Genomic DNA, 57,671 nt, shown 5'->3' on the forward strand with positions numbered 1-57,671 from the left:
CTGAGGAAACCGCAGCCTCACTGAAGTCCCCAGTGGCAGACCTGCGCAACCTGCCAAATCACCGCAATGCGGGCATGCTGGCCGCCGGATACTTCCTCGAACAATTCGTCGCTGATGGTGTCGAATGGGCGCACTTGGACATCGCGGGGCCGGCTTTCAACGCCGAAAGCGCACACGGATTCACCCCGGCCCGCGGGACGGGCGCGCCCGTGCGCACACTGATCGCCGCGTTGCGTGACATCGCGGAGAAGGGTTAATTCCCGTCCGGTAGTTCGCCGCGCTCAAAACGGGCGCGGCGTTCGCGTTGTTCCTGGCGTTTCCGCAGGATCCTGTCGCGCTCTATTTTCGCGCGCATGCGTTGCGGGTAGCCGGTCTCCTCCACGTCGTACACAGGCACATTCAGCAGTCGAACAAGTGCATCAATTCCTTTGGGTCCGCCGATGCGGCGACGGGTAAAATCACCATGTTCGTCGACGAGCACTGCGCTCATCTCATTGACCACGGTTTCGGGTTCGATATACGCCTCGACAAATGCCCGCCCAACTACCCACGAACGTAGGTAATCGCGGTCCTCTGGCCTGATTGTTTCTCCCGGCGCACGGGGTGGTTTCAGGCTGGATTTGGCGCGGTTTCGGCCGAAAATGTTGAACACAGCACACAATTCTATGAGTAAAACTGTGGTTTGTGCCTACCCTGCCGCAACAAAGCCAACGCCGAACCGGTACGCTTTGCTGTATTAGGACCGTAACAAAACGACTTTTCCAAGGAGTCTGACACAATGGCGTTCTCCGTTGAGATGCCCGAACTGGGCGAATCCGTCACCGAGGGTACAATCACCCGATGGCTGAAGCAGGTTGGTGATACCGTCGCCGCTGACGAGCCGTTGCTGGAGGTCTCCACCGACAAGGTCGACACTGAGATTCCGTCCCCGGCTGCGGGTGTCCTTTTGAAAATCTTGGCGGATGAAGATGACACCGTTGACGTCGGCGCCGTAATCGCAGAAATCGGCGAAGCAGGCGAAGCGCCAGCCGACACCGCGGCCGCCGAAGCAACACCCGCCCCCGCCGCAGCTACTGATTCCGCGCAAAGCGGTGCCGGGGATGCCGGTGCCGCGGGTGAGGCCACCGACATTGAGATGCCGGAGTTGGGCGAGTCGGTCACCGAAGGCACCATCACCCGCTGGTTGAAGGCCGTCGGCGATACCGTCGAGGTAGATGAACCACTGTTGGAGGTCTCCACCGACAAGGTCGACACCGAGGTACCCTCCCCCGTGGCCGGCACCGTGGTGGAAATCCTCGCCGAAGAAGACGACACCGTCGACGTCGGCGCCGTGATCGCCCGCGTGGGCTCCGGTGCCGCCAAGCCCGCCGCCGCGGAAGCCCCGAAGCAGGAAACCCCCAAGCCGACCCCGGCACCGGAACCGAAGGCCGAGCCAAAGCAAGAGGCTGCAGGTGACGCCACCGACATTGAAATGCCGGAATTGGGCGAGTCGGTCACCGAAGGCACCATCACCCGCTGGTTGAAGGCCGTCGGCGATACCGTCGAGGTAGATGAACCACTGTTGGAGGTCTCCACCGACAAGGTCGACACCGAGGTACCCTCCCCCGTGGCCGGCACCGTGGTGGAAATCCTCGCCGAAGAAGACGACACCGTCGACGTCGGCGCCGTGATCGCCCGCGTGGGCTCCGGTGCCGCCAAGCCCGCCGCCGCGGAAGCCCCGAAGCAGGAAACCCCCAAGCCGACCCCGGCACCGGAACCGAAGACCGAGCCAAAGCAAGAGGCCGCGCCAAAGGTTGAGGCCGCACCGAAGGTGGAGGCTAAGCCGGAGGTGGCCGCGAAGGTGGAGGCACCGAAGGCCGCCGCCAAGAGCAACGACAATGAGGGTGTCCCGTACGTGACCCCACTGGTGCGCAAGCTTGCTGATAAGCACGGCATTGATTTGCGTACCATCACCGGCACCGGCGTTGGTGGCCGTATCCGCAAGCAGGATGTGCTTGCTGCGGCGAAGCAGGGTGACACCGCGGAGGCAGCACCTGAGGCGCCGAAGTCCGCTGCTTCCACGAAGGGTGTAGACCCGGCAAAGGCAGCGCTGCGTGGCACCACGCAGCGGGTGAACCGTATCCGCGAGATCACTGCAAAGAAGACTCTGGAATCCCTGCATTCCGCAGCGCAGCTTACCCAGCTGCACGAGGTTGATATGACCAAGGTTGCGGATCTGCGGAAGGCTTCCAAGGCAGCGTTCCAGGCGAAGTACGGGGTGAACCTGACGTACCTGCCGTTCTTTGCCAAGGCGATCGTGGAGGCGCTGGTTTCCCACCCGAACGTCAACGCGTCCTACAACGCGGACACCAAGGAAATGACCTACCACTCCCAGGTGAACCTTGGTATCGCGGTGGACACCCCGGCTGGCCTGCTGTCCCCGGTGATTCACAACGCGCAGGACATGACCCTGCCGGAGTTAGCGAAGGCCATTGTGGATATTGCGGATCGCGCGCGCAACAACAAGCTCAAGCCCGCCGATCTGATGGGTGGCACGTTCACCATCACCAATATTGGTTCCGAGGGCGCTTTGTCGGACACCCCGATTTTGGTGCCGCCGCAGGCCGCCATGATCGGCACCGGCGCGATTGTGAAGCGCCCCGTGGTGATCACCGAAGACGGGGTCGATGCGATCGCGGTGCGCCAGATGGTGTTCCTGCCGATGACCTACGACCACCAGGTGATTGACGGCGCCGACGCGGGCCGCTTCCTCACCACCGTGCGGGATCGCCTGGAGACGGCGAACTTCGCGGGCGATTTGGACCTCTAATCGCCTAGGCCCCAGTTCCCCAATACACCCCGTCGGCTTCGCGGCTAGCGGGGTGTTTTGCCGCCGAAACTCGCCGCCGCTTTGAAATTTTTGTTCGTTTTCGATTGAAGGCTTTTGCACCATGACCGCCGCCCCCCGCCCGCCGTTTACTGCCGCAGACCAGCCAATCCGCGACGTCGATACGCCGCTTAAGGTGCATTGGTTAGGCGAAGTGGATTACGTGCAAGCTTGGGAACGCCAAGCGGAACTTGCGGCGCAGCGAGCGCGCGGGGAAATCACTGATCAGCTACTGTTTTTGGAGCACCCAAGTACGTACACGGCAGGCAAGCGCACGCAACCGGAGGACCGCCCGACCAACGGTTTGCCGTGCGTAGATGTGGATCGCGGCGGCCGCATTACGTGGCACGGCCCTGGGCAGCTGGTGTGTTACCCGATTGTGAAGCTTGCCGAACCCGTTGATGTGGTCGATTATGTGCGGCGCGTGGAGGAAGCAATTATTCAAGTGTTGCGCACGTCCGGGTTGCCTGGCGCTGGGCGGATCGAGGGTCGCTCTGGGGTGTGGCTGACCTCCCCGGACCGGAAGTTAGCGGCGCTGGGTATCCGGGTGACGCGCGGAGTGACCATGCACGGGCTGGCGTTGAACTGCAACAATACGTTGGAGTTTTACCACCACATCGTGCCGTGCGGGATTATCGACGCCGGTGTGAGCACCCTCAGCGCCGAGCTTGGGCGCAACGTGGAGCCGCAGGAAATGATTACCCCGCTTGCCGACGCCCTCGCCGCAGCGTTTTCCGGCGAACTCACCGTGGCGGACCACACGTTGGCTATACGCCCTGAGCCATCATAAGTTCGACAACGGCCTTATGGCGGGCCTGTTCGTCGGCGTGTTGGTAGGCGCCGAGGCGGAGTTCTTCGGCGATGTGGCCGTCTACAAGCACGACGAGCCGGTCGGCGCGCACCGCCACCATGGGGTCGTGGGTGACCAACACGATCGTGGTGCCGTCGCGGTTAATGTCCTGCAACAAATCGAGAATTTGTGCGGAGGTAGCGGAGTTGAGCGCGCCGGTGGGTTCGTCTCCAAACAGCATTTCCGGTTGATTGATCAACGCCCGGCAAATACCTGCACGCTGCAATTGCCCGCCCGAAACTTCCGTCACGGTACGCTGCGCAAGCTGGGCAATCCCGGCGCGTTCCATGAGCTGTTCCGCGCGAGTCACAATCTCTGCCCGCGGCGACGTGCCGGCGAGGAACCCCGGCAGGATGACGTTATCCAGGATGCCCAACGATTGCAGCAGGTTCGGCTGCTGGAACACAAAGCCGAATTTGGTGAGCCGCAATCTGGCAAGCTCCGCCTCCGATAATTGTGTCAACGATTGTCCTCGGAACGTCACGTCCCCGGAGGTGGGGCGATCGAGGCCGCTGAGTGCGTGCAGCAACGTGGATTTGCCGGAGCCGGAGGGGCCCATGATAGCCACGAACTCTCGTTCGTCAACGGTGAAGTCGATACCGTCGAGCACACGGGTTTGGTATTCCTTGACCAGGTTGGTTGCGGTAAGCATGACGTTAAGAGACCTTTCGTATCGTGCGGGTAGCTGCGGCGGTGGCTGCAAGCACCACGCCAATCAACAACAGCGGCATTACCACCCAGGACAACAACGGGTTGGGCAATAGCTGCACGCCAGGGGCCCCGAGCAATCCCAACACCCCGCGCAGCGCGCCGCCGCCGAGCAGCGGTACAGCGAGGGTTCCCACTAGGGTGCCAACCACGCCGATTGCGCCGAAGCGGGTGAGGTATTGCATGACCAGCCCACGCTCCGAGGCACCAATTGCCCGCAACGTGCGCACCTCCAGCCGTTCCTGATGGATCACCAAGATCAAAAACAGGGTGGTTACCAGGAACACCAAGGCGGCGGCGACGGCGGCGGCGAGCACCGCGACGATTTGCAATTGCGCCGAGGTGGCACCAAAAGTTTGCCGGCTAAAGTCCCTAATGGAACTCACCTTCGCCGTTGGGAAAGCGCTTGCGAGCTGCTCCACAATCGCATCCGTGTTCGCCTCGTCCGTGACGTCGAGGTACAGCACCTGCCACACCACCGGCGTGGTGTCCTCGAACGTCGCCTTGGCAGTCAACCCGCCGTTGGTGATGTCCTGATAGGTGCCAGTGACGGTGAGCTCGTGGGTGGCATCCCCGGCCCGCAGTTTCACCGCGTCGCCCGGCGCGACGTCCAACGTCTTCGCCTGATTGATTGACAACGCAATTTCATCGCTGGCCGTAGGCGCGACGCCATCCTGGTAGGTCAATGGGAACACACCATGGTCACCGCGCTCCACCACGATTTGATCCCAACCGTCGCTTGTTTGAATTTCGTACCGGTTCGACACCAACGTCACAGACTTGGCAACCTCCGCGTTGCCAGCGATGCTTTGTTCGATTGTCCCGATATCCACGCCGCCTTCACGCACGTCCACTCGGACGTCCGCATTGCCGATGCCTAGGTAGGTGGCAAAGCGCGGGTCGTCAATGGTGGACACCACCGCCGACGGCAGAATCATCAGCAGCGCGCTGACCACCATCACGCCAACCAACAGGAGGTTCGCCGGCCGCACCGCTTCCGACAGTCCGATCCATTGATGCACCGGCATCCGCGCACTCTTGGCCAGCCGCAACCGACGAACACCTGACTGTTTCGGGGAATTGCCGCGGCGCAGCACCTCCGTGGCGGACACGGTGCGCAACCGCCGCAGCAGGAGCCAACAAAACAGCACGATCGACGCCGGCACTACCACCGCGGCAATCACCGGCGGCAGAATCGTCCACGCGCTGTGATGGACCTCGCCCAGATACACCAGTACCAGCCGCATCGCACTGCGCGTCATTGGTATCGCCGCCAACGCGCCAATAAGGGTGCCAGCAACCGCAAGCGCTGCGTATTTCACAAGGTAGAGGCGCTTGACGTCGCGTTCCGACGCCCCGATCGCCTTCAGCGTGCCAATTTCCGCCATGTCGTTTTCCATGGCGGTAAGGAATGCGAACCGCAACGCCAAGGCCGAAATGCATACCAGGAAGGTTGCGATAATCAGCGCCAACACCACTACAAGCAAGGTGGTCAGGCCGTTCATGAGGCGGAAGATGGAGGCGTCCACGCTAATGCCCCGCTTGGGCAGGTCAGACTCGGCGTAGGCATCCACAAACGCGCTGACATCCGCCCCTTGCACAAGCTTGAATTCGATGATGTATTCGGGTTCAAGGTGGGGGTTGATCGCAGCGAAATCCTCCTCATTAATCACCATGCGCTTCGAGGTGACCATCGAAGGATTCATCTGCACGTCCCGCACAAACGACGAGACCTTAAACTCCCGTTCGAAACCGTCAATGTCGATGCGAACGGTATCGCCAAGCGCGAGCGCCCCAATTGCCAGGTAATGGACCGGCATGCCGATCTCCCCTGGCCCGGGGTCCACGCGATTGCCTTGTTCGTCCAGCAACACATCGAACCGTTCCGGCGAGAGGACAAACGCCGGTTCGAGAACGCTATCGGCTTGGTTTTGGCCATTGAGCCACAATTGCGAACCCGGCAACGGCAGCGTGCGCAGCGCCTGATAATCCGCCACATCGGTGCGCCCCTCGGCCCAGGCCGCCACGGAGTCGGCGTCGATATCCCCGGTATGCATTTGCACCACATCTGGCGGCGAAGACTTGCGCCACAACGCGTCCACGGCGCTCATAGTCTGCGCAGTGAGGGAGGCGGACATCACGATCAACGCGGCCGCCAACGCAATAAGCACCGTTAACGTCACGGAAATCCCCACACTGCGTTTGAAATCCCCCAACAGCATTCTTCGAAACACCGTTAACCTCCCAACACGGTAAGCAAGGCCCCAGGTGAGCAGCCGAGCAATCGTTCAGCCGCGCGTATCACACCCATGGCGCGGCGCCGCAATTCGTCTGATTCGCCTGGGAAGAAGCCATCATCGGTCAGCATAAAACCAGCAACCAGCACGACCTCCGCATCCTCGAGCGGCTGTTCGGATTGAAAGGCGCCTGCGCGAACACCTTCCGCAATCGCGGCGGCCAACACGGGGGCGAGCCGTCGCACCGTATACAGCACCGATCGAATGTGGAACGCGGAGTTTTCCGGGGAGTGAAGATCCGCAATCACTTCCGGCGTAGCGTCGGTCACTCGTGCGGATCGGATCACGCCCACAACTTTTTCCTCTGGACTCACCTCACTAGCCACAACGACTTCCGCACGCGCCACAATCGCGTCGGCCGTGCGCGCGATAATGGCATCCATGATCGCCTCTTTGTTCCGAAAGTGGTAGTACAAAGTACCTTTGGCGATGCCGGTTTCAGCAAGGATGTCTTCGATGGTGGTGGCTTGGTAGCCCTTAGCGCTGAACAGTTGTTGCGCGGCGTCGAGAATCAGCGTTTTCCGTTGAACGCCAGGTAAGCCAGGCATGTGAGTTCCTCCAAACACGTCTACCGACCGACGGTCGGTTGATACCCTCAAGCCTAACAAAGCCCACAGCCAGGCACAAGCACGTTTCGTGCACACCCAGCTGCGGGCCACGCTCCCCCGATGGCGAACTAACCTGCGATTGCAGGATCCAGCTCGGGCCATGGACGCAACCGCCCATTCTGATACAAAAGCGGCGTTGCATCCTCCCGGAAATCGCAACCGCGAACAGTTACCGCAAGAATCACATGGTCACCGGCGATAAAGCGATGCGTGACCTCACCCAAAAACCAGGCAACAGCGCCAGCGATAAACGGCACCGAATCACGGCGCTCAATCTCTACGCCGGCAAACCGGTCGTGGCCGTGACGAGCAAACGACACCGCCGTTTCCGTATGGTCCGCCGCCAACACCGAAATTCCAATCGGCGCGCCTTGCTGCAAAAACTCGTGCGAACGGGAGGATTCGTCGATACTGACCAGCACCATTGGTGGTTCCAGTGACAGTGAAGCGAACGCACTCACCGTCAATCCCACATCCTCGCCATTCGAATGTGTAGTCACTACGGTCACCCCGGAGGGAAAATTGGCCACGCTTTGCCGATAATGCGTCTGCGTTGGCCGCGTCACGGTCGTGTTCATAGGCCATCACGCGCCCTCGCCAACTCCCACCGCAATTGCGACTCCGACGGGGACTGGACCGGGATAAACGCCGCCTCGCGGAACCTTCGCGACGCCGGAGAGCGTTGCGCATAGCCGGCACCACCAGCCACGCGCACCTCAATGTTGGCTGCGGAGGTGGCGCAAGACGCGGCGTCGAGACGCAATTCCAGCAGTTCAACGGCGGTTGCCTGGGGTAAGCGCCCAATAATGTCCTCTTGGCGCGCCACCACGCCCTGAATCTCCTCGGCGACCCGCGCCACATCCGCGCCGAACGTCTCATTCACGCCCGTCAGGCGCGCGGAAGCCGCCGCAACCGCAGCCTCGGCGACACCGACGCACTCCGCCACCTGCAACAACACAAATGTCGGGCGCACCTCGGCGATAAACGCTTCGAAATCGTGCGAAATGATCTGCGATTCCGGAACAAAAACATTGTCCAGGGTGACCCACGCGGACGCCGTGGCGTTCAACCCCAGCAAACCGAATGGGGACCCGAATTCCACGCCTTCGGACTGGCTTTCGATATAGAACACGATGCGGTCGCCGTGAACGGTGCGCGCGGCGGTGACCAGCACGGCGTCATCGTACAGATTGGACGCCCAATTCAACTTGCCCGAAATTCGATACCCGCCGGCGACCGGCACCGCGTGCAGCTCAATCTCGCCACAACCAGCGAACTCTTTAAACGCGGCCGCCATGCCGGTCACGCCCGGCCGCTCACCTCGTTCCAACTGGCCGATAATCGAATCAATATGCGCATTGGTGGCTGCGCGGCGTAGATACTCCAGCGTCATGCGGTGAGCCCAAGCGGTAAAGCCGGCGGAGAGGTCGAGCCGAGAAATCTCCCGAATGGTTCGTGCGGTTGCCAGCAGCCCCTCGCCGAGTTTTTCGGGACCAAGCAGCGGCAGGATGTAGCGCGCATCCACCGTCCCGGAATCCACCGCGGCCGCGTTCGAGGATACTTCCTGTAGCACATCTGGGTGCGTTCCCAGCGGCGCCAATTCGATGCGCTCAATAATTGCCGTCGTCATGGTTTATGCACCTTCGATCACGAGTGTGGAAGTCAGGCTGGCTGGGCGAGTGTAGGTATTGACCACAGGCGACCATCGCAACGCATCCTGGTGGATCTTTTCCAAGGTTTCGCGGTCGGCGTCCCCGTCCAAGGTGACCCGCACACGGACGTCGGAAACGCCAGGGCGTTTGCCCTCGCTCACGTCACCCACCCCCCACGTCGGGGAGATGTCGATGTCGCCCTCAATATCAATTTCAATCTTGGTAAGCGTCACGTTCCGGTTCGTGGCAATCGCCTGAATCCCCACCGAAATGCACGCGGCCAACGCGGCCTGGGCGACCTCGGTGGGGTTCGGCGCGGAGTCGTCGCCAAGCAGTGCCGGGGGTTCGGACACCAGCACCGGCTCAAGGTGGCGAACCTTGGTCACATTGCGAAACAGCCCGTCCGCCTCCGTGTGGGTACGCACCGTTTTCTTCGCGCCCTCTGGGTGGTCGATGTTCTTCTGCGCTAACGCCTGGAGCGCGTCCTTATCGATCGGCTGCAGCGGTTCGCCGGGGCGGTGGTTGGGGGTCAAGTCGCTCATAGTTCGTCGTGGACCTTTCAGGTTTGGCGGTGACATGGTTCGGCGCGGCGGCGCTGAACTCGTTGTCCGACCCTAACACGAACTAGACCCGTTTGTGAACAGCTCGGTCTATCTTTGGGCAGATTTTCTCGGATCCAACGCTTGGGCTGCGCGGAAAAATATTCACGCCCTACATGCAACTTTGCCAATACGCTGGACATTTCACACATCACACCGCTACTCTCAGCAGGCAGGCCAGCAAGACAGCTCGGTCTATAAAGATTCGAAATGCCACACTTCCGAAGGTTGCTCGCATGCCCCCACACTCCCCTCACACCTCTCGCAGGGCCCTGTTGCAATACACCGCGCTCGCCGCGGCAGGACTTCCGCTCGCAGGTATGGCAAGTGCATGCGCCAGCAATACAGCACACTCCGCCCCATCCGACCGCGAGCTCACCATCGGATACATTCCCATCGCCTGCGCCGCACCCCTAATCCTCGCCCACAGCAAAGGCATGTTCGAACAACAAGGGGTGCGTGTGACGCTGAAAAAGTTCGCCGGCTGGGCAGACCTATGGAGCGCCTACGCCACCGGGTTGCTCGACATCGCACACATGCTCTCCCCCATGCCGCTCGCAATCAATGCTGGCGCCACCAACGGTACTCGGCCAACCGAAGTTCTGTTCACCCAAAACACCAACGGCCAAGCCATCACCCTAGCCAGCAAACACGCAGGCCACGTAACAACCGCCGCAGATTTCCGCAACAAGGTGATAGGCATCCCATTCGAATATTCGGTCCATGCGTTACTGGTGCGCGACTACCTGGAAAGCCACGGCGTAAATACCCGCACGGAAGTGGAACTCCGCCTGTTGCGCCCCTCGGACATGGTTGCCCAATTGCGGCTCGGGGGTATCGACGGGTTCGTCGGCCCAGAACCGTTTAACCAACGCGCCATCGACAGTGGCGCCGGCCGAATTTTCAAGCTCACCAAGCAGCTGTGGCCCGGGCATCCGTGCTGCAGTGTCGCGGTGTCGCAAGATTGGCGCGCGAGCCACGCCGAGGATACTGCCGCGCTTACCCGCGCGCTTGCGGACGCCGCCGAATTCGCCAACAACCCCGAACACCAGTCCGAGGTTGCAAACATTCTTGCGCAGGAAAAGTACCTGAACCAGCCGGCGGAACTGCTGCAACCCGCGCTCAGCGGCCACTACCACGACTGGCACGGCAAACCCACCGTGGACCACGAACGCATTATCTTCGGCAGCCCTACCGACAGCACCGCGTTGACCTGGATGGCCACCCAAATCGCCCGCTGGAACCTCGGCGGCAACGCGATCACCATGGACGACGCCGCGCTCATCCGGCTCGCGGATTCCGTGCTCCCCGCAACGCCACCAGCGGCTGGACCCCAACCGCTGCGCAGCGACCGAATTGTGGTCAACGGCCGCGAGTTCGACCCAAATCTGCCCACCCTCGGATACTAGGAACCCCACCATGCACCAGACCGAAATCAAACAAGCGTCCGGTTGGCGCGCGGCCGGCATCGGCGTCATACTGCTGTGCGGTGTGCTCAGCCTGTGGCAGTCTGCGGCAACCTTTGGATGGATCAGCGACCTCGCACCCACGCCAGCGCGCACCATCACCCGCGCCTACGAAATTCTGTCCGATCCCTTCTACCGCGACGGCCCGAACAGCGTCGGGATTTTCTGGCACCTTGTCACCTCCCTGCGACGCGTACTCACCGGATTTTTCATCGCCACGGCCATCGCCATCCCCACCGGTTTCCTGCTGGGACGGAGCACCGCTCTCCGCTGGGCAGTGGACCCACTCATTCAAATTCTGCGCCCCGTGTCCCCGCTCGCCTGGCTGCCCCTGGGACTGGCCCTGCTGAGCAATTCCGAACGCACCGCCATCTTCGTCATCGTGCTATCCGCGCTGTGGCCAACGCTCCTCAACACTATCGACGCCGTGCGCAACGTCAACCCCACCTACCTACAACTCGCCGCCACCTTAGGCACCCCGGCATGGGCCCAGATCATCTACGTCTGGCTCCCCGCCGCCCTCCCCGGAATCGTAACCGGCCTGCGGGTTTCCCTGTCCACGTCGTGGCTGGTCATCATCGCCGCCGAAATGCTTGTTGGCGGGCAAGGCATCGGTTTTTTCGTCTGGAACCAATGGAACCGCCTGGATATTAACTCCATCGTGGTGTCCATCCTCATCATCGGCGCCACAGGGTTAATCCTGGACCACCTCGTCGCCGCAATTCAGAAAGTTGTTCGATATGACTAACGCTGTATCCGCTGCCGAAACTCCTACCGAATCTCACGGCGCCCACGTCAACTTAACCGAAATCACCAAATCATACGGGTCGACGGAAATCATCGCCCCCACCTCCGTGCGTATTTTCAGCGGCGAATTCGTGTCCATCCTCGGCCCGTCCGGCTGCGGGAAATCAACCATTCTCTCGATGATCGCCGGGCTGGCGTTCCCCACCACCGGCACCGTATTCGCCGCGGGCCACCCCGTCACCGCGCCCGGACCGGATCGGGGCATGGTATTCCAGCACCATGCCCTGCTGCCCTGGATGACCGCCAAAGGAAACATCGAGTTCGGACTCAAATCCGCCCGCCCCGAACTCGGACCTGCGGAACGATCGCGCATCGCCGACCGGTTCCTCGCCCAGGTGGGGTTGGCGCACGCCGCCACCCGACGCCCGGCGCGGTTGTCGGGCGGCATGCAACAACGCGTCGGACTCGCACGAGCATTCGCCGTCGACCCGGATATTCTGCTACTTGACGAACCATTCGGCGCCCTCGACGCCCTCACCCGCCGCGAATTACAACTCCAGTTGCGAAGCGTGTGGGAGGCCAACAAACGCACCGTCATCATGGTCACCCACGACGTGGACGAAGCGATCACGCTTTCGGATCGCATCCTGGTCATGTCCCACGGCCCCAGCGCCACCGTCATCGCGGACCTCGACGTGGGCCCCTCCCCCGACCACACAGAGCTACGCGAGCATTTGTTGGAGCTCCTGGAGCACTCGCCGAAGGCTCCTGCGACGCTCAGCTAGAATACGACGCATGAAAACGTCGCTGGTGGCGCCGCTCGTCGCCGTCCTTGTCACCGTCACCTGCGTGTGCACCGCGGCGGTTGTATTCCTCACCCGCGTCGATGCTTCCGACACGCAATCGCAACCACCGGCCAGCAGCGTCACCCACACCACCTCGACCACGCCGCCGGCGCCGCCACCAAGCGTAAACACGGGTCCGGCTCCGATGGATGTCGGCACGTTCAGTATCGAAGGTGTGGTCCCCTTACACGGCGCTACCTACGATTCCATGCCGTACGTACTTCCCCTCGATCCGGCCGGACCGCAAGACACGATGGTGCGCTGGGTTGAGGGCTGGGGGCAGCCACCGTCACGCGCCCACGAAGGCACCGTATATATCCTCGGGCACGCATGGGCACAGCAGAAACTCGTGTTCAACCCTATTTCCGAATACCTGTCTGCCCAGGCGCCTCTCGACGCCCCGCCCGTACCAGCCCCCGCAGTCTCCGGCGGCACCATCCCCCGCTACCCGAGTCCCGGCCTCAACGGCTCGACGTTGCGCACCACGGACACACACGGCGCCGCACGCGAATGGGTTGTCGATAACGCCTGGTTGATCCACAAGCAGGACGCCATCGAAGACGCCGAACTTGTGGATACCACCATCCCCGGCCGCATCATCCTCATCGCCTGCGCGGTGAAAGACGGCCAAGACTTGGACTACAACGTCATCATCTCAGGCCACCTCACCTAGCAAGCCTCGCAATCTGCGGGCGGCTGCGCTAGTGGCGGCTGCGCTAGTGGCGGCGGCCGCGGCGGAACGGCCCCCGTCCGGAAACCGTGTCAGCATCATCGCCGTCGTCTTGTGCGTCCAAATGGGCAATAATCTTGTCCAAAAGGCCGAACAACTGCTGGCGTTCCTCGTCGGTGAGGGCAGCCGTGGGATCAAGGCGCGCGTTTTCCTCAGCCTGTTCCTTTGCCTGCTCGACACCGGCTTCCGTCAGGGAAACGAGTTGATCGGCGGCATCGGCCGGATTCGGCGCACTCGTGATCAGCCCGGAACCCGCCATAGCATTGAGGACCTCAGCTAACGCTTGCGGTGGGGCGCCCAGGACGTCCACCAATTCCTGTTGCCCCATCGGGCTGCGCTCGTTCAACAGCGACAGCACACGCGATTGCGCGACGAATAGTTGGAGCTGGCGGCGCCCAAGTCCACGCTTGGCACCCATCCGGGATTTCATGGCAGCACGTTTCAGGTGCATACCAATCTGATACATCCGGTAATCGAAGCTATCTTCGTTAAATTGGGGACGTCCGGGAGGCCCGCCTGCGCGCTCGCCCCCAGGACGCTGAGAAAATCCAAACACGATGAAACTTCCTTTCTGCTTAGGGTTCCTGCTGCACACCCTAGCAGCCCGAACGTGCAGCTCACGAACGCGGAAGGAGCGGTGGGGCCGGGGCTGGCCGCGGCGTCGCTAAGCATTTTCGACACGCTACGGGGTTGGCTAGTAGGGTGAGGAACCGTGACTATCGCCCCCAACGGCCGCAAATTACTTCGGATCGAAGCTCGGAACGCGGAAACGCCGATTGAAAGCAAACCACGTTGGATTCGCACCACCGCTAAAACCGGGCCAGAGTTTCAGGACATGAAACGCCGCGTCGCCGGCGCATCCCTGCACACCGTATGCCAAGAAGCTGGCTGCCCGAACGTGCACGAATGTTGGGAATCGCGGGAGGCGACGTTCCTCATCGGCGGTTCGCAATGCTCACGGCGCTGCGACTTCTGCCAAATTTCCTCCGGCAAACCCGAACCGCTCGACCGCGACGAACCCCGCCGCGTCGCCGAATCCGTGCGCGAAATGGGCCTCAACTATGCCACTATTACCGGCGTCACGCGCGACGACCTCCCCGACGAAGGTGCGTGGCTGTACGCCGAGGTCGTCCGCCAAATCCACGCCCTCAACCCGAATACCGGCGTGGAAAACTTGGTGCCCGACTTCTCCGGAAAACCCGAGCTTTTGCAGGAAGTCTTCGAATCCCGGCCCGAGGTATTCGCACATAACATCGAAACTGTGCCGCGGATTTTTAAACGCATCCGGCCCGCATTCCGGTACGAACGTTCACTCGACGTCATCCGGCAAGCACGCGACTTCGGTCTGGTAACAAAGTCAAACCTGATCCTCGGCATGGGAGAAACCTTCGACGAGGTTACCGAATCGCTGCGCGACCTTAAAGACGCAGGCTGCGACATTATTACTATCACCCAATACCTGCGCCCGGGCCCGATGTACCACCCCATCGAACGCTGGGTAAAGCCGGAGGAGTTTGTCGAACATTCCAACATGGCGACCGAACTCGGATTCACCGGCGTCATGGCGGGACCGCTCGTACGTTCGTCCTATCGTGCGGGCCGGCTGTACGCGCAAACCATCGCAGCCCGCGGCGAACAACTGCCCGCAAACCTGCGACACCTCGCCGAAACCACCGAAGGCTCCACCGCGCAGGAAGCCTCTTCCCTGCTCGCCAAATATGGCGCCTCCCAAGACACCCCGGTGGTCAGCCGCTAACTCCGCTGCTCCGAGGCGCACTGCGACAATGACGCCAACGATGCAACATCGAAGGCGTTTCGACGCCCCCGCTGCCATCCCCTATTCTTGAAGGCATGGCAGACGCACGCAAGCAGAAAGAAAACTCTGCGCAGAAGGAAGGCTTCGGCGCGAAGTTCGCCCGGTTTAAACACAACTGGGCACAAATGTGGCAAGCCTTCCAGATTCAGCGCAAGCAGGACAAAAAACTCGTCCCGCTCTTGCTGATCACTATCATCGGTATCGCATTCGCGTTTTTCCTCGTTGGTTTGGCGTGGAACGGCCAATGGTACATGCTCGTGTTAGGCCTATTGGTTGGCTTTACCGCCGCCCTGTACGTGTTCACCCGCAGGGTGGAGCGCTCCGTCTACGACAAGGCCTCCGGGCAACCCGGTGCTGCCGGTTGGGCGCTAGAAAACTTGCGCGATGGCGTGGGCATGGTCTGGAAGACCAAAACGGCCGTCGCGGCGACGACACACATGGACGCCGTGCACCGCGTCGTCGGCGTCTGCGGAATTGTACTCGTTGGCGAAGGTGAAATGCACCGCGTCCGCCCGTTGATGACGCAACAGAAAAAGCGCCTCCAGCGTGTAGCAGGCAACGCTCCCATCTACGAAATGTACGCCGGTGAAGGCGAAGGCCAAGTGCCCATCCGGAGCCTGCAACGCGAGCTCATGAAACTGCCTCGCAACATGAAAAAGAACGAGGCTGTGGCGCTGGCCGCACGCGTGGATTCCATTGATAGCCGCGGTGCACAAAACGCTGGGTTGCCGAAAGGGCCGATCCCGAAAGGTGCGCGCGTGTCCGGCATGAACCGCCGCGCGCGGCGCGCCTCAGACCGCAAAAAGCACTAACATTCGGATCCGCTCCGAACGCGGCGTGCGCATCACCCACGCCACCACGCCCCAGGGACGTTCGTTGGTTGTAAACCACTTCGCAGGTTTTAGAACACAACGCCACACCCTGGGGCGCATTCGTGCGAAGTTGCGGCAAAGCTCACACCTAGCTCTCTAGGGTGTATGTCGAATGAATCTACTGCGTGAGCTTTGCATTATCAGCAAGCAATAAGGAAACCAAGATGCCCTATTACGGGGGTTGAACACAGGTGCACTGCTACCAGCTTTTGTGGCATTGACTGCTGGCCACCATTCACTAATCGCGCCGTAAGCACCGCAAAATCTTGAGGCGGTATGCACCCCGTGCCACGATGGAAGCGTGCATCTGTTAGTGGAAAACAAGCTGTTAGCCCTGTTAGTGATTATGTCCTTGGGGTTGCTCCTCGGGCGCATTAAAATCGCCGGATTTCGTCTTGGCGTCGCGGCCGTACTGTTCGTCGGCCTCGGCTTTGCCACACTAGAACCAGATATCACACTGCCGTCGATCGTATTTATCATCGGCCTATCTATGTTCGTATACACGATCGGCTTGGAAGCGGGCCCCGGCTTCTTCGAGTCACTGCGCACCACAGGCATCCGACACAACGTGTTTGGGTTGGCCATGATCGTGATCATCACCATCGTGTCCTACGCACTGGTGAAAGCGTTTACCATCGATTCCCCCTCCGGCGCCGGCATGTTCACGGGTGCACTCACGAACACACCAGCAATGGCTGCGGTTGTGGATACGCTTCCTTCGCTTATCGGCGAAGACGTGGATACCAAAGCGCAACTCGAACTCCCCGTGGTGGCCTATTCGCTCGCATACCCGATCGGCGTGCTGGGCGTAATCGTGTCAGTTGCGGTGCTTGCAAAAGTGTTCCGTATCGATCATGACCAAGAGGCCCGTGACGCTGGCGTGGCAATCCAGGAGCTGCTCACTCGTCGCATCCGCGTCACCAAGGAAGGCTTGCCCTCCGTCACCACGATGCCGCTGCGATTCGACCTGGAAATCATCATTTCCCGCATCGAACACAACGGTAAATTGTTCCTCCCTGAGGCTGGCGACCACGTAGACCCCGGCGACATTGTCTCCGTCGTGGGCACCGAAGAGGAAGTAGCGAAGGCGCAAAAACTCATTGGCGAATTCCTCCCAGGCGACCCCACCCATGATGACGGCCTCGACTACCGCCGCATCTTCGTCTCCACCACAGAAATGGTGGGCATTCCACTGCGGAAACTCCGCCCCCGGCTCGATCACATGCTGGTCACCCGCGTCCGCCGCGGCGACGCCGACATGGTGGCAACCCCCGATACCATCCTGCAACTCGGCGACCGGGTCCGCGTGGTGGCCCCGCACGAAAGTATCGACCGCGCCACCCGCCTTTTCGGTGACTCGTACAAACGCATCTCCGATATCAACCTGCTGCCGCTTCTCCTCGGCCTGTCCGTGGGCGTGCTCATCGGCATGATCCCCATCCCGTTGCCCGGCGGCACCGCCTTGAAACTCGGTAGCGCCGGTGGCCCCCTGATTGTGTCGCTCATCCTCGGTGCCATCGGCCGCACCGGACCGGTGGTATGGCAGGTACCCTACGGTGCCAACCTAGCCCTCCGCCAGCTAGGCATCACGCTGTTCCTCGCCGGCATTGGCACCACCGCCGGCGCCGGATTCGGCAAAGCACTTGCAGACCCGCGCTCGCTGACCATCCTCGCGGTGGGCGCAGCAGTGACCATGATTTTCAGCCTGCTTACCCTCATCACCGGCTACAAGGTAATGAAAATTCCCTTCGGGCAGGTCGCCGGCATCCTCGCCGGGCTGCAAACCCACCCCGCAGTGCTCAGCTACGTCTCCGACCAAACCAAGAACGAGCTTCCCAGCATTGGCTACACCACCGTCTACCCCATGGCTATGGTGGCAAAAATCGTGAGCGCGCAGGTACTGCTGTTCCTCCTTTTCTTATAGCTTCTTGTAGCTTCTTGTAGCGCTCTTCAAAATAAACGTGTCTGTGGCGGGATCACTCAGCCATTTCTTCCGCCGGACACGCAACATTGGGCCCACGGTTCATCGATTGTGTGGCCCAATGTTGTGTCTCTGCCACAACCCGCGTGGTGCGGCGTCAGCCGAGGATAACGGCGGTGCCTGTCGCACGATCATGAAGCCCCCGCCCATCCGAATCGACGAGAATCGGCGGGAACACGAACACCGTGAGCATGGTCCGCACTAAGGCGCGAACGAAGCCGACGCGTTCTGGGGCGTCGATACGCGCCACACCCATGCGCATCACCGCCTGCCCCGGCGTGCGAGCAAACAACGTTACGGAAACCACGCCGAGCACAATGAACACCAACAAGGTTACGGTGGAAACCCCTCCCAACGCGTGCGTGAAGTTTGTGATGATGATGGCCACAAACATGCACAAAAACCAATCGAACGCTAGGCCGCCGACGCGCCTCATCACGCTAGCGAGCGCCCCCACCCCGCGTTCCGGCAACCCAAGCTTCTCGCCCGGCCACCGCCCTGGGGCAAGCGGGTCTTCAAATTCGGCCGGGATCTGCGGCCCGTCCAGCCAGCTGTGCTTATTGTCTGCCATGCCTATCAAGATAGCCCGGCCGGCCAGGCAAACGCACTTTGCACCGGCGAGACGCCGCATACTCTAGAAACGGTGGCAATGACGCTCAAGCGTTCACCCTAAGTGTCGGCCGGATTCCAGGTTGGGGTGCACGCGAGCAGCTCACCCTTTTTCAGGACCATGGTTACGGTCGACCGACAGATATAGGTAGAATGCCCCTCGTGCGAATGTTCTCTAGCGATGGCAGCGGCGGGTTGTCCGCGCGCTGCCCCGCTCACCCGTTCGCCCATGCCGTTGTTGTGGGCGGTCTCGCCCACCGGCTTTCGCAAGACAATACCTGCCCGCCATCCACTAGGAGTGTCCAGTGGCGTTCAATACCATCGAAGACGTAATTCAGTACATCCGCGACGAAGACGTGAAGTTTGTGGATATGCGGTTCACCGATGTCCCAGGTGCCGAGCAACGAATTACGATTCCGGCCGAGACTTTCACCGAGGAAGCTGCTGAAGAAGGCTTTGCCTTTGATGGTTCCTCCATCCGGGGTTTCACCACCATCGACGAATCTGACATGAACTTATTGCCGGATGTGAGCACCGCTGTGGTGGATCCGTTCCGCAAGGCAAAAACGCTGAACATCAAGTTTTTCGTCCACGACCCGTTTACCCGTGAGCCGTTTTCCCGCGACCCGCGCAATGTTGCCCGCAAGGCGGAGGAATACCTTGCTTCCACCGGGATTGCGGATACTTGTTTCTTCGGCGCCGAAGCCGAGTTTTACCTTTTTGACAAGGTGACGTTTGCTACGGACACGCACGAAGGCTTTTATGCTATCGACGCGGACGCCGGTTGGTGGAACCGCGGCGCCGACGTCACTCTTGGCGGCGCCCCGAACCGCGCCTACACAACGCGACTGAAGGGCGGCTACGGCCAAACCGGACCCCACGATGTGTATGAGGAGCTAAGGGATGACATGTCCCTGCTGCTGAGCAACGCGGGCTTCACAGTGGAACGCCAGCACCCCGAGGTTGGCACGGGCACCCAGCAGGAAATTAACTACAAGTTCAACACGTTGTTGCACGCGGCGGATGACTTGCAGACCTTCAAGTACATCGTCAAAAACGCGGCATTCCGCGCCGGCCGTACCGCGACGTTCATGCCGAAGCCGTTGGCCGGCGATAACGGTTCCGGCATGCACGCGCACCAGTCCTTATGGAAGGACGGGAAGCCGCTGTTTCACGATGAGTCCGGCTATGCGGGGCTTTCCGACCTCGCCCGCTACTACATCGGCGGCATTCTGCACCACGCGGGCGCTGTGTTGGCGTTTACCAACCCGACGTTGAACTCGTATCATCGCCTCGTGCCGGGCTTCGAGGCACCCATTAACCTCGTGTATTCGCAACGCAACCGTTCCGCCGCCGTCCGCATCCCGATCACGGGTTCGAACCCCAAGGCGAAGCGTATTGAGTTCCGCGCGCCGGACCCCTCCGGAAACCCGTACTTCGGATTCGCCGCCATGATGCTTGCGGGCCTCGACGGCATTAAGAACCGCATCGAGCCGCACGCACCAGTAGACAAAGACCTCTACGAGCTTCCCCCGGAGGAGGCCGCGTCCATTCCGCAAGCCCCGACATCGTTGGAGGCGTCTCTGAAAGCGCTCGCCGAGGACCACGATTTCCTCACCGAAGGCGACGTTTTCACCGAAGATCTACTCGAAACGTACATCCGCATGAAGTACGAGCACGAGATTGACCCGGTACGCCTGCGCCCCACGCCGCAAGAGTTCGAAATGTACTTCGACTGCTGATTCCGCCTTACCCGCAGCCAGCCTCCCTTGGCGCTGCGGGTTTTTGCCGCCTACGCCTCGCCGATCCCGAGTATCGACGCCCCGCGCACCGCCGTCGAGCCCCTCAATACCGCCTCCACATTCCTAGCCAAACCAATTCCACAGCTTTCTGTCTCCCAACACGTATAAGCTAGGACACTTACAACATAAAGCGCCCCTTATATTGGGGGCACTAATTGGGCTAACTCATCTGCTTAGAACACTGAATCCTTCGAATGAGGATGCTAACCGGAAGTGGCCACTCCAATTGCGCGCAACATACCACTAAATAAATGATCCGATACCTGCAGTTTCGCAGCATAACAGCACCAAACTAAAATCTTGCGGACAATACTCACTCGGAGATATGGACTACATAGCGGTCAACGCAAACGCTTGATAACGTGCAACCCATCATTGACCTTACGATTGATTAGGTGATGCTTTCACCCCATCGGGTGAAGTAAATTTATCTTGCGCCCTATCAAAACGATACAGTTGAAAAATTCTCGGGCATGTGCACGAGAGAAATCCGGACCACCGGCCCCAAACCGCCTGGTTAGATCATTTTTATTTCCAAGATCAGGCCAAAACTGCACGTCCGCCATCCTGAGAGCATCGTCAGCGAGGGGTCAGAAAACCCATAAATTTACTACAGTGGTGCACAACATTAAAAGCAGCGCACGAGAGAGTGGGATGCTTCCATTCTCGATTGGGCACCGCCATAAGTTCTACCCCCTATCAACTCGATAGCAAAGAGCTATTGACGTAGCGCAAACTCGTGATATCGCCAAAATGAACGGCCCGCACAGCCCCTGACCAGCGGGACTGCGAAGGTAATCCAAAACTCCAACGAGCGCCAGCACGCCAAACAGCAGATTGTGCACCCCCCAGAAACGGGGGCGAAAAATGTCAAAAAATCTCGCGCCGCACAAGAATTGAAGTCCATTGATCCGACCATCACGCGACGCCTCCAACCTAAGTAGCAGGTATGCTATTACCCCCGTTGGTCGCTTATGCAACACCACTTTTTGCGCCCCGATTCCGGGCTCCCGGCTCTCGTTTGCCACACACCGTTTGCGGACCTCAAGCCGCCAGTCGCGCCCGGAATCGAGTTCAAAACCGAAGCGAAACCATTTCATATCCCCGAGAGATACCCCCTTGGTTTTGCGCCATGTAACGCGCAGAAAACCCCACGTCCCAGGCCGCGCAATACGCAACAAAAGCTACCTAAAACCTAAGACTAGTCTTAAATTTTGGACCGCCGATCTGCCCTTCATGCAGCAAATCTACGCGAAACGGTGGCTAATCATTCACTTTTCAAAAGCACACGAATCAACCAGACTTCATGCCGATTTACCAGCTCTTTACCGCCTTAGCCACAAAACGTTACATCGCGCAAGGTCGAATATAACCTGTTTCAAGATTGCTGAGAGTAGCCCATGGAATCCATCCGTACACACGTTTTAAGAAACCCTGCGAATCACCACACCCAACAGTCACCCGTTTTCAATAAAGTAGCTAGTCACGGCGAAGTTTTTGCTCGCACTGACGTGAGCTTCACAGGATTAGGCCACATCACCGTTTCCGTCAGTCACCCCCGTGTGCGATTGGCAAAATGCTCTACACAAACGCTATAAATACAGCTACTTTGTCCATAACTTGAGCATCAAACGTCGATACAAATCGCCCCAAACTGCAATGGCCAACCCCCCAATCAAGGGCCAACGCTTCGCTCCGACCGTTACAGCACACCCCAAACTGTATTGATGTTGCAGCCCCTGAATTCGCTTTTTATATAACGCACAAGAAATATAATAGGTTTGGCGTAATAGTGCCTTGAACCGTCGTTCCATAAACTTTCAACTTCGACAAATTAGCACATTTCGCACTATTTAAATCCCACCCCCATAGCAAATTTACAGCATTTTCGGTGCAGGGTCTGATGTTGCTCATTTAGGCTGGTGAACCAGTGCACCCCCTGCGCCAAGATTGTGGCTCCTGAAACAAATTGAACGTGCACAATTAAAGCTACCCCCGAATTGCACAGGTTCGCTTCGCACGACATACTCAACGATGTGAACAAGCCCAAGACCCATTTGAATCTCGACGACCTCGTCTGCTTCTCTTTGTACTCAGCAGCTCGCGCACTCCAGCAAGTGTATCGCGGCCACTTGGACCGGTGGGGTATTACGTACCCGCAGTACCTCGTGCTCGTGTGCTTGTGGGAAGAAGATGGCCTGAGTGTGAATGAACTCGGTGAACGCCTCCACTTGGACAGCGGCACCCTGTCTCCTTTGCTGAAGCGCATGGAAGCTGCAGACCTGTTGGTTCGTCTGATTGATCCTACCGATACGCGCCGTCGTATCCTTTCCCTGACCCAACGCGGTCGCGACCTCGAAGTTGAAGCCGGCCCGTTGCAGCGCTGTGTCGCTGCCAGCGTGGACCTGACCCGCTTCGAGCTTGCCGAACTGCACCAGCTCACCGGCCGTGTGGTGGAATCCCTGAACAATCGTCGCGTCCCCATGGATGGCCGCGCATTCTCCGGAGTTCGCCGAAACCAAAAGGTACAAAACTAAGTCCGATTCGTCTCCTCGGACTCAAACAACCTCGTTGATGCGGACACGAACACCCACATCAACACCTGTCCCCCAATACTTTCAGCGCACATCGTCTCCCAAATCTAATGCGCTAGCAGAGTATTCCACCTAAGAACCCGGCGTCGATTGCCCCTCGACGCCGGGTCATGAGCATATGTGCTCGCTATAGGGGTGCGTTTCATAAGAGTCACGCCCGGAACATTATGCACGCAGGTGTTCCGACACGATGTAGTGTGAACAAGCCGTTTCCCAATTCGGCTCAGCAATCAGTCGGCTGGCGTTTCAAGAAAAGTTCCGGACATCTTTGTAGACAATCTCACGTCTACGCACCGGTGACATTTTACCCCAGCGGTTCTAGAGTGGTCGATATGTGCCCCACTACTACCACCAAAACCCCTTCAACCAGCATCAACGTTGCGGATACCATTAATGAATACCTGCAACGCTCAGACTGGCGGGTGCATGCCAACGCCAACCAAGATTTCTCCCTGGGTGGGTTAATGCTCAACACCAACGGCAAGGTAGTAGCCAACTTTTGGCTCAATGAAATATTCCACCCAGACGCAGGTCAGGCGCACCGCGAGGGAGATATCCACATCCACGACCTTGACATGCTCTCTGGCTATTGCGCGGGCTGGTCACTCCGGCAACTGATTCAAGAAGGTTTTGGCGGCGTCAAGGGCACCATTTCCTCCGGCCCGCCACGGCATTTTTCCTCCGCCTGCGGCCAGGTCGTCAATTTCCTAGGCACCCTGCAAAACGAGTGGGCCGGCGCACAGGCGTTTAGCTCGTTTGACACTTACATGGCCCCGTTTCTGCGGCTCGACAACCTTTCCTACGATCAAGTCGAGCAAACCATGCAAGAGTTGATTTTCAACTTAAACGTGCCTAGCCGATGGGGAACCCAAACACCTTTTACCAACCTCACGTTCGACTGGATATGCCCGGATGACCTGAAAGACGAATACCCGCTCATCGGCGACGAAGTATGCGAATTCACCTACGGCGACTTGCAGCCGGAGATGGATTTGATCAACCGAGCTTTCCTCGCCGTCATGGCAGCGGGCGACGTCGACGGCCGCCCGTTCACCTTCCCCATCCCTACCTACAACATCACCCCGGATTTCGATTGGGACAGCCCCAACGCCCAAGCGCTGTTTTCCATGACCGCCCAATACGGCTTGCCTTATTTCCAGAATTTCATTAACTCGGATATGGATCCGGGCATGATTCGCTCCATGTGCTGCCGTCTCCAGCTTGACCTTCGTGAACTGCTCAAACGAGGCAACGGACTGTTCGGTTCAGCCGAGCACACCGGCTCGATTGGAGTGGTGACGCTCAATTGCGCGCGCTTGGGGCATGTCTTTTCGGGCGGCCCGGAAACAGCATTGCTGGAGCGGGTAACGGAGCTGGTGAGACTGGGCGTCGATACCCTTGAGCGACGGCGCGCGACAATTGCGGAGTTCCTCGAACTGGGGCTATTCCCCTACACGGCGCGCTGGTTACCGGACCTGAACAATCACTTTTCCACCATCGGCGTCAACGGCGTCAATGAAATGGTGCGCAACTTTACCGACGACGCGTTCGACATTACGGATCCGCAGGGGCACGCCATGGCCGCCCACCTACTCGACCACATAAACGAACTACTGGTCGAGGCGCAAGAACGCACCGGTCACCTGTACAACCTGGAAGCCACACCCGCGGAGGGCGCCACCTACCGGTTCGCGCGCGCCGACCGCGAGCGATTCCCCAACATTATCCAAGCGGGCACGAAGGAAGAACCGTACTACACGAACTCCACCCAGCTACCCGTCGCACATACACCCGATCCTTTCGCGGCGCTGCAGGCACAGGACGATCTCCAGACGCGCTACACCGGCGGCACCGTGCTGCACCTCTACATGGGGAGCGCGGTGAGCAACGGCGAAGCCTGCGCAAACCTCGTACGACGGGCCCTCACCAACTTCGAACTCCCGTACGTTACCGTCACGCCCACATTCTCCATTTGCCCCGCCCACGGCTATCTATCTGGCGAGCATCCGGCCTGCCCTCACTGCAACGCAGAAACCGAAGTGTGGACGCGCGTCATGGGCTATTTTAGGCCCGTGGCCAGCTTTAATACCGGCAAGAAAGGTGAGTTCCATGAGCGCGTGTACTTCGCTGAACCACCCGCCGCCTGACCTGCCAACGGCGGGTTTCCTCCCCTTCTCTGCCACCGATTGGCCCGGCAAGCTCACCGCAACTGTATTCACACAAGGCTGCCCGTTGCGCTGCAGCTATTGCCACAATCCACAACTCCAACGGTTCGGCGCCGCGAGCGGCAATTTTTCCGACGTCATCAGCCTCCTCGCGCGCCGCCGTTCGCTTCTCGACGCCCTCGTGTTCACCGGCGGCGAACCCACCACACATCGCACGCTCCCGGACGTAATCGAATACGTGCATGCAATGGGCTTTCCAGTCGGCCTGCATACCTGCGGTTACTCACCAAAACGCCTGGCGCGGCTTTTCGCTCGTCCCGAAACGACGCCGGACTGGATTGGGCTAGATGTCAAAGCGCTGCCTGGGGACCTACCTGCCGTTACCGGCTGCACCCCGAGAGTGGCCGAGCGAATGTGGGATTCCGTAGCGCTCGTCGCCAAGTCGGGGGTTGACGTGCAAATTCGCACCACCGTCTGGCCGGATTCCGTGGTCTCCCGCGGACTCAACGAACTGCGCGAACGGGTAGTAACACTAGGGTTACCCCCGCCCGTCGTACAGGTTGCACGCAACGTAGATTCGTGGGGATATTACATGGCGGGCTAAAGCGCAACTGGTGGGGGCACACACCTACACCTTTTGCCGCCCACGGACGTTTGAGCTCGCTTTTTCAGGATAAAAGCATCAAACATAGATGGCTTGTTCGAAGTAGTCAAGTGCCATAACCCCCGCCGCGCATTGTGCACAACTTTTACTGTATATTTCAGCATTGGGCAACATATCCGCGATGCTTTTCCCCACCGGCTCCCCAAACCCACCCCGAATGCCACCATGCAATCCCCGCCCAACCCCGAACGAATGCATACTTGCTACATGATGAGCGCACTACAACGCTCAATGCAAAACACGCAACCGCTGACCTGCAGCCACCCCAGCATTCTTCCTTTACGGTGCCCCTGAAGAATGAAAAGACCAGCCCAGGTCACAGCGGAAATGCGCGGCCCAATCAGTCCCCGAGCTCCATAAAAACCTCCAAATTCATAAGGAAGGCGACAGCGGCTTCATCGAGGAGCTGGGCGCGGGCGGCGTCGTCAAGCTGAATGTTGTCCAACGCGGCGCGGTAGGCGTCCTTGTAGGGCTTGAGTTTCCCGATGCCTGCGAACGTGAAGAAGGTTACGGCGTTGTCGGAAACCCCATAGTGCCGTTGCACCATCCGGCTGATCACTTGGCCGCCGGAGAGATCGCCAAGGTAGCGGACGTAATGGTGAGCGACGAGGCGCGCGGCGTCGCCAGTTTGCGCGATGTGATCAAGCCGCGCCACGTATGCTTCAGTCGCCGGCAAAGGGCGCAGACGCGCGCGCCACTCGGAGGAGCCGTGCAGGGCATCCAAATCCGCTTCGAGTGCAGGCACTCGCTCTAGCCGGGGATCAATAATATTTGCAGCAATGGGGTCGCCTGCGACGGCTCGGGCGGCGCGTTCCAACGCGGAGTACACAAACCACATTTGGCCGTGTAGCGCTGCGTATGCATCGGCATCGAGTTCGCCGGCGAGCAATTGCCCCATAAAGTTGGAATGCTCAGCACGCTCGTGCGCCTGTGCGGTTGAGTCCTTCAGTTCTGCGGAAAGCCGCGCGCTCGGGCGGGCGGCCGTGGCGAGGGTCATGGCGGAAACGTCCTTTACCGTCGGAAAATTGTTCAGCGCGGCGGGCTTGGTGCCGCAGAAAATTGCTCCGCGAACAGCCCACCCACACCCACCATTTAACTAAGGTTAGGCACACCTGAACATCAAACGTTTGGATGAAAAGTGCGGTCCATTGGTGGTGGTCTCACACGCCGAAAAGTAGCGCCAGCACCGCGCGACCGACGTCTTACGGCTCAAACGTTGCCTCGCCCCAAAACACCTCGTCCACAACTTGGCGGGCCCGGCGGGTTAAGCGCAAGTAGTTTTCAAGGAAATCTTGGTACTCTGTGGGGTCCCACCCCGCAGCACCAGCCACCTGGGCAAGTTGCGGGCCGGGCTGCGGCAGCTGGTCAGTACGTTTACCGCGAACCAGCACCAGCGCATTACGCGCCTGGGTAGCTGCCAACCATGCCGCCCGTAGCGTCTCCGCCTGATGTTTCGGCAGCAACCCCTCCTGCTCAATCACGTCAAGGCATTCCAAGGTGGAAGTGTTGTGCAGGCCAGGCACCTCGTGAGAGTGCAACATGATGAGTAATTGCACCGTCCACTCAATATCCGTCAGTGCACCCCGACCCAGTTTCGTATGGGTATTCCGGTCGGCGCCGCGAGGAAGACGTTCGTTATCCACGCGAGCTTTCATGCGCCGCACCTCGCGCACCGTGTCCGCCGATACCCCACCCGGCGGGTAGCGCAACGGGTCAATACGGTGCAAGAAATCCCGGCCCACTTCTTGGTCACCTGCGACGACCGTGGCGCGCAACAAGGCCTGAATCTCCCAAGTCTCGCCCCAACGCTCGTAGTACTTTTCGTACGAATCGACCGTCCGCACGATTGGACCAGACCTCCCCTCGGGGCGCAGGCCAAGGTCCACCTCAAGGGGCGGATCGTCACTAGGTTTTGCCAGGCGGCGGCGCATCCGGTCGCAGACGCTGATCGCCCAGCGCACGGCGTCGCTATCCGAGATGCCATCGGCGGGCTGGCACACAAACATCACGTCAGCGTCGGAACCATACCCCAGTTCCGCCCCGCCCAACCGCCCCATGCCAATCACCGCAATGCGCGCCGGCGGCTGTTCCCCTTCCTGCAGGCTGGCGCGGATTTCGGCGGCTAGCGCAGCGTCAAGCACCGCGTCCCACACGAGCGACAAGCTACGGCACACCTCCTGCACCCCCATCATGTCCAGCAGGTCAGCTGCCGCCACGCGCGCCAACTCCGCGCGCCGCAGGGAACGCGCCGCACGGATCGCCTTGTCCGGATCGTTATAACGCCGCGCTGCGGCCAGCAATGACCGCGACACCGTATCCGGGGACGCGCCCAGCAGTTTCGGCCCTGTAGCGCCATCGCCAAGGAGTTTCACGGAGTCCGGGGTGGCCAAGATCAAATCCGAAACATAAGGCGAATTGCCCAGAATACGCATAAGGCGCTGCCCCACAACGCCTTCATCCCGAAGCATGCGCAAGAACCATTGCCGGTCCTCCGCCGCATCCGAGAGGCGCCGGTAATTCAGCAGCCCCATGTCCGGGTCCGCCGTTTGGGAAAGCCACTCCATCAACGTGGGCAGCAACATCGCCTGGATTTTCGCCTTGCGGCTGCGACCGGAGGCTAACGCGATGAGATGCTCGTAAGCACGGTCCGGGAATTTGTAACGCAACGCCGCGAGTTGCAGCTTCGCGGACTCGGCAGACAGACGCAGCGTTTCCACGGGCAAACTCGCCACCGAATTCAACAGCGGACGATAGAACAATTTTGCGTGCATGGAAGAGATTTGGAGCGCCACTTTTCGGAAGCGTTCCCCCAACTCATCCGCCGCTGTGCCCTGATTACCGCGCGCCGTAATCCCCGCCGCGCGCGCCAACCAGCGCAATTGTTTCACGTCCGTATCCGCAGGCATGGTGTGGGTACGCCGTAACCGTTGCAGCTGCAACCTGTGCTCCAGCAAGCGCAGGAACTCATATGCGGAAATCAGGGCGTGCGCGTCCTCGCGGCCGACATAACCGCCTTTCATCAACGCGGTAAGCGCATCCACGGTGCCGAGTTCGCGCAAACTTTCGTCCACCCGACCGTGCACCAACTGGAGCAATTGCACCGCGAACTCCACGTCCCGCAGGCTGCCTTTGCCCAGCTTAAGTTCCCGCTCCCGCAGCTCGGCGGGCACATTGTTCACTACCCGACGGCGCATCGCCTGCACGTCGTCGACAAAACTTTCGCGTTGGCTGGCGCTCCACACCAAGGGGGCAAGCGCGGCCACGTACTGGCGCCCGAGTTCCATCGAACCCGTCATCGGCCGCGCCTTTACCAGGGCTTGAAACTCCCAAGTCTGCGCCCACCGCTTGTAGTACGCCTGATGGCTCTCCAACGTACGTACTAACGCTCCCTGTTTTCCCTCGGGGCGCAGCGCCGCATCCACCTCAAAAAAGCACCGACAACCAATGCGAATAAACTCACCTGCCAGCCGGGTGGTACGGGCGTCCGCGGGCTCCGCCACGAAGATGACATCCACGTCCGAAATGTAGTTCAATTCGCGAGCACCACACTTGCCCATTGCCACCACCGCGAGCCGCGCGGGGACAGGCTTGTCGCCGTACACACCGGCAACTGCCACGGACAACGCTGCGGTGAGCGCGGCGTCGGCAAGATCGGACAGGGCGCCGGAAATCACCGTGAATGGAACGTGCGGTTGACCCGGTCGGCGGGGGGATTCCGGGTACGTTCCCGCCAAATCGTGCGCCGCGATCCGCATCAGCAAACTACGGTACGTACGTTTCAGCAGCGGCTCCGCCTCCGCGCCCGTCACGCCCGCCCGATAGGTGCCCGGCGTACGCAAATCCGCGGTGGCGGTATCGGCGTCTTCATCAGCAACCGCAACGTTGGAATCGTCCATGTGTACTAACTCTGCGGGCGCGGCGTTCACGCACTCCAGCAACGCCCCCATCATCTCCGTGGCCGACGGTAACTCCAAGCGCAGCTGCGGCCACAGGTGCGGGTTTGCCACCAAGTGGTCCCCAAGGCTTGTCGACGCCCCCAGCAACGCCACCAAACGCACCCGCAGCGGCACCTCCTCCCGCAGCGCCCTGTCCAGTTCGCCACGATCATCCCCCAGCGCTTCCATCAAACGCACAAGCGAATTGAGTGCGAGGTCGGGGTCGGCGGCGCCGGTCAAACTCCACAGCAAATCCACCGAATCCTCGTTCATCCACCCCAGCCACTCTAAATCCGCCTGTGCGTGCGGCCCCTCCAAACTCAACCCGCCTGGAGTTGGAAGCGAACGACGAGTGGAACGCGGGGTAGCCATGGTGCTCCTTGGGGGTGAAAATACGGGGTGCGTTATTGCAGGTATTCGTGCCTAATAGTCTAAGTTTGTGCGCAGCTCCCAAGACGTGATCTGCGACTGATAGTCCTGCCACTCGCGCCACTTATTGCGTAGGAAATACTCAAAAACGTGCTCACCCAGCGTCTCAGCAACGAGCTCCGATTGCTCCATGAGACGCAGCGCCTGATCCAAGCTGCCTGGCAAATCTTGGTACCCCAACGCGCGGCGTTCACGACGTGTCAACTTAGAGATATCATCTTCCGCCGGATCCGGCAGCTGGTACCCCTCCCGAATCCCCTTCAAACCCGCCGCCACCAGCACCGCATACGCAAGATACGGGTTGCACGCCGAATCGGGACTACGCACCTCCACGCGGCGCGAATTCACCTTGCCCAGCCGGTACGTGGGTACGCGCACCATGGCGGAACTGTTGGAAACACCCCAGGTAGCTGCCGTCGGGGCCTCATTACCGAACATCAAACGTTTATACGAATTTGTCCATTGGTTGGTGACGGCCGTGAACTCCGGCGCGTGATGCAAAATCCCCGCGATAAATTGCCGCGCGGTGCTGGACAACGAGAACTCATCATCCGGATCGTGGAACGCATTCGTGTCCCCCTCAAACAACGACAAGTGCGTGTGCATGGCGCTGCCCGCGTATTCCGTAAACGGCTTCGGCATAAACGTAGATCGAACCCCATTTCGAAGCGCTGTCTTTTTCACGATGTAGCGGAACGTCATAATGTTGTCCGCCATGGTGAGCACATCCGCATACCGCAGGTCAATCTCCTGCTGCCCCGGCGCGGTCTCGTGGTGCGAAAACTCCACCGAAATCCCCATCGACTCCAACGCATTCATCGCATCGAATCGAAAGTTAGGCGCCTTGTCCGTCACAGCTTGGTCGAAGTAGCCGCCATTGTCGGTGGGCACTGGCGGGCGGCCATCCGTAGCCAACGACTCCACCAAGAAAAACTCGATCTCCGGGTGGGCGAAACAATGAAACCCGTCATCGGCCGCCGCCTTCACCTGCCGCCGCAGCACCTGCCGTGGGTCCGCGTACGACGGCTGCCCGTCCGGCATGGTGATATCGCAAAACATCCGCGCAATATCCGTGGATTCTCGCTTTTCAAACGGCATGAGTTGAAACGTCGATGGGTCCGGCCTGGCGATGGTATCCGCCTCGGATACTCGGGAAAAACCTTCGATTGCGGAACCGTCGAAACCAATCCCCTCTTCGAACGCGCTCTCGAGCTCAGCGGGAACCACGGCCACGGACTTCAAATACCCCAAAATATCCGTAAACCACAGCCTCACAAACCGAATATCGCGCTCTTCGATCGTGCGCAGCACAAATTCCTGTTGGCTATTCATTCTTTTCAATCTAATGGACGTCGCCGCCTGCCGCCGCCCCATTCAAGGGCGCTATGCTGGCCACAATGGAGCTTCCGAAAATAATTGCACTTCTGCGCGAAGAAATTCAGGCTGGTAGATCTCCCATGCTCGCGGACGTCGCCCGCACCCACGGCTTCAGCCCGTGGCACTTTTCGCGTGAATTCAAGCGCACTGCTGGGTTTAGCCTGCGACAATTCGCCGAAGCCACCAAAATCCAGCACAGTATCGACGCCGTGTCCACCCGCCGACTGTCCGTCACCCACAGCGCGCACCTGAGCGGCTACGCCAGCCTGGGCACATTTTCGAATGCCTTTCGGCGGCACACCGGCATTTCGGCCAAACGTTTCCACCAGGAAACACAGACCGCCATATCCATCTTGCGCAAACTGGGCAGCAAAACCGGAACGCTCTACCACCACGAATACCCCAATGCTGAAACTGCGAAGAACCGACTCAAGGTCACGGTACATTTCCCCGACGGTTACGTCCCCGCAATCACGTGCGTGGGCCTGTTTCCAACCGCGATTCCTAAAGGCCCGCCGGTGGTCGGCGCCGCATTGTTTCACCACACTTCGGTCACACTGCACAACATTCCCGCGGGTGCGTTCTATCTCCTCGCGTGCGACCTCACACCAAATCGCAACTACATACGAATGCTTCAGGATAACTACCGGCAAAAAGGTCCCCGCGTACTGCACTTCCCCACCGACTCAGACCAACACTTTGAGCTAGCTATGCGGTTGCGCCAGCCCGAGGACCCGCCGATCACCATGAACTTCCCCGTCCTTATCGCAAACATCGTCCGCAACAGGTTGCAACAGCGCAATTCGGAATAAAACAACCCCACTACTGGCACCTAGCATCAAACACACCCATTCACCCTGTTTGTACGTTAGGAGTCCGAAATGTCGGAATTTCACGTCTACCTGTCGTTCCCCGGTACCGCGCACGAAGCCTTTGCGTTCTACGCAAAACTTTTCGACGCCGAGTGCGCTGGCCGCTACACCTATGCTGACATGGCGCCGGCGGGCGTCGAAACGCCGCCCGAACATGCGCAGCTCATTGCCCATGCTGCGCTGAACCTCGGAAATCTCACGCTTATGGCCACGGACTCGGAAACGCCGGTCCGATCGGCAACCGCCGAATCCAACGCGTTCTTGTTCTATCAAACAAAATCCCGCACCGATGCCCAACGGGTTTTTGAAGCGCTTGCCCAAGACGGCACCGTGATCAGCCCACTTCAAGACCAACCCTGGGGCTACAACGGGCGCTGCATCGACCGCTTCGGCATCGCCTGGGAAATCTTCCTCGACGACAGTCAAGGCAGCGAGATCGGATCCACGCCCTAAGTTGTGGGGACCTTCGCGACGCGGCGGTGAGCGGGTTGGTTCTCGGGGGCACCGTGGGGCGTCGCGCTTGGGTTTTTGCTGGTACAACTGGGGTATGAGCACGCGGCAATTTCTCGAGGTAGAAGCAAAATTTTCGGTTGATAATGACGCGGATGTCCCAGCGTTAACTGAGATTGAACATGTGGCCGAAGTCCATAGTGAGACGCACGAGCTTTCGGCGGTCTATTACGATACTCCGGATTTGCGGTTGACTCGGCACAAGATCACGCTCCGGCGCCGTACTGGGGGCACGGATTCCGGGTGGCATATGAAGTTGCCAGCGAGCCACGGGCGGGTCGAGTTGCATGCGGATCTGACCGAACCTGAATACGGTGAGTACGTTGTGCCGTGCGATTTGCTGTTTCCGGTGCGGGCGATTGTGCGGGATGTGCCGTTGGAGCCAATTGCGCAGGTGGACAATGTGCGTAAGGAGTTCGCGCTCACGGATATTGACGGCAAACTCGTGGGCGAGTTTTGCGACGACCGCGTCACCTCTTGGTCGTTGTTACCGCACGGCCAGCGCCAAACCTGGCGCGAATGGGAGTTTGAAGTCGGCGAGGAATACTTGGACGATATCGAACGTACCTTGGGCTCTGCGACGAAACTGTTAGAGGCCGCAGGGGCAACACAATCCAAGAGCCCCTCGAAGCTGGTGGCGGCGCTCGGGGATTCCATTGAACACGCCCCAAAGCCACCAACGCCAGCGAAGTTGGACAAGAAAAACCCAGCGTATGCGGTGGTGAAGGCGCTCGCGGAGAATCGCGATGCGTTGCTGGCGAATGATCCGAAGGTGCGGCGCGACGAGTGGGATTCCATCCACCAGATGCGGGTGGCCACACGTGAACTTCGCAGCCACATGCAGACCTTCGAAGGCATCCTCGTGGGCGACGGCTACTTGGAACTGGAATCCGAACTCAAGCACCTCGCCGGGGTACTGGGCGTGGCGCGCGACGCGGAGGTGGTTGAGGAGCGGTTCCACGACTTGTTGCAAACGGTGGACGCGGATGTGATTGACGCGGTGACGCGCAAGCACCTCGAACAGGACATGGCTGTGGAGTACCGCAACGCACACTCGGAAGTGGTGGAGTTGCTGGAATCCCAACGGTACTTCGACCTACTCAATTCCCTCGACTCGCTGCTGGCAAACCCACAGGTTGCGGACGTTGCGGAAGAGGATTGCCAGGAAGAAACCCCGGAAGGCATCCTCGTCACGCATCTCGACGACGCCTACGCCCGACTGGTCAAGCGGCACGAGAAAGCTGTCTCCCGGTGGGGTGATTTGGAGCGGCCATTGCGTGAGCGTGAGGGGTATTTCCATGACATGCGGAAATCCGCCAAGAAGTTGCGCTACGCGGCAGACGCCGCCCGTGCCACGGGGCTGAAAACCAAAAAGCTGTACGAGGCCTGCAAGCGCATGCAGACGGTGCTTGGTGATTTCCAAGATTCCGTCACCTCGCGTGATGTACTGCTCCGCAAGGCTGGGCAAGCCCGCGAAGCGGGCGAAGATACCTTTGCCTACGGCGTGTTGTTCCAGGTGGAACGCGAACGCGGCCTCGAATCATTGCGGGACTACGCCACGAGCTTTGAGAAGATCGAAAAGGCGTATGAGGCAATGAAAAAGGCCGCGCGGAAATCGCACAAGAAAAAGAAGGGTTAGCGCTCCCAAGCGGGTTCCACGCCCCAGTCGTCGTCTTCCTCATCCAAGGCGTCGGCTGCGGCGTTGCGCTCGGCGGCGATATTCATCGCGTCGCGAGCCTCGGCTTCCGTAGCGTAGGGGCCCATGCGGTCCTCCCACGATTGAATGCGTCCTTGGCTCACTTCGCCGGTAGTGGGATTAAAGAACCATTGATCGTCTGTGGTGGTCATACTTTAGTCACGCTCCTTCTTACATCAAACCTTTCCCACCAACCTACCCCGCGCGCAACCCCCAGTGGGCTACATTGCGGGCTACAGTAGTGGCAAAGTACGCGCGCTGCCCCGGCCATGGCGCGCGCGGCCAGTTGCAACCGTTGAAGGAGAGTCTTCGCCAATGCCGCTTTGGAACGCCCCCGATGAACTCATTGGCGATCGTGCAGCGCAGGTGCACCGCCGCACCTACAGTACCGAGCCAACCATACTGACTACCGCACCGGGGACCCTCCCACTCGTTGGCGAACACACTGACTATATCGGCGGCGTGGTCGCAGTTGCGATGACTCACCTCGGTGTGGCCGTCGCCGCATCCCCACGCAATGATTCGAAAATCCGCGTGCGCTTATCTCAACCAAGCTGCCGCGACACCAACCACGAAACCACCATGGAAACTATCGCGCAGCGCGGGCCGGGCGGGGTGGAAACTCGGCTCGGTGGTGTGGTGTGGTCGCTGATTAACCGGCAAATGCTCAGCCGCGACACGCAGGGTTTCGATATCACCGTGGTGAGCACCATCCCCGCCAACGCTGGCCTCGGCGAGGCTGAAGCAATGGCCACCGCGTTCGCACTGGGATTGCAAATAGCCGCTGGTGTGGAGATCGATGCCCCGCTCCGCGCCCGGCTCGCCGAAGTATGCACGCAATCCGCCAACACGTTCGCAGACACCCCAGAGTTACGGGCGCGGCACGTGGCCGCGCTGCGGGGGCACGCTCATTCCGTGGCGCTGGTAGATTACGCTGACGGTTCCGTCACCCAGGCGCCCCACCCGCGCGGTATCGAGGTGATCGTGGTGACCAAACCAAAATCCTCGATTGCCACCAAACTGGTGTCCGAAATCCACCGCCGCCACGCATTCCTTGACGACGCCGCTCGCGCCTACGGCGTCGACTCGTTGCGCGCCCTTCCCGATGCCCAGGCGCGAATTACGGACTGGCTGTCGGCGGTGCACAAGGTGCACGGCAGCGACAAAGTGCCTTCGTTGGAGGAGGCGGCAGGCTGGTTGAAGTTCCTGACCGAAGAAACCAAACGCGCTTCGGAGGCTGCCGCGGCGTTGCGTTCGCGGCGGATGAACGCGGTGCTGGAGCTCGTCCACACCTCCCAAACTGAACTCGAGAATACGTTCAAGCTGACCACGGATACTCACCGCGCGTTGGTGTATTTGTGCGAAAGTCGCGGGGCGGTGACGGCGCGCGGCACCTCTCCCGGCCTCGTAGACGCGGTGGTCACCTATGTGGACCCGCAACGTGCGGATAACTATGCGGCCGACCTCGCAGCCGACGGCCTGCTGGTCATCCCGCTGCACGCCGGCGAGCCCACCACTGGTGTTCAGCTCGCAGGCGACGATGAAGGCGAATGAGCCACCCTATAAGCCGGATTCTGTCATTGAAGGTGAACATCCATCTGAACCCACCGTTGCCGGCGGGCCTCAAGCAGCGTACCTTCGGGCTCGGCGAGCAACCTCCTCACGCCCGAACAGACATACCCGATAACCGGGTACGTCCTCTTGCCTTGCTCCCGGTGGGGTTTACCTAGCCGCCTGAGTCACCCCAGGCGCTGGTGCGCTCTTACCGCACCGTTTCACCCTTACCCATTGCTGGGCGGTTTCTTTTCTGTGGCACTATTCCCGCAGGTCACCCTGGGTTGCCGTTAGCAACCACCGTGCTCTATGGAGTCCGGACTTTCCTCGACACCGCGACCGCGCACTCCGCTTGCCAAGCAAGCGCAGTGCCGTTGCGCGCGCCGCGTCCACCCGGATGGCTCATTCGCGCATCTGATCATACCCCGTTGAGGTGAGAAGTATCATTTACCAAGCGCACGCAGGTCGGACCGTCCGCATAGAACTCGGCAACGGATAAGGAAGCAAGATCCAAATGCAGGCGGTGGAAAAACTGCGGACCCGCGTCGAAAGCTTTGCGCAACATGGCCTTGATCGGGGTGACGTGCGAAACCACCAGGATATTCGCGGCACCGTAGGTGTCTTGCAGCTCCGCTAAGGTGCGCACGGCGCGCTGATCAGCCGCCTGCAGGGATTCACCGCCGGGCGGGGCGACGGTCGCGTCGCGCATCCAAGCGGCGTGGAGGGCAGGGTCCGCGTCGCACGCCTCCTGAAAGGTCTTGCCTTCCCACTGACCGAAATCCATTTCGATCAAACCGGGGTGTTCGGCAACGTCCACGCCGAGGGCCTCGGCACAATGCTCAGCAGTGCGGCGGGCCCGCGCCAACGGGGAGCTGACAATGTAATCAATACCGCCGCGCGTGCCAAGCCGTTCGGCCGCCGCGGCAGCTTGGCGTTCGCCAAGCTCCGTAAGCTCAGGATCGCCGACACCGGAATAGCGGCGGGCGGCAGAAAGCTCCGTCTGGCCGTGGCGCAGCAAGATCAAGCGCGAAGGGCGGGTCACGGCCCCATTCCAGCTGGTGGTTTCGTTGACAATGAGGCCAGGATCAGCACCCTTGGCGCCGGCGTCCATGGCGGCGTTGGCCAACTCATCCGCGCGGGAGTTTTCGGCGCGCGGCACCCACGTGTAAGTGACGGAGCGGAACCCCGCGGCGATGCGTTGGGCCCGCAGCGCGAGGGTTTTCATGTCTGGGTGTTTCACCTTCCAGCGGCCAGACATTTGTTCGACAACAAGTTTGGAGTCCATAAACACGTCGACGTCCGTGGCGCCCAATTCCTGAGCCGCCTGCAGGCCGTTAATCAGCGAATGATACTCCGCCACGTTGTTTGTAGAAGTACCCACAAATTCGGCGATGCGACGCAGGACGTTGTCCCGAGCGGCGTCGAGAAGCACGGTGCCGGATCCGGCGATACCGGGGTTGCCGCGGGAGCCGCCATCAGCCTCAATGCAAACCTTCATCAGACTCCTATCGTACGAGGTAAACGCCGCAATCCGGGCACCGGGGCACCTGATCCGCGGGCGCGTTACGGATGCGGGACACCACTGCCTGCGGCAACATCAGGTGACAGCCGCCGCAAGACCGGCCGGAGAACTGGGCAACGCCGATGCCGTCGACGTCGAACTGTTCCTCGTAGGCTTCGAGGGTCGCGGCGTCGAGAAGCGTGCGGAGTTCGGCTATGCGTTCGAGGCGGACGGAATCGTCGGTAACTACGACGGCGCGCTGCGCGGCCGCCAACTTCGCCTCCAAGGCATCCACTTCCGCGCCGTAACGCTCGTGGTGGGCGCGCAACGCATGCAGCTCGTCGTGAGTCTCCTTCAGTTCCCCGCGCAAATCATCGATGCGGCGGGTCGCGGCGGCGAGCTCGTGTTGCAGGTCGCGGCGGCGCTCCACATCCGTCGTCGCACCCAGCCCTCCCTTTGCCGCCGCCTGCCGACGCTGCAGCTTCGACATATCCAGTTGGATACGCCGCACGTCCGCCTCCAAATCCGAAATCGAAAGCGTAAGCGAAGCATCTGCGGAGCGAGTGCGCGCGATCTCCGCCGTCAACCGCTCCACCTCCTGCTGCTCCGGCGACAGCGGCACCGCCGCCGGATTCACCAACGTCAGCGTGGCCAATTCCAGCAGGTCACGCTGCATTTCAGGGGCAAGTTTCATAGCGGGGTTCCTTTACTTCGCAGAAATGGTCCAGGGGTCCGTACGCACATCAATCACTTCGGTGCGCAAGCCAAGCTCACGCTCCACCACCTCGGCGGCCTGCGAACACCACGGGAACTCACTGGCCCAGTGTGCGGTATCCACGATCGCCGGGCCGCCCGCGCGCAAATGCTCGTCCGCGGGGTGGTGCCGCAGGTCAGAAGTAACGTAGACGTCTACCTTTAAACTACGCACCGCATCCAAGAAGCCGTCGCCCGACCCCGAGGAAACCGCCACCCGCCGCACCATCAGCTCCGGATCGCCCGCCGCGCGCACCCCCCACTCCGTGCTCGGTAACCGCTCCGCCACCCGCGCCACAAACTCCTTCAACGGCATCGGCTGGTCCAGCTCACCCACCCTACCAAGACCGTAAGCATGTTCGATATCCACGGTGTTTGCCAATTCGACGATATCGAAAGCGGGTTCCTCATAGGGGTGCGCCTCCAGCAGCGCCCGTTCCACCGCTCGGCGCGCTGGGCGCGGCGCCACGAATTCCACCCGCACCTCCCGCACGTGCGCCAGCTCACCGCTAGCACCGATCGCCGGCTGCGCCTGCTCCCCCGGGCAGAACTGCCCCGTGCCCTCGAACTGGAAAGCGCATTCTTGGTAGTCTCCGAGCGCGCCCGCGCCCGCCGCAAACACCGCCCGCTTCACCCGCTCCGCAACCTCCGCAGGCTCCGCCGGGACCATCACGCCCCACTTATCCAAGCCCTGGGGCTTCGGCAGGATCGGGCGGCCCGGGGTCACCCCCAGCAACTCAGCGAGCTTGTCGTTCACCCCTGGGCGCGCCGAATCCGCGTTCGTATGCGCGGCGAACAATGCTACCCCGCCGCGCAGCAATGTGTGGATCACCTGCCCCTTCGGGGTGTCCGCCGCCACGGACGTCACCCCGCGCAACAACAACGGGTGATGCACCACCAACAATTGCGCGCCCATGGCCACCGCCCGCAATGCCACCTCCTGGGTGCAATCCAAGGCGAAGGCCACCTTGGTCACCTCGGCTGCGGGGTCGCCACAAATCAGGCCGACCGCGTCCCAGGATTCCGCAAGCTCCGGCGGGTAGGCCGCCTCCAAAACTTCTCGAACTTTGCCAACTGTGCTTACCACGCGATCTCCTTTCGATGTGCTTCCAGTGTGGCAACAGCTTCGCCATCGCGCACAGCAAGCCGCCAAAAATCCGGACCCAAACCGGGAAACGTGTCACACCGACGCACCGCCACCCCCCGCTCCGCTAGGCGCTCGCGTTGCCCATCCGGATCCGCCCCAGGCGGGTTCACCAGCACAAACGGCGCTTGACTGGGCCACACCCGCCACCCGCAATCGCTCAGATATTCCACCATCGCCGCTCGTTGCCGCAGCACCTCCGCTCGCAACGGCCCCACATCCGCGCCAACGGCATGTTCGATCGCTAAGAGCTGCAGCGTGCCCAGCGGCCAGTGCGGGCGGCATCGCTCCAGCCGCGCCACCACCGCCGGATCCGCAATCAAATACCCGCACCGCAACCCCGCCAGACCCCAAGTTTTTGTCAGACTCCGCAGCACGATAATCCCCGTCCCCGAAGTATCACCGATCAGCGATTCGTCCGGGCTGAGATCCATGAACGCCTCATCCACCACCAAGTACCGCACCCGCTCCGCCAACTCCAACAGGGTCGCACGCGGATGCAGCACCCCAGTGGGATTCGTGGGGTTGCCCACCACCAACATGTCCCCGAGATCCCCCGGCTCCCCCGACGTCGTTCCCTGTCCCTCACACAGTTCGAACGGGGGTCGCAGCACCCACCGGTGCACGGGCACCCCCGCCATACGCAGCGCGTACTCCGGTTCCGTGAAGCTGGGATGCACCACCGTAGCAAGACGCGGAGCAAGCCGCGGCAAGAGCGCGAAGCCTTCGGCGGCGCCCGCCAACAACAACACCTGTTCGGGTTGGACGCAATGATATTGCGCGACGGCGCGCCGCGCGGCTTCACTGTTGGGGTAAGCGCCGAGCGTGTCTACCCCTCGATGTAGCACATCCCGCAACCATGCAGGCGGGCGGGACAAACGCACATTCACAGCAAAATCTAAGCTCGCATTCATGGCAGCTTCATCGCCGTGAAAACGCAACGCATTGAAATCAATCACAAACAACGAGTCTATTATTTTGGCTATCGTTGCAAATCTCCTAGGAGTTCGAAACCACCATGAACGTTGCAGCCCACCGCTCCGATGACGTCTACATTGTCTTCGTCTGTACCGGAAACATTTGCCGCTCACCGATGGCGGAGGTAGTTTTCCGCAACGTTGTGGAACAGGCCGGCTTGCAGGACAAGGTTCGCGTAGCCTCCTGCGGACTCGGCGGCTGGCATGTGGGGCAAGGCGCCGACCGCCGCGCCATCGCCGAACTCCACAGCGTGAATCTCGACGCCCGCGCCCACCGCGCCGCCCAACTCGACGCCGACCACCAAACCGCCGACCTGCTCGTAGCCATGGATAAATCACACATGCGCGGGCTGCGAGCGTGGGATGTACCGCGAAACCGAATCCGCCTATTGCGATCCTTCGACCCCAATTCCCCCAAAGGCGCCGAGGTTGACGACCCCTACTACGGCGACGCCGAATCCTTCACCCAAACACGCAAAGAGATTGAGGCCGCCACGCCGGGGCTTTTACACTGGGTGGAAGAACTACTCGAAACCAAATCAGGACGATAGGATGCCCCGAAAGCAATCACTGGTCAAGGTTTTCCTCCAACCCGGCTGGGTGATCACCGCCCTCGCCGTCATCGCCTTCGCCTACATTGCTTTCACGGTGCTCGCGCCCTGGCAGCTGGGCAAAAACGAAGCCACCAACGCCAGGAATTCCGCGATTACCGCAGCCTTCGAACACGAACCCGTGGACTATCAGCCCGGCCTGGAGGAATGGCGGCGCGTGCGCATCACCGGGCACTACGACCCCGAGAAAGAAGTGGTCCTGCGGCTGCGCCCAGTGAACTCCAAACCCGCCTACCACGCGCTCACCCCGTTTACCCTCACCACTGGGCAAACCCTCATAGTCAACCGCGGCTACCAAGACGACGCCGAATTCACCCCAGCCCCCAGCGACGAAGTCACCATCACCGCCCACGTACGACGCAGCGAAACCGGCGTCGACCCCAACATCACCGCCTCCATCCCCCCGCAAGTCAACGGAATAGACACCACCCAACTCGCCGACATCACCGGGCTGCCCCTCGAACCCGACTACCTCCAACTTGTAGACAATCAACCCGGCGTCATCCAAGCCCTCCCGCTCCCCCAACTGGAAAGCGGGCCGTACCTCTCCTACGGCATCCAATGGATCGCTTTCGGCATCATGGCTCCCCTCGGCCTCGGCTACTTCATCTACGCCGAAATCCGAGAACGCCGCCGCGAAGAACAAGAACAAAGCGCAGACGACAATTCGGCAGCACCTACAGAACCTGCCGCTCAGACGGAAATGACTACCGACGCCGCGCCTCCCGCAACCCGCACGAAAACTCGCCGCCACGCCCGCTACGGCGACAGCCGCATCGACCACTACCGTAAAATCGCAGAAAAGAACGAAGACCGCTTCTAACGCGCAACGGGGCGAACCATCGTGGACAAAAAGCTCTCAAACTTCCTACTCGTCATCGTCGCCGTAACACTCCTAGGAACCATCATCTTTGTCCACGAAAAGAAACAACTCCACCACACCATCACCAGCGAACCAATCCCCTACGCCCAAAACCTCAACGAGTGGCAGCCCGTCACCGCACACGGCTCCTACCAGCCACACACCGACATCATCATCAACACGCAGCCACAAACCCAAGTACTTACCCCCTTCCACATCGACGACGGCCCCACCGTACTCATCAACCGCGGCCACGCCTCCAGCCGCGACTACGAAACCGCACCCCGCACCGCCGTCACCATCATCGGCTACGTCCGCCACACCCAACCCGGCATGAGCGCACTCCTAGAAAAACACCCACCCGAAACCGACCGGATAGACACCCAAGGGCTCGCCTTAGCCCTCAATCAAACCTTCGAACTCGACTACCTCCAGCTGGCCGAAGGGCAACCCGGGGCGCTGGACCCCGCGGCAATACCTGGATAAGTCGAGGTTGGTTGAGCTACCCACAAGGTGTGATCCGTTGATCACGGCAATCCTTCGATGGCGGGCCCTGCCGCCGACAGGCTACATGGAACCTCTAAGGCCACTTCCAAATTGCGACAACACCCCCGCGCCCAGCGATCTTTGTTACCAACTAGGGCTAGAGTAAGACAGTATGGGCGCGCACACAGAACCCTTCGCGGAACTACGCCTTACAGGCGAGCGTTTTGATGATGCGCACTTTCCAGTGGATGCACTCCACGAGATTATCCGTTACCAACAACTCATCATTGCCGCCGCGCAAGCGACATGGACTACCGAACACGATGGCGAAAAACCATTGGACAGCCTCGGCGAAAGCCTAGAACTATCCATCACTGAAATCAGGGCCGGAAGCGCAATCTCGGTCCTCGAACGGCCGGACTCGGCAGAACATGACCAACTCTTTGTCGAATCTAAAAACCAAGTCGATCGGTTACTCCACTCACTTGAGAGTGACCAACTCACACCCGAAAACTTGCCGGCTTGGGCTAGCACTAAGGATTTCTGGGACTTTGGCAGCTCACTGCAACCTCAGGAATCAATACAAGTGCAATCTACATCAGCTTCCCACCGGGGTTATATCACTATTGACCGAAAAGTTAGAGATGAAAAGCTTTTCCCGCTCAAACGCGATCTGGAAAGAGCTCGTCGCACCACTTCTTCGTTCGAACTGCTTTACGGGAAAGTGACTGAACTTAACGCCGAAAACACCTCCTTCGAATTTGAGTTGCCCACAGGCAAAAAGGTTCACGGACGCTTCACCGAGCCAGACATGGTGGGCACGTTTCGGAAGTACCTCGATGCCTCCAGCCAAGCTCCCCTGATCACACTCGCAGCGAAGGTTGGCATTCGCAATACTGAGGTGACAAAGATTTATAACGTAGCATGCGCGTACAAGCCGGGTGATCAGCCGTTGACGAACCTATTCAAACGCCTCAACGAAATTTCAAATCTCAAAAAAGGATGGTTAGACGGCGAAAATGGTCAAGCGGTTTCCCATAAAATACTTCTGAATGCGTCTCAAATAGTCAGCAGCTTGGATTTTCAAACGACCATTCCTCCCCGTATCTTCCCTACCGAAGACGGCGGCATCCTCATCGAATGGGCCTCCGGTGACTATGTTGCCAACATCGAAGTCCTACACAATGGCTTTGAGGCCTACTATCTCGAATCAGGACAAAACTCCGGTTCGTGCCATTCATACGAAAACCCCAAAGATGTGATTGAACACGTAAAGAACTGGAAGGATACAAAACGTGCCCCAACAAGCGACGTATCTAGATGAGCTCGGCGAAGAGGAAATCACTAACCCCGACGAGCTTATCTTCCGTCAAATAACGCCACATATTTTGTGCGATAAAGATGGGACACCAGCCTCACACGCGTTCGGCCCTTCCACGGCAGATCAAGGAAAACCCTCCTACTCCCGGGAATCGAAAGTCACACCGCAAGAAGCGTTCGAGTGGCATAATTCACAGGCTCGAAGCAAATCCGTTGGCGTCTGGGGTTGCGCCATCACAGAAGTCCACACGGCAAACCTTCGCGCAGTAGACGATAGCGGCGTAGCATCAAACACCCCAAAGGCACCTGGCCATTGTTTCGTGGACTTTCGCGGACTGACCAAGCAAGAAATTCGCAATCGCAGAGCATTACTGTTTCGAGCTGCGTTAAAACGAGGAATCCTATACCCTGCACCGAATCCGAGACCATAAAGCAAACTAACTGCGTATTCGAGCGTTGTCCGGACAGCTTTTCCGTATCACCCCGTACGGCGACCATTTCCTCCTCCCCATGAGGCCATCAAGGTCAAGAACATCAAGTTTTTGCGCCTGATGTCATCGTCGAGGTTTCTGCCAGCTCATCCCCGAATCATACCCCAGCAAGCACACCTAAATAGGGGCTACAAGACCAAGCGTCCTGCACATCTCTGCTGGCCTGCCTACCCACCACTTTAAAGCTCACATTCCACAGCCTATAATCGGCTGGCCTGGAATTTATCCATGCTTCGCCCTAACAAGGAAAGGAGTAGCCATGGATCTTACAATTCACAGCGTGACAGACGAGATGCTCCTCGAAAAGCGCGACTCCATCAAGAGCAAATTGGAAAGTGAAATAGAAGCTGAACTCGGCATCACTGGTCAAGATCTGCGTGACCTTGCCACGCTTGGAGTGCTTTCCCCAAGCGAGATGAAGGAGTATGAAGAGATGCTTCGCCTTGAATTCCTTTTGGGATTTTGAGTGTCCGATCAACTCGAAAGTGGGAACTCATCGACTCTGCCATTCCCACTTTTAACAAAAAGCCTCAAATTGAAGCAAACAGGGACAAAAAGCGCTTCACCGCGCAAATAGATATCCCATTATCTTATGCGCTGCCAAAAAACAATTGCAGGGCAGCATAGAGCCATCGCCAAGCGGAATGCATTTTAGTTTTGATCGAACGGACCATACCTTACCGTTGCTAAATACTCGTATCAAATGAGGGTTGCCTCTCATCCCGTAGTTCGATTTGAATACGACAAAGCAAAAACAAAAGGGCAGGTAGTCGAACCAGAGCTCTAGATGATCTCCGTATTCCAGTTGGAAGGCATCGTTACCGTCCTTCTTTAGAAGAGTTTCTATATTTCGTCGTCGGCGAATGCGGATTTCACAGCAATCAAGGCGCTCCCAAATTTGGGTTACGAAATCACCAGGACTGGGGAGACTAAAACGTCGCTCGGCCCGCATAAGGGTTGGTAGCGAACGCTACCTCCCCGTTCGAGCAATGCTCCCGTCGGCTCTGAGTCCAAGCGTCTGCGTCGCACCCGCAGCTATAGCAACGATGTCCTCCCAATCATCAACATCGCATTGCCCGAGACTGTTGTCCCCGACCGCAGTGACCCGACCATCGTGCAACAGGCCAACGGTATGGCGGCTACCCGCATCGATAGCCGCAATTTCACGCCATTCCCCTACCTCACAAGCACCGGAAGCTGAGCATCCCACAGCCACGACGCGGCCGTCGGAAAGCAAGCCAACAGTGTGCAGGTAACCAGCAGAAACGGCAGTAATATCCCGCCAATGTTGCACCGCGCATTGCTGTTTGGCATTGTTGCCGGCGGCCATCACGGTCCCGTCGCGGCGAACTCCAACTGAATGCCAATCCCCGCACGACACGCCAACCACATCATGCCAGTCGCGCACCGCACATGCACCATCTTTGGTGCGCCCAGCTGCCAGTACGGTTCCATCACGGCATAGTGCTAGGGTGCGTCGCCAACCTGCCGCAACGGCAACAATGTCCCGCCATCCGCCCACGTCGCATTCACCGGCGGTACTCCGCCCTGCTGCCAGCACCGTGCCATCGGTTTGCACCACCGCGAAGTGTCTAGGTCCTGCTGCGAGCTTCACATGCGCCACCGATCACCCCCACCACCGCCACGATCCCACCTGTTATACCTTGCACCATGCGCGATAGCCTGGTGGCTTGTCGTACGGTGGCGGTGCTTGGCGCGGGTCCTTCGCCGAGCCTGGGTCGTTGTTCCACGCCGTGTTCGTAGATCGTGTCGCCACCGAGTTGGACTCCGAGGGCGGCGGCGGCCGTGGCTTCGACGGGGCCGGCGTTGGGGCTGGGGTGTTTGGGGGCGTCTTCGCGCCAGGCGCGCAGGGCTTCTGCTCCGCGCCCGGCGCTGGCGGCGAATCCCACGTGGGTGAGGGCTGTGAGGCGGGCAGGTATCCAGGCCATGGCGTCATCGAGTTTGGCGGCGGCCCAACCGAAGTTTTCGTAGCGTTTGTTGTGGTAGCCGACCATCGCATCCAAGGTGTTCACACATCTGTGTGCCACAACTCCGGGCGCCCCGAACAACGACCATACGATCGGGGCGACCACCGCATCGGAGGTGTTTTCGGCCACGGATTCGACGGCGGCGCGGACCATTCCGGAGGCATCCAACGCTTGTGGATCCCGCGAGCATAGCCACGGCACCCACGTGCGGGCGCCTTCGATATCGCCGGCGTCGATGCTGAGGGCGAGTGCGATGGCGGTGCGCTGCAGCGTCGCCCCGCCGAGGGAGGCCCAGATGGCGGCGCCGAGTGCGGGGCCAGGCCAACGACGGGCCACCCAGTGTGCCGCTAGGGTTGGTGGGATTACGGCGGCAGCCACGTACACTACCCCGGCGCTTTTGTTGTCACGGTAGAGGTGTTTTTCCAGCCAGGCGGCGTAATTTCCGAACATAGCTACGGGGTGGTGGCGTTGGGGGTCCGGAATGAGTCGGTCGGCAAGCATGCCGAGGGCGAGGGAACTAGCGTGCGTAAACTTCATAACGTGGTTACCGGCATATCGTAGAAGGAGGCGAGGAAACTAATCACTTGCTGGCGGGAAACCTCAGCCGCCCGCCCGTTGGCGTCGATACTGCCACCAACGCGTATGCGGTGTCCATGGTCGCGCACGTTCAGCGACGTCGGCAACCCCGGAAACGCAAACGGGTAGCCACACGCGTGCCCCGCCCCCTCATAGCTCACGTGGAAGGTTTCCACGCCCCTGCTTTCCGACGCCGCGGCCAACTCCCCCGCCATCCCCTGCGCATCCCACACGGCATCCTCCGTGCCAGAGGTTAGCAACAACGGCCCGGCGAGGCGCGAAACCTCAATCCGCGGGGCGGCATCCCGCTGGTCCGCATAAAACCCCCACAGATCCGCCGGCTTTCCCGTCAGCTGTGAGCGGCGAAACTCCGCACGCGTAGGATCCGGAAACCGCCGACTACACGGCGAATGCGCTACCACCGGCCCAACAAACTCTGGGTACGCCTCCGCAACCTCAAACGCACCGACACACGCCCGGCCGTGGGCCACCAGTGCGAGCGGCACCCGCGAATCCACGAACTCATGCGCATGAAATTGCCGCAGCTCATCCACTGTTGGCCAGGTACGCGCAAATAGCACCGCAAACCCATGATGCGCCAGCGCCGCAGCGCTCGCCGAATCGGTCGCCGCCGGCGCATGCGATAACAACACCACGCCCGGATGCTGGGATGCCCCACTCGTAGGGGTGGTCGGGTGAAACGCCGGGCCGCAGGGGGCGTCAAACTCCACCACGTTGCGAGCAATGGTTCGCATGAGCAGCGAGCCCAATCCCTCCCCGCGAATGCGCACCCGGAAGTTCAGGTGCACCGGCGCCAGGCCGTTGAGCTCAAAGTAGTTCGCGTCATCCTCGCCCAGGCCGGAGGAGTCTGGGCGCATAGACCAGAGAATCCCCAAGGAATGCGCTGGCTCCCACTGCGCACTTTCGGGCAGCGTATTGGCTAGATCCACCACCCCGTCCGCGTCGGCATGGAACACCTGCTCCGTGGACCAGGGCTGTTGGTAGGCATCCACCGTGGAAACCGCAATCCGCACCGGTGCGTGCGGCGGTACGTCGGTAACCCGCACGTATAGCGGCGTGTTGATACCACTGACAGCCTTCACATCAAGCTCCATGAGCTCGATGGTAACTACTTCCGGGCATTCTTGAACATGACGGAAAGCACCCCAATCAGCACGACCAACGCTGTCCCACCAATCGCGGCCAGTAACAACCAAAACCGGCTCCGCTCCGAGCGGTTCCCAGCGGGTGCGGAATCGTCCGTTGCCGTGTGGTCACCGGTGCCTGCCGCCGCGCGAAAATCAGGGCCTTGGGCGGCCCTGCCGATCGGCTCGAGTGTGATGCGATATGTCACGGGAGGCAACGGAGTTTCGGTGGTGGCGCTCGTGTCAGCCGCGGGGGCGTCAGCTGCGTTGGTGCTGGTCGCGGCGTCGATAAAGTTGGTGAAACTCACCGCCACGTAATGCGTACCGCCAAGCCACGCGAGGCGCTGTCGAGTCTCAGTGCTTTGCAAATTGCCGTAACTAATGGCGTACTCGGAGGCAAACGTCCGGGGCTCCTTCGCCTGCGCAACCTTGGCCTCGGTTTGCCCCACAATGCTGTGGCTTTGCCCCAGCTGGTTCACAACCCACACGTTAAGCCCGCGCAGAAACGGGTCCACCGGCTCTTGATTCCCATCGCCATCACCGTCGCCGTCACTGTCGCCGTCAGCGATGATTTCAATGCTGCCTTTGAGGGATTGCCCGGGCAGGACGGGCACCGCAAAAAATTGAGTCTCGCCTTCGACGATCTGGGCCTCGGTGACCCCAATCAGCTCGGGCGCGTCCTGGGGGAATGCGCCGGGGGCAAGCTGCCGCTCTTGGCGATCTCGGGGTGGTTCTCCCACTGCGTCCTCACCCCGCTTGTCGCTAGGTTGTTCGTTGAAAGAATCGCCGAGATGCACAGGTTCTGGCACAAGCGCGGCGAACGTATCCACATTAATGGCCTTATCAAACTTTTCCCGCTGCAACCCGAGGTCAAGGAACAGGTCAGTGTCGTAACAGGACGCCTCGCCGCCCCGGTAGTCCGAACTAATCAGCGCTAACGTGGTGGGCTGCTCGATGGACACAGAATTCGTAGTGTCGATGAAATTGGTAGTGCGACACGTCGTTCCGCTGTCCGCCTTCCACAATTTCGGAGCAAACGAAAAGCCCTCAAACTGCGGGGTCCCAGCGTGGAGCTCTGGCACGGCGATACCGCCAACATGCAGACGATGACCACGGGGAATACGCACCCGTAAAAGATTTTTGCCCGACACGGTTTCCTCTTCCACGGAAAGCGTTTCCACCCGAACACGCGCAGGTTGCGCAAGGGTACCAACCGGCAGCTCAGGTGCGGTGGCTTCGTTATACCCGGGCCTGACCGTCTCAATGGGCATTTCGTAGGCGTCGGGCTGATGTAAGCGGGCCGGCGAGGGAGGTTGGGGTGCAGGCGCTTGCTGTGCGGATGCCATAGGGGCCGCCACCGCCACCAAACCAAACACCGCCACACTGGCGAACATCCGTTTGATTGCCATCACGGATCCTTACGGTGAGGAAAACAACCTACCTCAGTGTAATAGATTTTCTGCAACTTGTTGATAGTGCAAACGATGTCCGCGGTTGCACCCAACACGCACAGGGCAACGCCAAGCGGAAAGGGCCAAGGTTGAAATAATCAACACTTGGCCCTTCGCGCTAAACCGTGTGCGCCCTGACGGGTTCGAACCGCCGACCTGCTGGGTGTAAACCAGCTGCTCTTCCAGCTGAGCTAAAGGCGCTTGCAACAGCCGTTGACTTTACCCAACGACTGAATTTTTGTGCAAATCAGCAGCTTACTTAGCGTTTAGAGCCGCGCTGCACCAAGCAAGACCCTTGCCAAGCACCGAGGCGCTCGGCCTTGGTTTGTACCAGGCCAGCAAGCTGGGCGGATTCAGCAATGAGACCAGGCTCCAGTGTGCCGGGGCTCCCTGCGCCAGGGGACAAAACCCAGATGCGGCCGGCATCGGCGAGGGGGCGGGCGGCGTCGACAAGCCCGTCGACGAGGTCGCCGTCTTCTTCGCGCCACCACAGCAGCACAACGTCGCACACTTCGTCGGTATCTTCGTCGAGCAATTCGGCATCGATTGCGTCTTCGATTGCTTCGCTAATTGCCGCGTCACAATCATCGTCCCAGCCGAGTTCCTGCACGGTCTGGCCAAGTTTGATGCCTAAAAGCATTGCGTAATCCTGGGCGCTTTGTTTCGCTACGCCCGGAGCATCGACCACTGTCTGTTCCTCCTGCAAATCGTCAGGCGAACAACCGGCGAAGGAAGCAAGCCTGACTTAGTTATTAATAATGACGTACCTGTGCTCGACATTACGCTGCTTCGCAGGCGAATCGGCGAGTTTTGGCAGAATTCTTACTTCCTGATCATGAGTTTGCCATAGTTTCCCCGCATCATGCACATCAAACGCGCATATGTGAAACGTATTCTCGCCGGCACCCCGCCCGCAAAATAACCCTAGCCCGCCCCGACGGCGACACCCTTCTTAGCAAACCCGTATTGTTTATAGGGAAAACACCCTAAATTCCGATTGGAGGATTTGGTATGGCTGACCTGCAACAGGGTTCGAACTCGGCAGACGACACCAACTTCGCCCTTATTCGTGATGGAGTCGCGTCGTACCTCAACGATACGGACCCTGAGGAGACCCGTGAATGGATGGAGTCCCTCGACGGTCTGCTGACCGAAGCCAGCCCAGACCGGGCCCGCTTCCTCATGCTGCGGCTTCTCGAACGCGCTACCGCACGTCGCGTCGCATTACCCCCTTTGACGTCCACCGACTACGTCAACACGATCCCCACCTCCATGGAGCCAGAATTCCCTGGCGACGAGGACTTGGAAAAGCGCTACCGCCGTTGGATCCGCTGGAACGCGGCGATCATGGTGCACCGCGCACAGCGCCCCGGCATCGGGGTCGGCGGGCACATCTCCACCTACGCTTCCTCCGCCCCGCTCTATGAGGTTGGCTTTAACCACTTCTTCCGCGGCAAGGATCACCCCGGCGGCGGTGACCAAGTCTTTTTCCAGGGGCACGCCTCGCCCGGCATGTACGCTCGCGCGTTCCTCGAGGGCCGCCTCGACGAGGACGACCTTGACGGTTTCCGCCAAGAAGTATCCCGCCCACAGGGCGGTATGCCGTCCTACCCGCACCCGCACGGCATGCCGGAATTCTGGGAGTTCCCCACGGTGTCGATGGGCTTGGGCCCAATGGATGCCATCTACCAGGCGCGATTCAACCGCTACCTGCATAACCGCGGCATTAAAGACACTTCCGACCAGCACGTGTGGGCGTTCCTCGGCGACGGCGAAATGGACGAGCCGGAATCCCGCGGCCTGATCCAACTGGCGGCGCTGAACAACCTGGACAACCTGACGTTTGTCATTAACTGTAACTTGCAGCGTCTGGATGGCCCGGTGCGCGGCAACACGAAGATCATCCAGGAGCTGGAGTCCTTCTTCCGCGGCGCCGGTTGGTCTGTGATCAAGGTGGTGTGGGGCCGCGAGTGGGACGAGCTGTTTGCGAAAGACAAGGAAGGCGCGCTCGTTCACCTCATGAACATCACCCCGGACGGTGACTTCCAAACCTTCCGCGCCAACGATGGCAAGTATGTTCGCGAGTTCTTCTTTAACCGCGACGAACGCACCAAGAAACTCGTCGAAGATATGACCGATGACGAGATTTGGAAGCTGAAGCGCGGCGGCCACGACTACCGCAAGATTTACGCGGCGTTCCAACGCGCCATGGAAACGAAGGACCGCCCGACGGTGATCCTGGCGCACACCATCAAAGGCTACGGCTTGGGCCATAACTTCGAGGGCCGCAACGCCACGCACCAGATGAAGAAGCTCACGCTGGATGACCTCAAGTTGTTCCGCGACCGGCAGGGCATTCCAATCAGCGACGAAGAGCTGGAGAAGGACCCCTACCTGCCGCCGTACTACAATCCGGGCCCGGACGCGCCGGAGATTAAGTACATGATTGAGCGCCGCAAGCAGCTCGGCGGGTTCCTCCCAGAGCGCCGTCAAAGCTACGAGCCGCTGCACGTGCCCGGCATGGACGCGTTGAAGTCCGTGCTGAAAGGTTCCGGCAAGCAGCAAGTGGCCACCACCATGGCAGTGGTCCGCATCTTTAAGGAATTGATGCGCGATAAGGCGCTGGGCAAGCACTTCGTACCAATCATCCCCGACGAGGCTCGTACGTTCGGCATGGACTCGTGGTTCCCCACGTTGAAGATTTACAACCCGCACGGCCAGAAATACACCCCGGTGGACCATGACCTCATGTTGTCCTACCGCGAGGCCGTCGACGGGCAGATCATGCACGAGGGCATCAACGAGGCCGGCTCCATGGGCGAGTTTATGGCGGCCGGCACCTCCTACGCCACCCACGGCGTGCCGATGATCCCGCTGTATATCTTCTACTCCATGTTCGGATTCCAGCGCACCGCAGATTCGATTTGGGCGGCCGCCGACCAAATGGCGCGCGGCTTCCTGCTGGGCGCCACGGCGGGCCGCACCACGCTGACGGGCGAGGGTTTGCAGCACATGGATGGCCACTCCCCCATCTTGGCGTCCACGAACCCCTCCGTAATCACCTACGACCCCGCATTTGCGTTCGAACTCGCCCATATCATTCGCGAGGGCATCGACCGCATGTACGGCCCCGGCCGCGGTGAGAACGTAATCTACTACCTCACCATTTACAACGAGCCGACGCCGCAGCCCGCCGAGCCGGAAAACCTCGACGTCGAGGGCCTGCACAAGGGCATCTACCTGTATTCCCCTGCGGAGGGTACGGGCCACGAAGCGAGCATTTTGGCGTCCGGCATCGGCATGCAGGCTGCGCTGAAGGCGAAGGAAATACTCGCTGCGGATTACAACGTGAAAGCGAACATTTTCTCCGTCACTTCGTGGAACGAACTTGCCCGCGATGGCCAGCGCCACAACCTCGAGCAGCTGCGCCACCCCGGAACGCCTATCGACGCCCCGTTCGTCGCGCAGAAACTTTCGAAGGTTTCCGGCCCGTTCGTGGCCGTGTCCGACTTCGCCACCGCCCTACCGGAGCAGATCCGCCAGTGGGTGCCGGGCGATTACACCACCTTGGGCGCGGATGGGTTCGGTTTCTCCGACACCCGCCCGGCCGCCCGCCGCTACTTCAATATCGACGCCGAGTCCGTCGTCGTCGCCGTCCTGTCTGGCCTTGCCCGCGAAGGCAAGCTGGACATGTCGGTTGCGGATGAAGCGGCAAAGAAGTACCAGCTGACCGACCCAACCTCCGTGTAGGGTCCCGCAGCACCTAAGCCTCCCAAGCGTCGAACGTTTTCGGCGCCGGAGGCTTTTCACTATATTTGACCCTATGAACCTCCCCTTGCCGTACCAAGACAAACGCAATCTCGCGCAGGATGTGCTCACCCGAGCAGTGGGCCAGGGCCGGCTTGATTTGGGATCATATTCGGATCTTGTGGGCGAGGTTTGGGCCACCGACGACCCCGCTGTCCTCGATCGCATTATCCAATCCATGGAGGTGGCCCCCACGGCACACCCGCACGCCCAGCCGCAGCCGCCGCGCATCCCGCCGCAGCACCGCCACATCGCCATTTTGGGCGAGCACTCCGTCAAAGGCGAAGTGCTGCTGCCACAGGAGCTCACTGCCGCCAGCATTTTGGGCGAGGTACGCTTAGATTTCCGCAAGGCGAAGGTGTCCCAATCGGTCACCGTAATCAACGTGGTGAACATCCTCGGCGCCATGAAGCTGGTGGTGCCGCGCGGCGTCGCGGTGCACTCGCAAGTGATCTCGGTGCTCGCGAGCGAATCGCTCCGCAACGAACAACCACAAGACTCGGATGCACCATCCATTGTGCTGCGGGGCATCAATATTTGCGGCGAGGTATCCATCAAGGCGCAATAACCCGCCGCACCCCTACTCCCGCCGCAACTCGGAACGTTACCTACCGAGGTCGCGCAGCAGGGCGTCGATAGCCTCGTTGACGGCTTCGGGGGTTTCCAGGAGCAGCATATGCCCGGCATCCTTCACGGTGCGCAGCTCCGCCGCGGGCCACAGCTCGCAAATGCGTTCCGATTGCGACACCGGCGTCACCTTATCCCGCTCGCCCACAAGCACGATACCGTGCATGTGTTGCAGCACGTCCACCGCGCCAAGCTCGTCGTGCTGCTGAAGGTCGTCGAAAAACCCGATAAACGTTGCGATCGGGGTGTTGCGCACAAGTTCGGCATGGAATTCGACGATGTCGTAGCTGGTGGTGTTGGTGTTGAAAAACAGCGGCGCCATAGCCCCGGCGATAACATCCTTGGCGTCACTGGTGAGCCGCTCCGTGGCCCCCGGCGCGGCTTCGACCGCCTTCCGTAGGCGATCCATGATGGGGTGCGTAATTATTTTCGGTAAGCCCTGGCTGCCCAGCGACTCAATCGCCGTGGAAATCAACAGCAAACTGCGCACCCGGCTGGGCCCGTACCTCCGCGCAAGGTTGAGCGCTATCAACCCGCCGAGGGAATGGCCCACCAGCACCATGTCCCCCTCGGGGCAACGCTTTTCAACGACCCGCGCGACATCGTCAGCGGCGCCCCCGACACTGCATTCCGCGAAGGGCACTTCCCCGGTTGCCCCATGCCCGCGCAAATCCACCAGCAAACACCGCACGTCCGTGCGCCCCGCTAAGTGGGCGAGCTGCAAGTAAAAACTACTCGCCGCGAGCGTAAACCCGTGCACGAACACTACGGTAACGGGGGCGTCGATAGGCCCGGTTTCGTAGTAATGCACACCGCTTTCCACGCCGGAACGATCCACGGCGTCAAACGCCGGGAAGCGGCTCAACGTAGGAACCTCCGGCGTGCGTCGCATAAAGCTGGGGATGATGTTCTTTGCCACGGTAGCAGACTACCCTTCGCGTGTCGGTTACGGTTTTCACCCTACCGTGGGTAGCCTGAGCCTCATGGAATCCGCCGAACAACGCCTCACCGCTGTGGCACAACGCGTCACGGGTATCGACGCCGCTGAGATCGACCTTGACGCACCCCTACAGCTGGATTCGCTCACGCTCATCGAACTCGCAGTTCGAATTGAAGAGGAGTTTGGTGTGCGCATAGAAGCGTTCACACCAGCCACCCTCCGGGAGGCGCTCGCGTTGGTCAACGCCTAAGCGACGCCCATCGTGCGGTGATAGCCATAGCCGTGGTCGAAATCCACACTCACGTGGAAGCCATGCTCGCGGCCGAGCGCGGCGAGCACGTCGCCCAAATGCTCAAGTTCGAGCGCATCGCCCGTAATAACCTGGCGGCAACCGATCAAGCCTGGTGCTGTGCGACGCCACTGGGTAAACCACTCCGAAGCGAACACATCATCAAACGTGGCTTCAGCGTAGTCGGCTGGGCTGTGGATGCACTCGACCATGGCGTCTTCCACGGTACGGCGCAGCCGGATGGGCATACCGTGAATAGTGAGGACGGCATGCAAGGAACACACTGTTGTTGGCAGAGTCACTGTCTTCATTTCCCTGTCGCTAACCAGACGTACACGGTTGTGTACGCCAAGACGAGGATCGTCTTCCCCAACGGCCTCGTAAAAATGTGTGTATGGGACAGTGTTACTGAGAAATAAATTGAGGACAACCCTCAACCTTTACTTGATACCCCCAAACCCTCAAGCGTTACTTGAGGGTTTCTTCCAAGTGTGCCCACACTTTCGCATTGGTTTCAGCCCACAATGGCTTCGCCCACGGCCCAAATGGACGCTCGGTCAACGCTACCATGGCACGCTGCGTCGGACGGTGAACCCAGAAGAAAGTCCCAGCTTGCCCGAAGTGTCCCGCCACATCCGCAGGCATATTGTCCGCAATCCAATGGGGTTGTTTGGCGCCCTTGAGCTCAAACCCCAACCCCCACGGGCAGGGCTTAAACATTCCATACCCCGGAACCACACCATGAAGCTCCGGGAAGGTGGGGGTAAGCGCGGCCGTGAGCGTAGAAATATGTAACAGCTTCGGATCGAGCACTTCCTGAGCGAACGCCACCATATCCCGCACCGTAGATTCCATCCCGTGGCCCGGCGAGCCAGCCAGTCTCGTGCGCGCCATCCCCAGCGGCGCTAACACCGCTTCCTCCAAATAGGTTGGGAATGGAATTTCGGTCTCCGCCGCGATTGCCGAGGCGAGAATTTCAAAACCGGCCGAGGAGTAAATCCGACGCTCCCGCACTCGGCGCTCTGGCCTAGTGGACGCAAACCCAATCCCCGAACTGTGCGCCAGCAAGTCCCGCACCGTCGCCCCAGGCGGCCCCAGCGGCGTATCTAGATCGAACACGCCTTCCTCAACCGCGATGAGCACGGCATACGCCACGATTGGCTTGGTCACACTCGCCAAACCGAACAAGCGGTCAATATCCCCCTCAACAGCTACGGAGCCGCCATGCACAATGGCGGCTCCGGAATGTTCAACGGGCCAATCGCTCAGAAACTCCATACTTCGGGAGTTTACTTGGCATCAAACACCTCGCGGTCCAGAATCCCCTCGCGCTTAGCCACAATCGTGGGCACCAGCGCCTGGCCGGTCACGTTGACCGCGGTGCGGCCCATATCCACAATCGGCTCCACCGCAAGCAGCAGGCCAACACCCTCCAACGGTAGCCCCAGCGTGGACAGCGTCAGGGTCAACATCACGGTTGCGCCAGTAGTGCCCGCTGTAGCGGCAGAACCGATCACGGATACGAACGCAATAAGTAGGTAGTCCGTGATGCCCAGCTGCACCCCGTAAAACTCGGCCACGAAAATAGCGGCGATCGCAGGGTAAATCGCGGCGCAACCATCCATTTTGGTGGTCGCCCCCAACGGCACGGCGAACGACGCATACGCCCGCGGCACACCAAGACTATCCACCGTGGTCTTCTCCGTCACTGGCATCACCCCCATAGAGGAGCGGGTGACAAACCCCAGGGAGGTCACAGGCCACACATGTGCGAAGAATCGTCGCACGCCCAAGCCGTTGAATTTCAGCACCGCTGGATAGATCACGGCCACCACGACGGCGAGGCCAATATAGACGGCGATCACAAAAGTACCCAGTGAACCGAGGGCCTCCCAGCCATAGTCCGCCACCGCCTTAGCGATCAACGCGGCGGTACCAATCGGCGCCAACCGGATGATCCACCACAGCACCTTTTGAATAATCTCCAGCACGCTAGAGGTCAGCCGCAGCACCGGCTCGGCGGGCTCCCCGACCTTAATCGCGGCAACCCCAAAGGCAATGGAGATCAGCAACAGTTGCAGGACGCTAAAGGAAGGACTCGCCGCCAGTGCACCGGAGGCCGTTTCCTTCAGCGAAATCTCCAAGCCGAAAATATTACTCGGCACAATACCCTGCAGGAATGCCACCCAAGAGCCGGTGGTTTCCGGGGCAGTCGCCGCGGATGCGTCCACCGCTGAATTCCGCCCAGGGTGCATGATCGTGCCCACCGCAAGGCCGGCCACCACGGATGCGAGCGCGGTAATCGCGAACCACACTAAGGTTTTCCACGCCAACCTGGCAGCGTTGGTCACCTGGCGCAATTGGGCAATGGAAGTAATCACCGCAGTGACCACCAGCGGTGGCACCATGAGTTTGAGGAGGGAGACATAGGCGCCACCGATTTGGCTGACGATGGGCAC

General features: G+C 60.1%; 52 protein-coding genes, 1 tRNA gene and 1 other RNA gene (2 of these 54 only partly in view). 26 read left to right on the plus strand and 28 right to left on the minus strand.

What is annotated here, in order from left to right:
- Positions 1–257, plus strand: partial view of a leucyl aminopeptidase gene (locus Q4D83_RS01615; RefSeq protein WP_303172389.1) — the final stretch only. The gene continues 1,240 nt to the left of window position 1, outside the view; only the last 257 of its 1,497 coding nucleotides appear in the window; its start codon lies beyond the left edge, outside the window; its stop codon occupies positions 255–257.
- On the opposite strand, the gene Q4D83_RS01620 is transcribed toward Q4D83_RS01615, so the two are convergent.
- On the minus strand, positions 254–652 hold the full coding sequence (locus Q4D83_RS01620; RefSeq protein WP_303172390.1) for an oxidoreductase: 399 nt from the start codon (positions 650–652) through the stop codon (positions 254–256). The genes Q4D83_RS01615 and Q4D83_RS01620 overlap by 4 nt on opposite strands.
- A 126-nt stretch (positions 653–778) precedes the next feature.
- On the opposite strand from Q4D83_RS01620, the gene sucB reads away from it, so the two are divergent.
- Positions 779–2,809, plus strand: a complete 2,031-nt coding sequence (gene sucB, locus Q4D83_RS01625) for a 2-oxoglutarate dehydrogenase, E2 component, dihydrolipoamide succinyltransferase (RefSeq protein WP_303172391.1) — start codon at positions 779–781, stop codon at positions 2,807–2,809.
- A gap of 121 nt (positions 2,810–2,930) precedes the next feature.
- On the plus strand, positions 2,931–3,656 hold the full coding sequence (gene lipB, locus Q4D83_RS01630) for a lipoyl(octanoyl) transferase LipB (protein WP_303172392.1): 726 nt from the start codon (positions 2,931–2,933) through the stop codon (positions 3,654–3,656).
- Here the strand turns inward: lipB and Q4D83_RS01635 are convergent.
- The 6 genes from Q4D83_RS01635 to Q4D83_RS01660 form a co-directional block, all read right to left on the minus strand.
- The gene (locus tag Q4D83_RS01635; RefSeq protein WP_303172393.1) at positions 3,634–4,368 is read right to left on the minus strand and encodes an ABC transporter ATP-binding protein; all 735 of its coding nucleotides are present in this window, start codon (positions 4,366–4,368) and stop codon (positions 3,634–3,636) included. The genes lipB and Q4D83_RS01635 overlap by 23 nt on opposite strands.
- Positions 4,369–4,372: 4 nt before the next feature.
- Positions 4,373–6,658 (minus strand): ABC transporter permease, encoded by a 2,286-nt coding sequence (locus Q4D83_RS01640; RefSeq protein ID WP_303172395.1) that lies wholly within the window; start codon positions 6,656–6,658, stop codon positions 4,373–4,375.
- 2 nt (positions 6,659–6,660) lie between these two features.
- Positions 6,661–7,269: a TetR/AcrR family transcriptional regulator gene (locus Q4D83_RS01645; RefSeq protein WP_303172397.1), complete on the minus strand. Its 609-nt coding sequence runs from the start codon at positions 7,267–7,269 to the stop codon at positions 6,661–6,663.
- Positions 7,270–7,397: 128 nt separating this feature from the next.
- Positions 7,398–7,907 carry a flavin reductase family protein gene (locus tag Q4D83_RS01650; RefSeq protein ID WP_303172398.1) on the minus strand — a complete coding sequence of 170 codons (510 nt, stop codon included), beginning with the start codon at positions 7,905–7,907 and terminating at the stop codon, positions 7,398–7,400.
- A complete protein-coding gene (locus Q4D83_RS01655; RefSeq protein ID WP_303172400.1) occupies positions 7,904–8,959 on the minus strand; it encodes an acyl-CoA dehydrogenase family protein in 1,056 nt (351 codons plus the stop codon). The genes Q4D83_RS01650 and Q4D83_RS01655 overlap by 4 nt, the downstream gene beginning before the upstream one ends.
- A gap of 3 nt (positions 8,960–8,962) precedes the next feature.
- On the minus strand, positions 8,963–9,523 hold the full coding sequence (locus Q4D83_RS01660) for an OsmC family protein (protein WP_303172401.1): 561 nt from the start codon (positions 9,521–9,523) through the stop codon (positions 8,963–8,965).
- Between the two features lie 293 nt (positions 9,524–9,816).
- On the opposite strand from Q4D83_RS01660, the gene Q4D83_RS01665 reads away from it, so the two are divergent.
- Genes Q4D83_RS01665 through Q4D83_RS01680 form a run of 4 tightly spaced genes read left to right on the plus strand, consistent with a single transcriptional unit; the run spans position 9,817 to position 13,311 of the window.
- Positions 9,817–10,989 (plus strand): ABC transporter substrate-binding protein, encoded by a 1,173-nt coding sequence (locus tag Q4D83_RS01665; RefSeq protein ID WP_303172402.1) that lies wholly within the window; start codon positions 9,817–9,819, stop codon positions 10,987–10,989.
- 10 nt (positions 10,990–10,999) lie between these two features.
- Positions 11,000–11,794 carry an ABC transporter permease gene (locus tag Q4D83_RS01670; protein WP_303172403.1) on the plus strand — a complete coding sequence of 265 codons (795 nt, stop codon included), beginning with the start codon at positions 11,000–11,002 and terminating at the stop codon, positions 11,792–11,794.
- On the plus strand, positions 11,787–12,578 hold the full coding sequence (locus Q4D83_RS01675; RefSeq protein WP_303172404.1) for an ABC transporter ATP-binding protein: 792 nt from the start codon (positions 11,787–11,789) through the stop codon (positions 12,576–12,578). The genes Q4D83_RS01670 and Q4D83_RS01675 overlap by 8 nt, the downstream gene beginning before the upstream one ends.
- 10 nt (positions 12,579–12,588) lie before the next feature.
- Positions 12,589–13,311 (plus strand): sortase, encoded by a 723-nt coding sequence (locus tag Q4D83_RS01680; protein WP_303172406.1) that lies wholly within the window; start codon positions 12,589–12,591, stop codon positions 13,309–13,311.
- A gap of 43 nt (positions 13,312–13,354) precedes the next feature.
- Here the strand turns inward: Q4D83_RS01680 and Q4D83_RS01685 are convergent, their stop codons facing one another.
- Positions 13,355–13,924 carry a MarR family winged helix-turn-helix transcriptional regulator gene (locus Q4D83_RS01685; protein ID WP_303172408.1) on the minus strand — a complete coding sequence of 190 codons (570 nt, stop codon included), beginning with the start codon at positions 13,922–13,924 and terminating at the stop codon, positions 13,355–13,357.
- 156 nt (positions 13,925–14,080) lie between these two features.
- Here Q4D83_RS01685 and lipA point away from each other — a divergent pair, with 156 nt between their 5' ends.
- The 3 genes from lipA to Q4D83_RS01700 all read left to right on the plus strand — a co-directional run bounded on the left by lipA (position 14,081) and on the right by Q4D83_RS01700 (position 17,980).
- On the plus strand, positions 14,081–15,124 hold the full coding sequence (lipA, locus tag Q4D83_RS01690; RefSeq protein WP_303172411.1) for a lipoyl synthase: 1,044 nt from the start codon (positions 14,081–14,083) through the stop codon (positions 15,122–15,124).
- 95 nt (positions 15,125–15,219) lie between these two features.
- Positions 15,220–15,996, plus strand: coding sequence for a DUF4191 domain-containing protein (locus tag Q4D83_RS01695; RefSeq protein WP_303172413.1), 777 nt, complete (start codon positions 15,220–15,222; stop codon positions 15,994–15,996).
- A 361-nt stretch (positions 15,997–16,357) separates the two neighbouring features.
- A complete protein-coding gene (locus tag Q4D83_RS01700) occupies positions 16,358–17,980 on the plus strand; it encodes an aspartate:alanine exchanger family transporter (RefSeq protein ID WP_303172415.1) in 1,623 nt (540 codons plus the stop codon).
- A gap of 154 nt (positions 17,981–18,134) precedes the next feature.
- Here Q4D83_RS01700 and Q4D83_RS01705 read toward each other — a convergent pair whose 3' ends face one another.
- A complete protein-coding gene (locus tag Q4D83_RS01705; protein ID WP_303172416.1) occupies positions 18,135–18,608 on the minus strand; it encodes an RDD family protein in 474 nt (157 codons plus the stop codon).
- 343 nt (positions 18,609–18,951) lie between these two features.
- Here Q4D83_RS01705 and glnA point away from each other — a divergent pair, with 343 nt between their 5' ends.
- From glnA to Q4D83_RS01725, 4 genes are all read left to right on the plus strand, one after another.
- Positions 18,952–20,388, plus strand: a complete 1,437-nt coding sequence (gene glnA / locus Q4D83_RS01710) for a type I glutamate--ammonia ligase (RefSeq protein ID WP_303172419.1) — start codon at positions 18,952–18,954, stop codon at positions 20,386–20,388.
- A gap of 2,096 nt (positions 20,389–22,484) precedes the next feature.
- A complete protein-coding gene (locus tag Q4D83_RS01715) occupies positions 22,485–22,985 on the plus strand; it encodes a MarR family winged helix-turn-helix transcriptional regulator (RefSeq protein ID WP_303172420.1) in 501 nt (166 codons plus the stop codon).
- Between the two features lie 389 nt (positions 22,986–23,374).
- Positions 23,375–25,189 carry a ribonucleoside triphosphate reductase gene (locus Q4D83_RS01720; RefSeq protein ID WP_303172421.1) on the plus strand — a complete coding sequence of 605 codons (1,815 nt, stop codon included), beginning with the start codon at positions 23,375–23,377 and terminating at the stop codon, positions 25,187–25,189.
- Positions 25,152–25,811, plus strand: coding sequence for an anaerobic ribonucleoside-triphosphate reductase activating protein (locus Q4D83_RS01725; protein ID WP_303172423.1), 660 nt, complete (start codon positions 25,152–25,154; stop codon positions 25,809–25,811). Before Q4D83_RS01720 ends, Q4D83_RS01725 begins: the two co-directional genes overlap by 38 nt.
- 400 nt (positions 25,812–26,211) lie before the next feature.
- Here the strand turns inward: Q4D83_RS01725 and Q4D83_RS01730 are convergent, their stop codons facing one another.
- From Q4D83_RS01730 to Q4D83_RS01740, 3 genes are all read right to left on the minus strand, one after another.
- Entirely contained in the window at positions 26,212–26,868 is a 657-nt protein-coding gene (locus Q4D83_RS01730; protein WP_303172424.1) for a heme oxygenase (biliverdin-producing), read from the minus strand.
- A 205-nt stretch (positions 26,869–27,073) separates the two neighbouring features.
- Positions 27,074–30,178, minus strand: coding sequence for a bifunctional [glutamine synthetase] adenylyltransferase/[glutamine synthetase]-adenylyl-L-tyrosine phosphorylase (locus Q4D83_RS01735; RefSeq protein WP_303172426.1), 3,105 nt, complete (start codon positions 30,176–30,178; stop codon positions 27,074–27,076).
- A 51-nt stretch (positions 30,179–30,229) separates the two neighbouring features.
- Positions 30,230–31,567, minus strand: coding sequence for a glutamine synthetase family protein (locus tag Q4D83_RS01740; protein WP_303172429.1), 1,338 nt, complete (start codon positions 31,565–31,567; stop codon positions 30,230–30,232).
- A gap of 65 nt (positions 31,568–31,632) precedes the next feature.
- On the opposite strand from Q4D83_RS01740, the gene Q4D83_RS01745 reads away from it, so the two are divergent.
- The 3 genes from Q4D83_RS01745 (at position 31,633) to Q4D83_RS01755 (ending at position 34,633) form a co-directional block, all read left to right on the plus strand.
- The gene (locus tag Q4D83_RS01745) at positions 31,633–32,424 is read left to right on the plus strand and encodes a helix-turn-helix transcriptional regulator (protein ID WP_303172431.1); all 792 of its coding nucleotides are present in this window, start codon (positions 31,633–31,635) and stop codon (positions 32,422–32,424) included.
- A gap of 69 nt (positions 32,425–32,493) precedes the next feature.
- A complete protein-coding gene (locus Q4D83_RS01750) occupies positions 32,494–32,937 on the plus strand; it encodes a VOC family protein (RefSeq protein WP_303172432.1) in 444 nt (147 codons plus the stop codon).
- Between the two features lie 94 nt (positions 32,938–33,031).
- Positions 33,032–34,633: a CYTH and CHAD domain-containing protein gene (locus Q4D83_RS01755; protein ID WP_303172433.1), complete on the plus strand. Its 1,602-nt coding sequence runs from the start codon at positions 33,032–33,034 to the stop codon at positions 34,631–34,633.
- Here Q4D83_RS01755 and Q4D83_RS01760 read toward each other — a convergent pair.
- Positions 34,630–34,842: a hypothetical protein gene (locus Q4D83_RS01760; protein WP_303172435.1), complete on the minus strand. Its 213-nt coding sequence runs from the start codon at positions 34,840–34,842 to the stop codon at positions 34,630–34,632. The genes Q4D83_RS01755 and Q4D83_RS01760 overlap by 4 nt on opposite strands.
- A gap of 163 nt (positions 34,843–35,005) precedes the next feature.
- Between Q4D83_RS01760 and Q4D83_RS01765 the strand changes: the two genes are divergently transcribed.
- Positions 35,006–36,244, plus strand: coding sequence for a galactokinase family protein (locus tag Q4D83_RS01765; protein WP_303172436.1), 1,239 nt, complete (start codon positions 35,006–35,008; stop codon positions 36,242–36,244).
- Here the strand turns inward: Q4D83_RS01765 and rnpB are convergent.
- The 5 genes from rnpB to cobC all read right to left on the minus strand — a co-directional run bounded on the left by rnpB (position 36,238) and on the right by cobC (position 40,733).
- An RNA gene (gene rnpB / locus Q4D83_RS01770) (RNase P RNA component class A) lies at positions 36,238–36,649 on the minus strand. The two genes, Q4D83_RS01765 and rnpB, sit on opposite strands and share 7 nt — an antisense overlap.
- 13 nt (positions 36,650–36,662) lie before the next feature.
- A complete protein-coding gene (locus Q4D83_RS01775) occupies positions 36,663–37,742 on the minus strand; it encodes a bifunctional RNase H/acid phosphatase (protein WP_303172437.1) in 1,080 nt (359 codons plus the stop codon).
- A gap of 7 nt (positions 37,743–37,749) precedes the next feature.
- Positions 37,750–38,439 (minus strand): zinc ribbon domain-containing protein, encoded by a 690-nt coding sequence (locus Q4D83_RS01780; RefSeq protein ID WP_303172438.1) that lies wholly within the window; start codon positions 38,437–38,439, stop codon positions 37,750–37,752.
- A 12-nt stretch (positions 38,440–38,451) separates the two neighbouring features.
- Positions 38,452–39,585 carry a Nif3-like dinuclear metal center hexameric protein gene (locus tag Q4D83_RS01785; RefSeq protein ID WP_303172440.1) on the minus strand — a complete coding sequence of 378 codons (1,134 nt, stop codon included), beginning with the start codon at positions 39,583–39,585 and terminating at the stop codon, positions 38,452–38,454.
- Positions 39,579–40,733: an Rv2231c family pyridoxal phosphate-dependent protein CobC gene (cobC, locus tag Q4D83_RS01790; protein WP_368502165.1), complete on the minus strand. Its 1,155-nt coding sequence runs from the start codon at positions 40,731–40,733 to the stop codon at positions 39,579–39,581. Before cobC ends, Q4D83_RS01785 begins: the two co-directional genes overlap by 7 nt.
- Between cobC and Q4D83_RS01795 the strand changes: the two genes are divergently transcribed.
- The 5 genes from Q4D83_RS01795 (at position 40,661) to Q4D83_RS01815 (ending at position 44,855) form a co-directional block, all read left to right on the plus strand.
- The gene (locus Q4D83_RS01795; RefSeq protein ID WP_303172442.1) at positions 40,661–41,170 is read left to right on the plus strand and encodes a low molecular weight protein-tyrosine-phosphatase; all 510 of its coding nucleotides are present in this window, start codon (positions 40,661–40,663) and stop codon (positions 41,168–41,170) included. The two genes, cobC and Q4D83_RS01795, sit on opposite strands and share 73 nt — an antisense overlap.
- Before the next feature lies 1 nt (position 41,171).
- On the plus strand, positions 41,172–42,053 hold the full coding sequence (locus tag Q4D83_RS01800; RefSeq protein WP_303172444.1) for an SURF1 family protein: 882 nt from the start codon (positions 41,172–41,174) through the stop codon (positions 42,051–42,053).
- Between the two features lie 21 nt (positions 42,054–42,074).
- A complete protein-coding gene (locus Q4D83_RS01805) occupies positions 42,075–42,578 on the plus strand; it encodes an SURF1 family protein (RefSeq protein WP_303172446.1) in 504 nt (167 codons plus the stop codon).
- A 172-nt stretch (positions 42,579–42,750) separates the two neighbouring features.
- Positions 42,751–43,902 carry a hypothetical protein gene (locus Q4D83_RS01810; protein ID WP_303172448.1) on the plus strand — a complete coding sequence of 384 codons (1,152 nt, stop codon included), beginning with the start codon at positions 42,751–42,753 and terminating at the stop codon, positions 43,900–43,902.
- 746 nt (positions 43,903–44,648) lie between these two features.
- Positions 44,649–44,855: a hypothetical protein gene (locus tag Q4D83_RS01815; RefSeq protein WP_303172449.1), complete on the plus strand. Its 207-nt coding sequence runs from the start codon at positions 44,649–44,651 to the stop codon at positions 44,853–44,855.
- Positions 44,856–45,359: 504 nt separating this feature from the next.
- Here the strand turns inward: Q4D83_RS01815 and Q4D83_RS01820 are convergent.
- The 6 genes from Q4D83_RS01820 to Q4D83_RS01845 all read right to left on the minus strand — a co-directional run bounded on the left by Q4D83_RS01820 (position 45,360) and on the right by Q4D83_RS01845 (position 50,237).
- Complete coding sequence (locus Q4D83_RS01820; protein WP_303172450.1) at positions 45,360–46,004, minus strand: chromosome condensation regulator; 645 nt, start codon at positions 46,002–46,004, stop codon at positions 45,360–45,362.
- Positions 45,982–46,914, minus strand: a complete 933-nt coding sequence (cbiB, locus tag Q4D83_RS01825) for an adenosylcobinamide-phosphate synthase CbiB (RefSeq protein WP_303172452.1) — start codon at positions 46,912–46,914, stop codon at positions 45,982–45,984. The genes Q4D83_RS01820 and cbiB overlap by 23 nt, the downstream gene beginning before the upstream one ends.
- The gene (locus Q4D83_RS01830) at positions 46,911–48,068 is read right to left on the minus strand and encodes an acyl-CoA thioesterase/BAAT N-terminal domain-containing protein (RefSeq protein WP_303172454.1); all 1,158 of its coding nucleotides are present in this window, start codon (positions 48,066–48,068) and stop codon (positions 46,911–46,913) included. Before Q4D83_RS01830 ends, cbiB begins: the two co-directional genes overlap by 4 nt.
- Positions 48,069–48,082: 14 nt before the next feature.
- Positions 48,083–49,507, minus strand: coding sequence for a hypothetical protein (locus tag Q4D83_RS01835; RefSeq protein WP_303172456.1), 1,425 nt, complete (start codon positions 49,505–49,507; stop codon positions 48,083–48,085).
- Positions 49,508–49,677: 170 nt separating this feature from the next.
- A tRNA-Val gene (locus tag Q4D83_RS01840) sits at positions 49,678–49,750 on the minus strand.
- A gap of 58 nt (positions 49,751–49,808) precedes the next feature.
- Positions 49,809–50,237, minus strand: a complete 429-nt coding sequence (locus Q4D83_RS01845; RefSeq protein WP_303172458.1) for a DUF3052 domain-containing protein — start codon at positions 50,235–50,237, stop codon at positions 49,809–49,811.
- A 323-nt stretch (positions 50,238–50,560) separates the two neighbouring features.
- On the opposite strand from Q4D83_RS01845, the gene aceE reads away from it, so the two are divergent.
- Together aceE and Q4D83_RS01855 are read left to right on the plus strand one after the other, a co-directional pair.
- Positions 50,561–53,299, plus strand: a complete 2,739-nt coding sequence (gene aceE / locus Q4D83_RS01850) for a pyruvate dehydrogenase (acetyl-transferring), homodimeric type (RefSeq protein ID WP_303172459.1) — start codon at positions 50,561–50,563, stop codon at positions 53,297–53,299.
- Positions 53,300–53,372: 73 nt separating this feature from the next.
- Positions 53,373–53,924, plus strand: coding sequence for a LiaF domain-containing protein (locus tag Q4D83_RS01855; RefSeq protein WP_303172460.1), 552 nt, complete (start codon positions 53,373–53,375; stop codon positions 53,922–53,924).
- Between the two features lie 36 nt (positions 53,925–53,960).
- Here Q4D83_RS01855 and Q4D83_RS01860 read toward each other — a convergent pair whose 3' ends face one another.
- On the minus strand, positions 53,961–54,902 hold the full coding sequence (locus tag Q4D83_RS01860; RefSeq protein WP_303172462.1) for an alpha/beta fold hydrolase: 942 nt from the start codon (positions 54,900–54,902) through the stop codon (positions 53,961–53,963).
- Between the two features lie 64 nt (positions 54,903–54,966).
- Here Q4D83_RS01860 and Q4D83_RS01865 point away from each other — a divergent pair, with 64 nt between their 5' ends.
- Positions 54,967–55,173, plus strand: coding sequence for an acyl carrier protein (locus Q4D83_RS01865; protein WP_303172464.1), 207 nt, complete (start codon positions 54,967–54,969; stop codon positions 55,171–55,173).
- Here the strand turns inward: Q4D83_RS01865 and Q4D83_RS01870 are convergent.
- The 3 genes from Q4D83_RS01870 to Q4D83_RS01880 all read right to left on the minus strand — a co-directional run.
- Positions 55,170–55,523 carry a hypothetical protein gene (locus Q4D83_RS01870; RefSeq protein WP_303172466.1) on the minus strand — a complete coding sequence of 118 codons (354 nt, stop codon included), beginning with the start codon at positions 55,521–55,523 and terminating at the stop codon, positions 55,170–55,172. The two genes, Q4D83_RS01865 and Q4D83_RS01870, sit on opposite strands and share 4 nt — an antisense overlap.
- A 157-nt stretch (positions 55,524–55,680) precedes the next feature.
- Positions 55,681–56,490, minus strand: coding sequence for a serine hydrolase (locus tag Q4D83_RS01875; RefSeq protein ID WP_303172467.1), 810 nt, complete (start codon positions 56,488–56,490; stop codon positions 55,681–55,683).
- 11 nt (positions 56,491–56,501) lie between these two features.
- A protein-coding gene (locus Q4D83_RS01880; RefSeq protein WP_303172468.1) for a dicarboxylate/amino acid:cation symporter crosses the window boundary here: on the minus strand, positions 56,502–57,671 show its 3' portion. It continues 138 nt past the right edge of the window; only the last 1,170 of its 1,308 coding nucleotides appear in the window; its start codon lies off the right edge, out of view; its stop codon occupies positions 56,502–56,504.

Source organism: Corynebacterium sp. (genome assembly GCF_030532715.1).
In the GTDB taxonomy this organism is placed as follows: domain Bacteria; phylum Actinomycetota; class Actinomycetes; order Mycobacteriales; family Mycobacteriaceae; genus Corynebacterium.

Coding starts and splice junctions, on each gene's coding strand:
- Q4D83_RS01670 (WP_303172403.1), top strand. CDS start 11,000: ATGCACCAGACCGAAATCAAACAAGCGTCCGGTTGGCGCGCGGCCGGC.
- Q4D83_RS01635 (WP_303172393.1), bottom strand. CDS start 4,368: ATGCTTACCGCAACCAACCTGGTCAAGGAATACCAAACCCGTGTGCTC.
- Q4D83_RS01835 (WP_303172456.1), bottom strand. CDS start 49,507: ATGGCAATCAAACGGATGTTCGCCAGTGTGGCGGTGTTTGGTTTGGTG.
- Q4D83_RS01855 (WP_303172460.1), top strand. CDS start 53,373: ATGAACCTCCCCTTGCCGTACCAAGACAAACGCAATCTCGCGCAGGAT.
- Q4D83_RS01780 (WP_303172438.1), bottom strand. CDS start 38,439: ATGAAACTTGCCCCTGAAATGCAGCGTGACCTGCTGGAATTGGCCACG.
- Q4D83_RS01830 (WP_303172454.1), bottom strand. CDS start 48,068: ATGGAGCTTGATGTGAAGGCTGTCAGTGGTATCAACACGCCGCTATAC.
- Q4D83_RS01725 (WP_303172423.1), top strand. CDS start 25,152: ATGAGCGCGTGTACTTCGCTGAACCACCCGCCGCCTGACCTGCCAACG.
- Q4D83_RS01650 (WP_303172398.1), bottom strand. CDS start 7,907: ATGAACACGACCGTGACGCGGCCAACGCAGACGCATTATCGGCAAAGC.
- sucB (WP_303172391.1), top strand. CDS start 779: ATGGCGTTCTCCGTTGAGATGCCCGAACTGGGCGAATCCGTCACCGAG.
- Q4D83_RS01705 (WP_303172416.1), bottom strand. CDS start 18,608: ATGGCAGACAATAAGCACAGCTGGCTGGACGGGCCGCAGATCCCGGCC.
- Q4D83_RS01750 (WP_303172432.1), top strand. CDS start 32,494: ATGTCGGAATTTCACGTCTACCTGTCGTTCCCCGGTACCGCGCACGAA.
- Q4D83_RS01740 (WP_303172429.1), bottom strand. CDS start 31,567: ATGAATAGCCAACAGGAATTTGTGCTGCGCACGATCGAAGAGCGCGAT.
- Q4D83_RS01735 (WP_303172426.1), bottom strand. CDS start 30,178: ATGGCTACCCCGCGTTCCACTCGTCGTTCGCTTCCAACTCCAGGCGGG.
- Q4D83_RS01665 (WP_303172402.1), top strand. CDS start 9,817: ATGCCCCCACACTCCCCTCACACCTCTCGCAGGGCCCTGTTGCAATAC.
- Q4D83_RS01795 (WP_303172442.1), top strand. CDS start 40,661: ATGAACGTTGCAGCCCACCGCTCCGATGACGTCTACATTGTCTTCGTC.
- Q4D83_RS01775 (WP_303172437.1), bottom strand. CDS start 37,742: ATGAAGGTTTGCATTGAGGCTGATGGCGGCTCCCGCGGCAACCCCGGT.
- Q4D83_RS01755 (WP_303172433.1), top strand. CDS start 33,032: ATGAGCACGCGGCAATTTCTCGAGGTAGAAGCAAAATTTTCGGTTGAT.
- Q4D83_RS01815 (WP_303172449.1), top strand. CDS start 44,649: ATGGATCTTACAATTCACAGCGTGACAGACGAGATGCTCCTCGAAAAG.
- lipB (WP_303172392.1), top strand. CDS start 2,931: ATGACCGCCGCCCCCCGCCCGCCGTTTACTGCCGCAGACCAGCCAATC.
- Q4D83_RS01800 (WP_303172444.1), top strand. CDS start 41,172: ATGCCCCGAAAGCAATCACTGGTCAAGGTTTTCCTCCAACCCGGCTGG.
- Q4D83_RS01675 (WP_303172404.1), top strand. CDS start 11,787: ATGACTAACGCTGTATCCGCTGCCGAAACTCCTACCGAATCTCACGGC.
- Q4D83_RS01655 (WP_303172400.1), bottom strand. CDS start 8,959: ATGACGACGGCAATTATTGAGCGCATCGAATTGGCGCCGCTGGGAACG.
- Q4D83_RS01745 (WP_303172431.1), top strand. CDS start 31,633: ATGGAGCTTCCGAAAATAATTGCACTTCTGCGCGAAGAAATTCAGGCT.
- Q4D83_RS01680 (WP_303172406.1), top strand. CDS start 12,589: ATGAAAACGTCGCTGGTGGCGCCGCTCGTCGCCGTCCTTGTCACCGTC.
- Q4D83_RS01875 (WP_303172467.1), bottom strand. CDS start 56,490: ATGGAGTTTCTGAGCGATTGGCCCGTTGAACATTCCGGAGCCGCCATT.
- Q4D83_RS01720 (WP_303172421.1), top strand. CDS start 23,375: ATGTGCCCCACTACTACCACCAAAACCCCTTCAACCAGCATCAACGTT.
- Q4D83_RS01870 (WP_303172466.1), bottom strand. CDS start 55,523: ATGAAGACAGTGACTCTGCCAACAACAGTGTGTTCCTTGCATGCCGTC.
- Q4D83_RS01810 (WP_303172448.1), top strand. CDS start 42,751: ATGGGCGCGCACACAGAACCCTTCGCGGAACTACGCCTTACAGGCGAG.
- Q4D83_RS01695 (WP_303172413.1), top strand. CDS start 15,220: ATGGCAGACGCACGCAAGCAGAAAGAAAACTCTGCGCAGAAGGAAGGC.
- Q4D83_RS01765 (WP_303172436.1), top strand. CDS start 35,006: ATGCCGCTTTGGAACGCCCCCGATGAACTCATTGGCGATCGTGCAGCG.
- Q4D83_RS01645 (WP_303172397.1), bottom strand. CDS start 7,269: ATGCCTGGCTTACCTGGCGTTCAACGGAAAACGCTGATTCTCGACGCC.
- Q4D83_RS01660 (WP_303172401.1), bottom strand. CDS start 9,523: ATGAGCGACTTGACCCCCAACCACCGCCCCGGCGAACCGCTGCAGCCG.
- aceE (WP_303172459.1), top strand. CDS start 50,561: ATGGCTGACCTGCAACAGGGTTCGAACTCGGCAGACGACACCAACTTC.
- Q4D83_RS01865 (WP_303172464.1), top strand. CDS start 54,967: ATGGAATCCGCCGAACAACGCCTCACCGCTGTGGCACAACGCGTCACG.
- Q4D83_RS01760 (WP_303172435.1), bottom strand. CDS start 34,842: ATGACCACCACAGACGATCAATGGTTCTTTAATCCCACTACCGGCGAA.
- Q4D83_RS01730 (WP_303172424.1), bottom strand. CDS start 26,868: ATGACCCTCGCCACGGCCGCCCGCCCGAGCGCGCGGCTTTCCGCAGAA.
- cbiB (WP_303172452.1), bottom strand. CDS start 46,914: ATGAAGTTTACGCACGCTAGTTCCCTCGCCCTCGGCATGCTTGCCGAC.